The sequence below is a fragment of the Cohnella nanjingensis genome (assembly GCF_014212125.1).
Classification (GTDB): Bacteria; Bacillota; Bacilli; order Paenibacillales; family Paenibacillaceae; genus Cohnella; species Cohnella nanjingensis.
The window spans coordinates 1-57,671 of the sequence record NZ_JACJVP010000014.1; the positions used below are offsets into that span (position 1 = coordinate 1).

The window sequence follows — 57,671 nt, forward strand, 5'->3', positions numbered from 1 at the left end:
ACTCATACGAGCACTCCCTTCATTTCGGTATTTCTGACCTCCTCCGTTATTACTGTTATGGAATGCAGGAAGGCAAAGACTTGACTCGGACAAACGTATATTTTAATAAACTGAGTAATTTATCCAACCGCTAAATGGGGATCGCACATATCGTAACAAATAAATTGGAATTGCAAGGAGGGGAATCATCTGTGTTGCTTTACGGGTTGGAGGAGGACCAATATTATCCATATCTCAAAAGACGGCTTCTAGAAAGATGTACGGGCTTTACGGGTGGACTTGCCATGACGGATGATACGATCATAATCGGACAGAGCCGAATGAGGCATATTCGACGAATCCCTCATTCATTGGGAGGTCGATAGGAATGGCAGTTCAAAGCGCCCATATGAATCAATTCGAGAAAGCCAGAACACTCCATAATAAAGGGGTGGACGGAGACAAAAATGCGGTGATTAAAGCAAACGAGATGCTCTTAAAGCTTCGTGAGGCCGAGCCTGATGATGCGCTAATAGAAGCCTATTACGGCAGTACTCTCGTTCTATTAGGCCGGGATGCCGTTAAAATCCTGGATAGAGCGGATAAGGCGGAAGAGGGATTAGACGTATTGAATCGAGCCGTCTCTTTGGACTCGAACCTAAAAGAAATTCGGTTGTTACGCGGGAACATTTGTCTGAGGCTGCCGGAGTCCTTTTTTCATTCCTCGGAAACGGCGATCGAGGATTTCACCTTCCTGCTTGACCGCTATGAAGAGAATTCCAGCTACCTTACTCAGAAGCAAGTACGCGAAGTCCTGCGAAACCTAAGTGAAGCTTACCAAAATGCAGGAAAACCTGACAAAGCAGTTGCAGCCTTGCAGCGTCTCGATAAATGGGAGCGGAAGAAAAAATCATAAGAATAGGGAGGGAGGAGACCATTGACATTCGATGAGAGACTCGACAAGATTAAATCGCTTTATAAGGAGGGCGCGAAAGGCAATTTAATCGCCGTTCAGGAATCGAATCAGCTGTTAGAACGGCTGCGACTCGATTATCCGGATCACCCTCATGCGGAAGCTTACCATGGCAGCATCTTTCTTTTAATCGCTCGGGATAAAACGAATCCGCTCGAGAGGTTGAAATGGGCGAAAAACGGCTTAAAGCTTCTCGACAAAGCGGTAGCAGCCGCTCCAAACGACAGCAGGGTCCGATATCTTCGCGGCAGGTCCGCATACAGGCTTCCAGAGAAGTATTTCCAACGGACTCGGACGGTAATTGAAGATTATTCCTTCCTGATCGATCAGGAGTTACTTCAAGAGGGCCATCTCGGAGCCATGGGCATCGACTACTCGATACTAAGTTACGAGATCGGCGAGGCGTATCGCAGAATCGGTCGGAACGAGGATGCGGCCAAATGCTGGACAAAGCTGGAGCAGCAAACGCAGGATCCGGAATTCAGGTTGCTTCTCAGGCAAAAGCTGCAATCCTTGGAAGGCAAGCCTGCGACTGAACACATCCAAGCCAACGACAGCCCAAAATCGATCTTGATCGGAAAAGCCGCTCGCGCCACCGGCAATGTACTCCTCAAATGGGCGGAGAAGAAAAAAGAAGCTCTCCGTGAGCATCACAAGATGGAAGAGGAGAAGAAAAAAGAAGCTCGCCGCGAGCATCACAAGATGGAAGAGGAGAGGAAAAGAGAAGCTCGTCGTAGGCCTCACAGGAGAGAAGAGGAGAGGAGAAGAGAAGCTCGTCATAGGCGTCACAGGAGAGAAGAGGAGAGGAAAAGAGGAGCTCGCCGTAGGCGTCACAGGAGGCATGTACGACGCTAGCATAAGACTCAACCCCTTGCCCGAGGAAATCGCAGGATCGGAAAGGAGGTGTGGCACATGTCAGATTTAATGAAAGGGGTCATCAAGGGAGTAAAGAAAGAGATCCAATATTTCGCCGATGTTGCTTTGAAAAGCGGCGCTATCCACGTCGGCAAAGAACTTGCGAATGTGACGCGCGATGTAAATCAACCGTCCGAATTAAATCTAGAAACGATCTCCAATGCCTTGAAGAGCGGTATCATGGCGACTGGACAAGAATTAATGACGACGGGACTGGAGCGCGTGAAGGCAACCTCCCCACAGGATCAGAAAAAATCGAAAGCGTCCAAGAAATCCACGTAGACGCAACATTCTGAGGAAGAGCTAACAAAACAGGAGTTCTATACGGAAAGGCTCTAGCTGTCAATCGGCTGAGGGCCTTTCCCTTGCATCCTCACTCTATTCCCTTCCGTAGAATATATTGATCTTGGATATCGTTCTTTCGCGGTCGGAGATTACGAAACTGGGGGGATCGGTAAATTTGGAAAAAGCGTTCGTTAACGGCATAAACATTTGTTATGAATCGATTGGGGAAGGACTTCCCTTGATCGGCCTCACAGGAAAAGACAGCAATATGGACTGGTGGCATCCGGCGATCAAAGCCGCGTTAAGCGAAAGAAACCGCTTCATCATACTCGATCATCGAGGTACGGGCCGGAGCGACGCTCCGACGGAAGCGTACGGCATCTCGGATATGGCCAAGGATGTCGTCGGGCTGATGGACGCGCTCAATATCAACAAGGCACATATTTTAGGCCAATCCATGGGTGGGATGATTGCACAGGAGCTTGCCATTGAATTCCCCAGCCGCGTGGCGAAATTAACCTTATGCTCCACGACCTGCGGGGTCAAACGGGTGCCGCCTTCTTTTCAGATGATAAGGTGGCTGATGCGGAAAAAAGTTGCTTTTTCCCCGCAGGACACACTAAATATGCTTTACTCCAAAGCCTATATTCAAGAGAATCCGGCCATGATCGCTTCACTCGTGGAACGGATGCAGATCGCGCCTTCGAATCCTAGAAGCATGGAGATTCATCAACACGCCAGCAAGAGTTTCGATTCGTACCATCGGCTCGGGCGAATTTCGGCTCCAACGCTTATTATTCACGGCGAGGAGGATTGGGTCTTCGGTCCGAAACATGCCGAGATTCTGAACCGACGTATTCCGGGCTCCAAGCTGATTCTATTTCCTCATGCGGGACACGGCGTTTTTTCACAGGAGCAGCGCAAGGTGTTGGAGGAAATCCATCGCTTCATCGATTGATTGCATGAACGAAACAAAAAGACGACTCTTATTCATTTAGAATGAGAAGTCGTCTTTTCCACTGGATCTTCCATTGTGATTCAGCCCAGCATTGCGGCTTGTCGTTTGTACTGATCCTCCAAAACGAGACATGCCATGGCCTCTACGACCGGCACGATTCTCGGGCAAATGCACGGATCATGCCGGCCTTCTATTCTAATCTGCTGATCTTCTCCTGTGATGTTGATGGTCTGCTGCGGAATAGAAATGGATGATGTCGGCTTCACCGCAACCCGGAAGATGATTTCCTGCCCTGTGCTTATCCCCCCGATCATCCCTCCCGAATGGTTAGTCAAAAAAACAACGGCGGCGCTCATCTCATCGTTATGCTCGCTGCCTAGCATAGAAGCGGCGGCGAACCCGGAGCCGAATTCGATACCTTTCACCGAGCCGATGGACAGCATGGCCTTAGCCAGCTCCGCGTCCAATTTGTCGAATACCGGCTCCCCAAGACCGGGTATGACACCGCGGATTCGGCATTCAACGATGCCTCCGCAGCTGTCGCCGACCGCTGCCAAATGCTCCACCTTCTTGATCATTTCGGTTGCTGCTGCCGGGTCGCAGGCGCGGACGGCATTTTGTTCGATGGCTTGCTCTTCAAATGACCGGCATGCAATCCCCCCGATTTCTTTCGTATAAGCGAGCACCTGTACTCCTCTTTTCTCCAGCAGCTTGCGCGCCACGGCGCCTCCCGCCACTCTGGCTGCCGTTTCTCTTCCGGATGCCCGCCCGCTTCCCCGATAGTCACGAAACCCGTACTTCTGAAGATAAGTAAAATCCGCATGTCCTGGCCGAAAATAGTGCTGGATCTCATTATAAGCTTCCGGCCTCATGTCATGATTATGCAGGATCACAAAGAGCGGCGTGCCGGTTGTCTTCCCCTCAAATACGCCCGATAAAATACGGACAACGTCATATTCCTTGCGCGGCGAAGTCACCGAGGATTGACCGGGTTTTCTGCGATCCATCTGAATCTGAATATAAGCTTCGTCCATTTCGACTCCGGGTGTCACTCCGTCCACGACGACACCGACAGCAGCTCCATGCGACTCGCCAAATGTAGTGATTTTGAACATTTCGCCGAATGTGTTCCCCGCCATTCTGAAAAGCCTCCTTTACTTTTCCCCCTTGTACAAGCCCAGTACCGCTCAGCTCCTTAGTTTGCAGCTTTTAAAGCGATATCCAGCACTTCCTCGATTGATTGGGCGGAGCGGTTAAGTTTGATCAGTGCCGCACCGATCTCCAGCGCGATCCGCTGTGCCCGTTCCCGGGCAGCCGCATCCGCAATGTGGTCGATGTCCGCGACGTGGATAAACCCATAGACGCGGCACAACATTTTCGCCCCGGCAAAGCCGATTGTGTCCTGTACCAGTCTTGTCACATACAAATCCTGATATCCTCGGGTCTTCGCCATCCGGTCGGCGGCATGCCCGTTCCAAAGCTCGCGGAATTGAAGCTCGAATTGCGTCCATAAGTCGCGCACGGCATCCAGCAGGTAGCGGCGGTATTCGGTGCGCCCCTGTGCATCCGTGCTCCAGCCCTCTTGACCCGAATAGTTCAGCAGCAGATTGGCGATTACCGTCCCGATATCAAAGCCCATCGGACCATAATAAGCAAACTCGGGGTCGATGACCTTCGCCGAATCCAGCTTGATGAAGATATTATCCGTATGCAAATCGCCGTGCAGCAGGGCCTGTGCTTTCGTCAGAAATACCTCCCGCAGCAGCGCGACCTCGAGATGCAGCTCCTTATCCGCCCAAATGCGCTCAACGGCATCGCGGATATGAGGCTCGAAGATATTCATCCGGGACTTCTTATAAGGAGCGTCAAAGATGAGATCCTCGGTAATATTGCAAAGTTCAGGATTGATGAAAGCTTTCACCCGTCGTTTCTTCTCTTGTAGGTCCATGGCCAGGTCCGAGGTGAAGAACAACATCCGCGCCAAGAATGATCCGATATGCCCGGCGAACAACGGATAACGGCCCCGCTCCATCAATCCGCGGCGCAAGATGATGTGATCGCTCAAATCCTCCATGACCATCAACGCCAAATCCGGATCGTACGCGTATACCTTTGGCGTCTGATCAGGACATAGCTCCCCTTGAATGCGCAGAGCTTCGCTTTCAATACGTACTCTATCCAACGTCAAGGGAACCGATTCGCCGACCACCTTGACGTAAGGCAGCGCTTGCTTCAGAATGAGGCCCCGCCCTGATGCCGGGTCCGATATATGAAACACATGGTTAAGATTACCGTCACCGATCTCCCGTGACTTCAACTGCGCGCCAACCGGGAATACTCCCTCGATGCCGCGTGCATACGCGACCGCTTCCGCTTGCGTTAAGGTGTGATAATTTCCCAATTCCGCATCCCTCCGAGTACCTATTCTATCTAGCCTAGTAAATATCGGCGAGCGCGGGCTGGAGCTGTTTCGTGCCGGCAAAGGGCGTATTGACGCACTGCAATGCCGCTGCTTGGCGGCAGCCCGCTAAGAAAACAGTGCAAACTCGTTCGTATATGAATATGCTGAAAATATAGGTATAGTGATTCTTGATTACCTGGACACTGGCGTAAAAAACGATTTCGATGAAGGCTTGTTTAAACATTTCGTCGTTCCACTTCAGCCATGCCGTACTCCCGCATATGCCGGTTTCACAACCAAAGACATGGACAAGCCCGCCTGAGTTGATTTTACTCCACTCAAGCGGGCTTTGATGATGACCCTTAGCTATCAATTGATCCTAACGTTTGCAGTGTCCTGATGAATACGACCGCCGCTTGTGCCCGTGTCGTTTCACCCTTCGGACCGAACGCATTCGAGCCTGTGCCTGTCATGATTTGAAGCTTGACCATCAAGCGAATATCCTCCAGATAGGCCGGGCTCGCGCTTCCGATATCTTTGTAGCCGTCCAAGCTTACAAATTCCTTGGCGACCGGCAGCTTTTGGGCGGCAATCACCGCCGCCAGCATACTCGCCATCTCCTCGCGGGTCAGCGGCTGATCGGGCTTGAAGCTATTCCCTTTTACAAAGCTCAAGAGTCCAAGCTCCTTCGCTTTCACTACCGCGTCGAAGTACCATGCGCCTTGCTTCAAATCGTCATAAGGCGCTGCACCGCTGCCGGAAGATGTGCCTCGTCCGAGCGCTTGAACTAGCATAGAAGTAAATTCCGCTCTCGTTACGGATCTGTCAGGTTCATATAAGCCGCCGCCAACTCCGGAAACAAGCCCTTTCGCCGCGGCAAGCTCGATAAACGGTTTGCCCCAATGCGTTTGCGCATCGGCAAAACTCGCTTCATTTTGCGCCACGACGTATGCGCTGTTGGAATAAGAGCTGATCATCACATACCATGCGCCGTCCATTTGCGCTTTTTTGGCTGGAACAAACTCGAACTTCTTGGCTGATGCGTTATAGCGGAACGCGCCCCATTGCGCCGGCATGCCGGTCATGTTCTTCGGCATCTGAATCGCTCTTGTCAGCGCCTTGCTGAACTTGTCGGCCGTTCCGATGATTTGCCCTGTCCTAGTGTTGATCATATCGATGCGAAAATCTACAATCGCGCCCATCACTTTGCCGTTCGGCAAGCCGTTTGCAAACGCCTCTTGGATATCTTTGTTGCCGGACTTGTCAATTAAGGTCATCTTGAAGCTGATGTCCTCGGTGTTGAGGTTGCTGGCAGCAAGCAAGTCCTTCAGCCCCGGAATGAGCGACGCCAGATTAACCGGCACTTGATAGCTGCCGTAAGGCGCCTTAATTTCAAATAAGAAGGTGGCGTTCTTGCCTTCAAGACTGGTCAAAATACTTGCCGGTATGCTGACGTAGGCTATGCCGTCTTTGTTTGGCGTCACTTCAAGCGTAACGGACGGCTTCGTGGTGTCGAGGTCAGCCGGGTCAATCGGTTCGCCGTTTTTGTCGATGACCGGCCCGATGGCGGCAGTTGCCGAACCGCCTCCATGGTTGGCGGCAGGCGCACCGCTCACTGTAACCGTCGCGGATTTACCCGCAACCTCCACGCCGTTTAGGTAAACCGTCATTGTGTAAGTTTTTATACGAGTACCGGCGTTTGCAGGAATAGCGATGGTTGCTGCCGCGCTTGTGGCACTACTTACAGTGGCTGTGGCGGCTTCTGTACCGTCAAGATATACGTTTACCGTCTGTCCGGTGAGATTTGCGCCTGTTAGAGCAACTGTTGTGCTGCCCCCGGCGCTACTAAAACTTGTTGGATTAGCGGCAATATCGCTTACCACAGGCACAGCTACTGTAAAGCTTGCGCTTGCAGCGTCAAGCGTGTTATTCATTTCGTTTTTAACCACGTTTCCGGCAACATTTACCTTGTAAGTACCATCGCTAAGCATGCCATCAAACGTCAAGCTGTACGTTCGAGAAGTTTCATCGTAACTAGGCGTGTAGGAAGTAAATGCCGCGCCGTCCTTTTCCATGCTGAGGAGCGAAAGCGCATTCGCATTCGAGGAGGATACCAAGGTTCCGTCTGCCACGCTGTACACCGCTTCACTGACTGAGACGGTGACAGAGGCTGGCGGAATCGTGAATATCTGATCGTCTGTGAAGCCGCCGAATAATACCGTAGGCTTGGTGATGTCGTACATGTAACGAACTGTGTTGGACACTGTATTGCCGTTTCCGGCAGCGTCGGTAGCCGCGCCCGCCGCGACATATACCGTTACCTCTTGCCCGCTCGTGTCCGGGGTGATCGTGGCGGTGTAAGTCGGCGCATGGGTAGCGTCAAAGTTTGAAACCTTACCGTTCCCAACCACGATGTCGTCCGCATCAAAGCCGTTTACAGCTTTGCTGAAGATGATGTTAATCTGAAAAGCAGCATTGACCGTACCGCTTGCGCTGCTTGATAGGGCAACGGTAGGCGCAGTGTTATCTATGGCAATATCTAAAGCTGCTGAAATGTTCCCCGTTGCATCTACCGCATACAATTTGTATGCGCCTTCCGCAAGACCGGTTGTCGGAACGGTTACAGAAGTATCCGCTGCAGGAACAGCTGCTTTTTGACCTGAAACTCCAATCGTATTTTCAAAACTAGCAACGCTTTGGACAGTAGCCGCAGGTATAAGGTAAATAAGCCCTGGTTCATTGCTGCTTGCTGAAATACCCGTTGTATTATTCGTTATTGGAGGTGCCGCCGTAACAACGGGAGCGATGTTGTCAGTGCTATCAAGTTTCACCTTGAAATATAACGGCTGCGACGCTTCGTTGGAGTTGGCCGCATGATTCTTTTGCAACCAGACATAGGCGGTCAAGATTTCGTTAGCGGCAAAGCTCGAACCGTCTATTTTCGTGCTTGGAAGGGTGATCGTCAGGTCTCTGCCTGGTACAGAGGCGTCTTGGTTAGCAATGCCGTAGGCTGCAATGTTATGATTTGAATCTACAAGCTTGTAGTTTATCGTGTAGCTGCTATCCAAACTGCCGTTTGCAACAGAACTTATGCCGGACAATACAAACGCACCGCGGGCTTTTGCTGAAATAACCGTGTTATTGGACACGGGATCATGGGTAACATCGTTTTTAAGATTTGTTAATGTATATGGATTCGTGCCGTTTCCATCGTCCCCCAGTACAGTCAACTTGTAATGATTCGACCCTGCCGCGGCGGCTGTATAGTTCGTGTCCTCCGTAACTGTTCCCATGCCGTCGCCAGTATCCGGAACGATTACCGATGCGAAGACGACAGAGGACGGATTTAATTTAAAAGCGGGACGGATTCCAACAGAATTACCATTTCCGCCATCGACGTAGTATGCGTAGGAATGAGTAGTTCCTTCAACGTTTACACCTAACGCTGCATTAGGGTTCCAAGATGGCGAGCGAAGAAAATATGGAATAGGCTCGCCGCCGATTAATGTTCCAATGTTATCGGCGGGTAACACGCCAAGCCATTTTCCGGTTGTGTAATTGGACGACCATGTTACCTTATCTCCACTAAAATCGTCGGTTGTCAATAGATACAAATAATCGTTGGTATATGTCGTATTGTCTAAATTATGGTCTTTCGTCTGTAAATTTAGGGTCCTCGCAATCGCTGATTGTTCGCCGCCTAAAAATGCTCCATTCATAAACGGTCCATTAAGCGAAGGTCCATTTAACCACTTGCGTATATAGGATGTAGCCCATACATTGCTCCACTGGGGATGAGGATCGAAAAAATTGGTGTTTATCACATCATCTGAAAAAAGCACAAGCTGGTCGGGGTTGTCGGCTGCTTCGGCTACACCGGTACTATCGTATTTTGCTTTCTCCTCCCCCATGACACGCCATAAAATCGGTCTATCTTCTGTATCCCTCGTTGGAGTTGTCCTTACGAGAAAGTTGGTATAGCCATAATAAATTCGGCTATTTGGCGCAAGCAGACCTGTTGCCGTAAAATCTACGCCGTCGTTGGCAGCCCCAACGCTGGTGGGATCTATTGCCGCTTGCGCTTTCATAGGCGCAATACCGGGGAATAGCCCCAATAAGAGGATGATAACAAGCTGCATTGCCGTTAGCTTCTTGACAGGTTTTTTGTGTATAAACTGCATCATAAATCCTCCACTTCAGTAGACTTCTCAGTAACGATACAGCATCGCTCTGACAATATTCTGACGAAATAAGAAAGCGGCTTGCGCCGTCTAAATATCGTTGGCGCCGCCGCTGCAAAAACGCTGGTACAATTGAACCGTGGATGCCTTCGGTTCAATGCCCAATTCTTCTTTCAACAAACGCTTAAACCGCTCGTAATGGCGAATCATCAACTGCCTATCGCCCATAAGCGCATACAAGTTCAGGATCGATTCGTTGGCATCGTCATGAAGCGGATTTTTGTTCAGGACACCGAGCAAACAATGGACTGCCGCTTGGTGCTTACCCGCAGAACGATAAAATGCCGCCATTCGCTTCATGATCGCGATATACATGTTTTTGAGCGATTCCCGCTTCTCATAAGCCCAAATATAACCTTCTTCCTCCAAATAGTCTCCCCGATACAATCGAATGACGTTCTCAAATTCTTCGATGTTGCCGGCATGCAGCGTGATGTCGTCACCGGCGATTCGTTCCAACGCATCCGTATCGCACCACAGATCTCGCAGCTCCAGCCGGTAACCGTTGTTCCGGTAAGCTAACAATTCCTTGCAGCCAAGACTGCTCATCTTTTTGCGAATGTTATAGACGCACGTATGCAAAATTACGCTGGCCTGCTCTAAGGGAGTGTCCGGCCACAGGTGTTCTACGATTTGCTCTTTTCGCACAAACCGATTTCGGTTATGCACCAAATACGCCATCAATTCGCGCTCTTTCGATCTTCCCCATTTTACCGTCTCGGCCGTCCGTGAACCTGCATCTGTAACCCAATCGAAGCGACCGAAGCTGTAATAACCCGATTCTATCTCCACTGCCGCTTCGTTCGAGTGCTCCTCTCCCACACTCTCGCCGATACTTCCCGACTTCCGCCTCCGCAGCAATCTCTCTATTGTCTTATTCAACCGATCCGGAGCAGCGGCTTTAACACATAATCCATGGCGCTTACTTCAAAGGCGTCGATGGCATACTCGCTATAGGCGGTCACGAATACGATATCGATTTCGGGAGCCGCCTCCATGAAATACGCAGCCGCTTCAATGCCGTTCATCTCCGGCATCTGAATATCGAGAAAAACGACATCGACAGGCTCCTTTCGAACTTGTTCAATCGCATCTTCCGATCGGATAAACTTTCCGACGACCTCGACATAGCCATTATTGCCGAGCAGCCTTTCCATCAAATCCAGCACCGGCTCTTCATCATCAACCAGTAAAACGCGCAACATGTATGCCTCACCCCTTAGGTATTCGTATTGTCACTTTGGTGCCTCTTCCTTGTTCGCTCTCGAACGCCAGGCCGCTACCGTAAAGGGTGCGCAAACGGCGTTCAATGTTTGCCAGACCAACGCCGCCTGAGCCGCCAAGCCCCTCTTTCAGCGCGGCAATCGTTTCCTTCGATATCCCCGGACCATCATCCGCTACCGTGATCACAACGGCTTCTTCTTCCGTTTTCACAGAAATTTGCACCGTACCTCCGTAAGATTGCGCCATCGCTCCGTGCCTTACCGCATTTTCAACAATCGGTTGAATGATAAGCGGAGGTATTCGGCAACCGATGCTGTTGTCCTCGTCGTAAATGGTTTGCAGCCGCCCGCCAAACCTCGCTTTCTCGATGCTCAGGTAAGACGATACAAGCTCCAGTTCTCTGCGAATCGGGATCAGCTTCTCCCGGTTTTGAAAATCAAAGCTGCCTCGTAAATATTGGCCCAGCTCTGCAAGCAAAGCTTGCGCTTTGCCGATATCCGTATAGCTGACCGACATGATCGTCGTAAGCGCATTGAACAAAAAATGCGGCTTGATCTGTGCTTGCAGGAACGCCATTTCGGCGCTCGCCAGCGCGCTGGCCGACGTTTTCATTTTAAGCAGCGTCCTTACGCGCGCTTTCAATTCGCCCGATTCGACCGGCTTGCCTACAAAATCGTTCACGCCTGCTTCGAACGCGGCATGAATGTCTTCCGGCCGATTTCTCGCCGTCAACAGCAGCACCGGGAACTCGGACAACGAGTATCTGTCGCGGATATTTCGGCACACCTCGTATCCGGACATGCCGGGCATCATCAGATCGAGTACCGCCATATCGATGCTCCGATTGCGTTCGATTTCGCGCATCGCCTCCAAGCCGTTGGAAACGGCGATGACGGAGCAGTTGTCCGCTCCCAAAAGGCTGATTAGCACTTGCCGATTCACCGGGTCATCATCCGCAACGAGGATCGTAAAATCCCCGCCGGGATCGGATGAAGCCGCATCGGGCAAAGGCGTCGCCGCACTTGCGGCAAGCTCGGCCAACCCGCGCGCAAGCTCGGCATCCGCGGTCTGATTCGCCGTGCGGCTAATTACGCCGTTTGCCAGCGGCATCGTGAAAGTAAATACCGAACCTCGACCAACCGCCGACTCCACGCGAATCGTCCCGCCATGAAGTTCGACAAGCCGTTTGGTAATGCTAAGCCCAAGCCCGGTGCCGCCATACGTGATCGCAATCGCTTCATCCGCCTGACCGAACGACTCGAAAATTTGCGCCTGCTTGTCCTGCGGAATGCCGATTCCCGTGTCGTGAACGGCTACTTCCATCCATCCCTTCCTTGCTTGAGCCGTCACGCGAATTTCGCCCCGCTCTGTAAACTTAAGCGCGTTGCCGACCAGATTGTACAAAATTTGCGCCAGCCTGTCTTCGTCGGCATCCACATGGGGCAGATCGTCCGGCAGCCCATCGACAAACGCAACTTGTTTGCCTCCGGCCATATGCCGAAACATCTCATATACGACATTGACGAGCGGTCGCAAGGCAACACTTTTTCGCCGCAACGCAAATTCTCCATTTTTTAACTGAGATAAGTCGAGAATGTCGTTAATCAGATTGGCTAACCTGCGCGCAACGGACACAACCGTCCCCAGATTTTCCTTTTCCTTATCGTTCAATCGGCTGCCCGAACCTTCGAGCACCGACTGCGACAAATTCATGATGCCGTGGATCGGCGTTTTGAGTTCATGAGACGTATTGGCCAGAAATTCGTCTTTCAGCCTGTCCAGGGATAGAAGCTTGTCCGACATCGTTTCAACGGTTCGGAATGCATTCGAGAATCGTCTCGCCAGCTCCGTTGCCTGAATACTAAAGTAGATAAACATGCCGAACGGAAAAATCAATTGATTCATCCAATGATCACTATTGGGGCTGTGCAAGATCAGGATGTCATGAACAGCTGTAAAGCCTATCGCGACTGCTCCGATAATCTGCAGCCATGCGCCGCCCCGTTTTCTCCACACCGCCAGCACAAAGACGTATATATGGTAAGCCATACATAGGAAAGCATACAAATGAAAGAGATCGATCCATCGCGTGTAAGTTTCAGCGGGAAAGACGATAACGGTCAAAATAAATGCGCCGCCGACCCCTGCGATCGGCCAGACCATTTTCTTGGGATACTCATGAGGGTACAGCTCGCGGACAAACAGCGTAATGAGCGTTATTCCTCCGTAATACGTGAGGTATTCAAGTGAAATGAGCAAACGGATATTGGCGTCGGGGAGCAGGCTCATCAGATATACATTTTTGATCGACAACAGCCGTAGGGCGACAAGCAAACAAAAAAGCCCGAAATAGAGCGGAGAGCGATTCGCCGAACGCAGAACAAAAATACCGATATGATAGACGCCAATCATAAGCGCACTGCCTAAAATGATCATATCGCCCGCAAATTCCGCTTTGCTTGCAGCGGTAATCCGCTCCTCGGCTCCGAGTTCCATCGCATACCACATACCGCCGCGAGCGTATATGTAGTTGGATATTTGCACGATCATGTCAAACTCTTTCGCGGCAGGGTGGAACACGACCGTTTGCGGCGCATATTTAGCTTCCGACAATTCCTTGGATTCCGCTACCTTCCCGCTTAGAGCGACTACCTTTCCGTCAATCATCACTTGATTCGCAGTGGTCATAATGGGGATTTTTAACGCTAATAATTCGGGTGCCTCGTCCAACTTCACTTTAAGACGGTAAGTCGCGTACCCGAATCCAGGCAATGGCTTCCCATTCATCCGAAAATGATCCCACGTGTTCGGCAAATCTGCAAATCCGCTCGGTTGCGGGGGACTCGGCTTTGCGAAGTCATCCATCTTCAAAAACCTCTGCCAATAAAATTCCCATTCGCCGACAAGCTTCACCGTGCCGTCTCGCCCAAAATCCCATCCCGCCAAATTTAACTGACCGTGTGCCGCCGTTGGCGGCGAGTGATGCTTTGCAGGCTTAGGTATAATGAAGTACGCTGCTCCCGACAACATGAATATTATGAATGCAAACATGATTATTTTGATGTAGCGGGCTCGAAAATGTTTCATGCAAACCTTCTTTTCAACTGATATGATTTGTCAATAGGATTATATCAAAAAAGCCCATCGCCTATGAAAACTTTGATCGCCCCCCTTGGCTAAATTCCACCAAACAACAAAAGACCACGTCCAATTGGAAGCTTATTCCGATTACTTTGCGGGGACCCCAAGTATTTTGCTTTGCTCCCTGCACGCGGAACGAACCCCATTTAGGGGTTCATCCCCCCCTTGGCCGGTTCCACCAAATAAAAAAAGCAACCTTTATCAGGTTGCGTTGAACGTTATTATTTGGTGGAGCCAGAACGGGGCATAACGATATCTTCATTAAATTTGCTGACGAAGCGAATTCGCCGTAGTAGAGCGCAGCGGTTGATTTCGATGCCGTGCTCGTCCGTTGAAGTTTATTTCAATGAAGTATTGCATCACTCCCTGCGCGCGGAACGAACCCCATTTAGGGGTTCATCACCCCCTTGGCCGGTTCCACCAAATAAAAAACGCAACCTTTATCAGATTGCGTTGAACGTTATTATTTGGTGGAGCCAGAACGGGGCATAACGATATCTTCATTGAACTTGCTGACGAAGCGAATTCGCCGAAGTAGAGCGCAGCGGTAGATATCGATGCCGTGCTCGTCCGTTGAAGTTTGTTTCAATGAAGTATTTCATCACTCCCTGCGCGCGGAACGAACCCCATTTAGGGGTTCATCACCCCCTTGGGCCGGTTCCACCAAACAACAAAAAACCACGTCCAGATGGACGTGGTAGGTGGTTGTTGTTTGGTGGAGCCAAGGGGGATCGAACCCCTGACCTCATCGCTGCCAGCGATGCGCTCTCCCAGCTGAGCTATGGCCCCAAGTGTCACTGGATCGTGACGACAAGAATGAGTGTATCACAGGAAAGAAGGTCATGTCAACGGGAATTTGAAGATATTTATGGAGCGCCGTTGCGGGCTATATGCCATGCTTTGAAATCAGATTATTCAGTTCCTTCAGGAACATATTAATGTCCTTGAACTGGCGGTACACGGAAGCGAAACGGACGTAAGCAACCTCGTCTACCGGGTACAGCTCCTCCATGCAGATCTCTCCGATAACGCGGCTCTCGACCTCGGCTTGGGCCGTGTTGCGAAGCTCCCGCTCGACGTTCGAGACGATGACCTCGAGCTGTCCTACGGACACCGGACGCTTCTCGCAGGCCCTCAGCAGGCCGCGCAGCACCTTGTCGCGGCTGAACTCTTCCCGTCCGCCATCCTTCTTAATGACGATCAACGGGGTCTCTTCGACCATCTCGAACGTGGTGAAGCGCCGACTGCATTGCTCGCATTCCCGGCGGCGACGGATGGACTTGTTCTCGTTCGCTGGCCGCGAATCCAGCACCTTCGTGCCGCCGTAATCACAAAATGGACATTTCACGCCTCTACCGCTCCTTCGCGCTTCGCGAACGCTTTTATTTTGCCAGACCTTCCCTTACATGAACCCCCGTATATCGCACATAATACGATTACCAACCGCAAGGAGGTGAACAACAATGGCAGCAGGAAACCGCAGCAGCAACCAACTGGTCGTCCCTCAAGCGAACGGTGCGCTGGACCAACTGAAGTATGAAGTGGCCCAAGAGCTGGGTATCGCGATCCCTCAGGACGGATACTTTGGCAACATGGTTACCCGTGAGACCGGCTCCATCGGGGGTCAAATCACGAAGCGTCTGGTTCAGATGGCCGAACAGCAACTTGCTGGTAAGTAATAAGCAATAAGCAATTTTCTCCACCTGAAGTATTAATTAACGGAGGCCTTGAAGCCGATACGCTTCAAGGCTTCTTATCCATTTTACCTGATTCGAGCCTGCCATCATACAGTTGCTTGTACTTTTTATGATAAAAGAGCACGCGCTGTACATAATGCCGGGTCTCCCCGTAAGGAATGTCGCGCAGCGTCTCTTCCTTGCCGTCCCAAGTTTTGCGTTCGAGCCACTGCCGGACTTTGCCCGGTCCCGCGTTGTAGGCTGCGAGCGTCTGAACGAGATCTCCTTTGAACTGCCGTTGGAGCTCCCTTACATACCACGTCCCAAGCCGGATGCCGGCATCCGCCCGCTCTCCCGCCTGTTGCACCGTCAACCCGTTGAAGTCGTCTTGCTTCAGGATCCAATCCGCCGTATCCGGCATGATCTGCATGATGCCGATGGCCCCTTTGGGCGAAACCGCTTGCGCCTTGAAATTCGATTCGACCCGGATGATCGCCGCGATCAGCAGCGGATCGACTTGATAGTGATCTGCGCTCCGATGAATCTCTTCCTCGTAGGAGATCGGGTAGATCATCCTGCCGATCCAGTCCGACCGGATGAAGAGAACGGCCAGCACGATGAGCAGCAGCGCCAGGAACCAGCGTTTGCGTCTGGGCCGCCGTTTCATCGGAGCCCCTTTTCCAGGCAGAAACGTTCCACTTGCTTCGCCGTCTCATCGAGTCCCGAACGGTTGTCGATGACGTAGTCGGCGCGCCTTCTTTTCTCTTCGATGTCCATCTGGGCGGAGAGCCGCTTGTCCGCTTCTTCCGCGGTCAGCCCGTCTCTCGCCATTAAACGCTGCAACTGAATATCACGCGGGACATATACGACCATGATCCCTTCATACAGCGCTTCTAGTCCCGATTCGTACAGCAGAGGAATATCCGCGACGACGAGCCGATCCGGTCGTTCGCGCTCCAACGCCTCGACCCGCTCCCGCATCACGGCCCGAATAGCGGGATGCGTGATCGCTTCCAATTCCTTGCGTTTGGCCGCATCCGCGAAGACGATCCGTCCCAGCTTGCGACGATCGAGCGTCCCGTCTTCCAGCAGGACCTCCGGCCCAAAATGAGCCGCGATCTGTGCCAAAGGGGCTTGTCCGGGTTCGACAATTTCCCGGGCAATTCGATCCGCATCTACAAGGGCCGCCCCCCGCTCGACAAGCAAGCGGGCGACGGTGCTCTTGCCGGTGGCGATCCCCCCGGTCAATCCGATGTTCAAAAGGCCACCTCTTCTCTACATCCGCTATAACAATTTGAATATGCCCATGAGGACCAGAATAATACCGGGCAGCACGGTAAGGCGATGGACCCATCGCATGCCCGCAACCAGGAATCCGACCCGCATCCCCGCCCACAGGAACGTCCCGCTGGCGGCAGCGATGAGGATGGCGGTCGGCGCCGGGGGAAATCCCACGAGCGCCGCGCCGATACCGGCCCCGAAGGCGTCCAGCGACAGCGCGAGTCCGAGCAGGAACGCCTCCCCCGCCGTGATGATGCCCGATCGGTCGACGTCGGCGGCGGACGGCGTCCGCAAAATCTGAATAATGATGCCTAGACGGCGAATCTCGAGCGTCAATACGGCTGCCCTGCCGTGCGGGGAGGAAGCGTCTTCCTCTCCTTTGCCGGCCTTACGCTCGGCGCTGTCGGCTTCTCCATGGCGGTTGCGCGCGAACTGGATGAGCGCCCAGATGCCGATGCCGATCAAGATCGCCGCGCCGATCGCCTTGGCGCCTTCAGGCGACATCCACCGCGCAATGAAGACGCCGACCAGCATAGCGACCAGGATGACAATCCCGGAGCAGCTCGCGATGATGGCGGCCGAGACGAGCGGAATCCGGATCTTGCGCAGGCCGTAAGTGATGCCGACGCCGAATCCGTCCAAGCTTACCGCGAACGCGAGGATCAACAATGATGCCAAATGTGCCAGCATTTCCGTTCCCCCTGCACGATGAAACGATGCCGACCGCCCGACTAGGGGATATCGACTCCGTTCATCCTATGCATGGAGAAGGGCGAATGCCCCGGATATCTTCATTCCGCCGACGCGTCGCCGTCGAGACGTCGCTTGACGGCGTTCTTCCCTCGGCCGCCTTGTCCGTACCGCTTCGAAGCCGCCGCGCTGGCCGAACTAGCGGGCTGGCTCGCGCCGCGCGGTGGCTTCTGGCAGCGCAGGCAGGCATGCGTGCCGCGGCCTCCTACGACCGTCTTCACGATCGGCTGTCCGCATTGCTCGCATGGCTCGCCCGTGCGGCCGTAAGCTTTGAGCCGGTGCTGGAACATCCCCATCTCGCCCTGTCCATTGACGTAGGACTTGATGGAGGAGCCTCCGGCATCGACCGCCGAGGCCAGCGTCGCCACGATCGCGGCATGCAGCCGGTCCTTGTCGGCACGCGAGAGCGCGTCGGCCGACCGCTCCGGATGAATGCCTGCCGCATATAACGCCTCGTCCACATATATATTCCCCAAGCCGACGATTATTTCTTGATTCAGGAGCAGCGGCTTGATCTTCGTCGTGCGCTTTCCGAGCGCCTGGCGGAACGCCTCCGGCGTGAACCCTTCACCCAGCGGCTCAAGGCCCAGCTTCTTCAGCGGAGGAGCGGCGAATTCCTCGCCCGGCGCGAACAAGTGCATCGTGCCGAACTGCCGGACGTCCGTATACCGGAGCTCCGTCCCGTCGGTGAAGCGGAAGATGACATGGGTATGTTTGTCCAAAGGCTCTCCTTCGCGATGGAGTCCGTATCTTCCTTCCATGCGCAAGTGCGACACCAGCACGAGCCCGTCCATGACGAGCCGCAAAAACTTGCCTCTCCGCTCTACCGACGTGAACGTCCGGCCTTCCAGCATGGCGGCAAAGGCAGGCGGATCGTCCGGCCGCTGCAATATTCTCGGCAAGCGCACGGTCACTTCGCTGATCGTCTTGCCGACGATCAGCTCCTGAAGCGTTCGCCGAACCGTCTCGACCTCCGGCAATTCCGGCATCGCTGTTCACCTCTTCTCTAGTTGGAAATGCATATCGCAAGGTCCTTGTCGACTGTGCGCGTAAAAGGAGGATACATCGTCTGAACGATTTATCTACCTTGCGTGCGTAAAGGGATGGTGCATCGTCTGAACGATCTATCTGCCTTGCATACGTAAAGGGATGGTGCATCGTCTGATCGATTTATCTGCCTTGCGTGCGTATAGGGATGGTGCATCGTCTGAACGACCCATTCGCCTTCATAGTTGCATGATACGTTCATTCCGCCCTTTACGAAGCTTTTGGACGACCTAGATGAACTTGTGATTGGGCCCGTTCCGAAGCTTTGGGAAGACGATTAGCTGCATTTGTACAACTTATTCTGCCCTAAGTGGGCATTTTGGAAGATTTAGTTGCATTTATACATCTTATTCGGCCGTTTCTCGCGTTTTGGCGGAAATACCGCAAAATAAGATGTACGTTTACAACTAATTGAAGCAAAACGGCCCGGATAGGCGAAATAAGTTGTACTTTTGCAGCATATTGGCATAAATCCGCCCAATCAGGCGAAATAAGTTGTACTTTTGCAGCATATTGGCATAAATCCGCCCAGTCAGGCGAATGAAGCCGTAGCTTTTGCAGCATATTGGCATAGATCCGCCCTGTCAGGCGAATTGAAGCCGTAGCTTTTGCAGCATATTGGCATAAATCCGCCCAGTCAGACGAATGAAGCCGTAACTTTTGCATCATATTGGCATAAATCCATTACCCAGTCAGGCGAATGAAGCCGCACTTTTGCAGCATATTGGCATAAATCCGCCCAGTCAGGCGAATGAAGCCGTAACTTTTGCAGCATATCGGCATAAATCCGCCCAGTCAGGCGCATGAAGCCGTAACTTTTGCAACATATTGGCATAAATCCGCCCAGTCAGACGAATGAAGCCGTATTTTTGCAACGGGTTGGGGTGGACAATCCCCCCCTTACTTCGCCTCGTACCAGTTGACGCCCGCGCTCACTTCGGCGAGCAGCGGCACGTCCAGCTGCAGCGCCTTGGACATCACGTCCGGCACCAGCTCGCGCATCGTGTCGAGCTCCTCCGGCGGCACCTCGAACACGAGCTCATCGTGTACCTGCAGCAGCATGCGGCTCTTCAGCCCGCGCTCGCGGAGCGCCTCGTCCATGCGCACCATCGCGAGCTTGATGACGTCGGCGGCCGTACCCTGGATCGGCGTGTTCATCGCCGTCCGCTCGGCGAACGAGCGCAGGTTGAAGTTCGAGGAGCGAATGTCCGGCAGATAGCGCCGGCGCTCCAGCAGCGTCTTGACGTAGCCGTCCCGCTTCGCCTGGTCCACGATATCGTCCATATAGCGGCGCACGCCCGGGAAGGCGTTGAAGTATTGTTCGATGAACGCGGCGGCTTCCTTCCGCGTGATGTGCAGGTTCTGCGACAGCCCGTAATCGCTGATGCCGTAGACGATGCCGAAGTTGACCGCCTTGGCCTGGCGCCGCATGTTGCCGTCCACCTGGTCGGCGGATACGCCGAACACGTCCATGGCCGTCTTCGTATGGACGTCCATCTCCTGGCGGAACGCTTCCTTCAGCCCTTCGTCGCCCGAGATATGCGCGAGCACGCGCAGCTCGATCTGCGAGTAGTCCGCCGCCAGGATGCGCCAGCCCGGCTCCGAAGGCACGAACGCCTTGCGGATCTGCCGGCCCTCCTCCATCCGGATCGGGATGTTCTGCAGGTTCGGGAACTGGCTGCTCAGCCGCCCCGTCGCCGCGATCGTCTGCCGGTAAAACGTGTGGATCTTGCCGTCCTCGGGACGGATCTCCTTCAGCAGCCCTTCGATATAGGTCGATTGAAGCTTCGTCAATTGGCGATAATGAAGAATGAGCCGCACGATCTCATGGTAGGGCTCGAGCTTCTCGAGCACTTCCGCGTCGGTCGAGTAGCCGGTCTTCGTCTTCTTGACGACGGGCAGGGCGAGCTTCTCGAACAGCACGTCGCCGAGCTGCTTCGTCGAGCCGATATTGAACTCGAAGCCCGCGAGCCGGTAGATCTCCGCGGTCGTCTGCTCGATGCGTCCCTGGAACTCCTTGCCCAGCTCTTCGAGCGCGCTCGCCTCTACGACGATCCCCTGCTTCTCCATGCCGGCCAGGATGACGGCCAGCGGCTGCTCCAGCTCGTAGTAGAGCCGCCGCATTCCCGCGTCTTCCAGCGCCTCCGCGAGCGGACCCGCGAGCCGTCGGACCGCATCCGCCTTGGCCGCCAGATGCGCGGCCAGCGCCTCCTCGTCCGGCACGCGGAACTTCGCGCCCTTGCCGTAGACGGCCTCGTCCGGCTGCACGCCGGACAGTCCGTAACGGGACAGCAGTCCCGTCAGCGACGGATCGGCCTCCGTCGGATCGAGCAGATAGGCGGCCAGCTGCACGCAGAACGTCTGGCCCCGCAGCTCCACGCCGCTGCGCGCGAGCACGAGCTCCGAGCGGTGCAGATCATAGCCGCGCTTCTCGGCGTCCGCGTCCGCCAGCCACGCTCTCAACGGCCCCGCATCCGGCTCGCCAAGCCGCGCGTAAGGCACGACGAATACTTGCTCGCCGCTGACGACCGCCAGTCCGATCCCTTCGGTCTGATGCGGATTGTCTCCGTTCGCCTCGACGAGCAGCGCTTCCGCCGCCGGCAGCGCGTCAGCCAGCGCGGCCCACTCGTCCGCTCCGCGCACGAGTACCGCTTCATAGACAGGCGCGGCGGCGCCGGTCTCCGCGTCGTCTCCGGCGACGCTGCCGGACAGATCCAGCCGTTCGATGAGCGATTTGAACTCCAGCTTCCGCAGCGCGGCGGCCAGCGCGGACGCGTCGTAGCCCCGCCAAGCCAAGTCCGTCCATTGCTGCTCGAGCGGCACTTCACGGAAGATGGTCGCCAGCTCCTTGCTCATCCGCGCGGAGTCCTCATGGCCGCGGACGTTCTCTCCGAGCTTGCCCTTGATCTCGCCGCCGTGCGCCAGCACTTCTTCGACGGTGCCGTATTCGGCCAGTAGCTTCAGCGCGGTTTTCTCTCCCACGCCGGGAATGCCGGGGATATTGTCCGACGAATCGCCCATGAGCCCCTTTAAGTCCACGATCTGGGCAGGCGTCAGCCCGTACTTCTCCGCGATCTCTTCCGGCGCGTAGCGCTCCGTCTCGCTCACGCCCTTGCGGGTTAGCAGCACGGTGACTTGATCCGACGCGAGCTGGAGCATGTCCTTGTCGCCCGAGACGACGACGGCCGTCTGACCTTGCTCCTCCGCCCGCCGCGTCAACGTGCCGATGATATCGTCCGCCTCGTAGCCCGGAAGCTCGAACTGCGGCACCGAGAACGCCCGGAGCAGCTCCTTCAGCAGCGGGAACTGTTCGGACAGCTCCGGCGGCGTCTTCTGGCGTCCGCCCTTGTACTCCGCGTAGCCTTCGTGGCGGAACACCGTCTTGCCCGCGTCGAACGCCACCAGCAGGTGCGACGGCTTCTCCTCTTCCAGTACCTTCAGCAGCATCGTCGTGAAGCCGAACACCGCATTGGTGTGCATGCCGCTGCTGTTCGTCAGCGGCGGCATCGCGTAGAATGCGCGATTAATGATGCTGTTGCCGTCGATGAGCAGCAGCTTGTCCGTTCCGCTCTCGCTTGCGTTCGCAATCGTCTTTTCGTTGGCCATCGTTATCGATCCACCCCATCCGGCAGCTTCTTATAGTTAGAAACATCATAACATATCCCCGCCCGCCGAGGCGACGCCTGCCGGCAACACCCGGTATTTCCCTGGACCGCTTGGGGCGCCTGCGGACGAATCTCGGCGATATTAGGACGACAGAAGCGGAACCTTTGTCCCCTTTTCGCGTTCAAACCTAGAGGATCGTTGGATGGAAAGGAAGATTCGGATGAGAAAAGCGCTTTACGTCTTTATCGGCATCATGATCGGCACCGTCATCAGCTTCGGCATTGGCGCCAGCCGAGGAAAATTCGACAGCTTGATCGGCAAAGGGGTTCAGAGCGAACGGGAGCTGTTGTACGGCGGCGAGACCGTCGGCACCGCGGTCGTCATCGACGGCACGACCTATGCGCCGCTGCGGGCGCTGGGGGAACGCCTCGGGCTGAAGATCGACTTCGGCATTGATCAAGTCGTCATGGATGCGGTGAACCTGACGCTCGAAAGGCCGAAAAGTCTGACGCCGGACAAAGTCGAGGCCAACATCGCCATGCTGTCGCAGCGGCTGAACGAGCTGCTGAGCGAGATGGACGGGGGAACCGTCAGCAAGTCCCAGCAAATGAACCTGGCAAACGTGCGATTGTACCTCGCCATGTACGAGAAGTGGAAGCTGGAGCTTCAGGGCGTGCCGTCCGCCACGGTATCCTCGTCGTAATATTAAGGAGATCTTAAGCCCTTCCGCAAATGGGTTATGCTATATTGGCCTTGACGGCGGAGGCTTCGCACCCGACCGGAGAACTTATGGAACTGTCCCGAATCAGGAGGTACCGATGTCCGCAAGAGAGACGATCCTGCTCGTCGACGACGAGCGAGAAATTGTGAAGCTAATGGAGATCTACTTCAAGAACGAAGGCTATCGGCTCTTGCAAGCCTCCGACGGCCTGGAAGCGTTGGAGCTGCTGCAGGCGAACGAAGTGGACCTCATCATCCTGGACGTCATGATGCCCCGCATGGACGGGATCGAGGCGTGCATGCGCATCCGCGAGGCGCGCGACACCCCGATCATCATGCTGTCGGCGAAGAGCCAGGATATCGACAAGATCGCCGGCCTCAGCATCGGCGCCGACGACTATGTCACCAAGCCGTTCAACCCGCTGGAGCTGATGGCGCGCGTGAAGTCTCAGCTTCGCCGCTACAAGCGGTTCGGCAATCGCCCGATCGAGACCCGCGACGAGATTCAGATCGACGATCTCGTCATTAATTTCGCCACGCATACCGTTACCGTAGACCAGCAGGAAGTAAAGCTCACCCCCCGCGAATTCGCCATCCTGAAGCTCCTGGCCGTCAACCGCGGCATCGTGCTCAGCATGGACAAGATCTATGAAGAGGTGTGGAACGAGCCGTTCATGGAGTCGAAGAATACGGTCATGGTCCATATCCGCAAGATCCGCGAGAAGATCGAACGAGATCCCCAGCATCCGCGCTACATCAAGACGGTATGGGGCATCGGCTACAAGATGGAACCAAACTGAAGGGACGGAGGGCGTCCGCATGCGGCTTAAATGGCTTTACTCCTTACGCACGAAGTTCCTTCTGTACGGCGTGTCCAGCGCGGCCCTGACGGTCGCGCTGCTGCTGATCGGCCGTCAGCTCGCCAACTACCTCATCGGCTATCCGCCCTTCATCCCGCTCCTTCGATGGATTATTAACCATATCGGCTCCGTGCCGGCGATGACGGTGACCGGGCTAGCCGTATTCCTGGCGCTGTTCTTCATGTTCAGCATGAGCACGATCCGCTATCTGGAAGAGATCGACGGCGCGCTCCGGGACATCGGCGAAGGGCGGCTCGACTACGAGATCGCGGTCCGCACTTCCGACGAGCTGGGCCAGATCGCGCGGAGCGTGAACCGGATGACCGGCGAGCTGACCGCCTACCTGGCGAAGATCACGAGCGGTCTCGAGGAGATCGCCGAAGGGCGGTTCGACCGCGCCATCCCCGTCGAGTCCGGCGAGCTCGCGAAGGTCGCCGACAGCATCAACCGGATGGCCGCGCAGCTCGACCGCTCGATTCAGGAGGAGCGCAACGCGGAGAAGTCGAAGAACGACCTGATCACCGGCGTCTCCCACGACCTGCGCACGCCGCTCACCTCCATCCTCGGCTTCCTCGAAGTGATCGAGCAGGACCGCTACCAGGACGAGGTAGAGCTGCGGCACTACGTGAATATCGCCTACGGGAAGGCCATTTCCTTGAAAAAACTGATCGAGGATCTGTTCGAATATACGCGCATCAACAACGGTCAGCCGCTGCGTCTGGCCGAGCTCGATCTCGTCGGCTTCCTCCGGCAGCTCGCGGAGGAATTCGTCCCGAGCCTGGAGCAGGCGGGGATGAGCTGCCGGGTAGCCGCGCCGGACGAACCGGTTCCGATCCTCGCGGACGGCGACCTGCTCGTCCGCAGCTTCGAGAATCTGATCTCCAACGCGATTCAATACGGACGCGAAGGCCGGTACGTGGACGTCGCGATCGGCCGCGAGGAGGATCAGGCGGTCGTCCGCGTCATCAACTACGGCGCGCCGATCCCGCAGCGCGACCTCCCCTTCATCTTCGACCGCTTCTACCGCGTCGAGCGTTCCCGCTCCAAAGAGACCGGCGGCACCGGCCTGGGGCTTGCGATCTCCAAGAGCATCGTCGAGGTGCACGGCGGCCGGATCACGGCCCGGAGCGACCGCGAGCAGACCGCGTTCGAGGCCCGATTCCCGCTTGCGCTGTCTTCATGACCCTATACGCATCGCCAACGTCAACGCTATCGCCTAGCGACTCTCCGATCCGGAGGGTCGTTTTTTTGTCGAAGCGGCAGCGATTGTTGCCCGGGAACCGGGACCGGGTCTGCAAGGATTTGCAGCGCTCTCTTCCTTCCCGCACTCCCTCTCGGATTGATAAGCAATTGATAAGCTTTTGTTAAGAACTGCCCAACGCGGTTGTTAAGTTTTGCCCTCTATAATGCTATCCAATGGGAATCGCGCCCCGGCGCGCGCTCGAACCGCGAAGCGGCCGAGCGGCGCGAAACGCGGACAGCAGGAGAGGAGTTCGACATTGCCATGTTCATCGCTACGTTCAAAGCCGGCGCCGGACGCAGAAGCCGCTGGCACCTGGCGGTTCTGGCCGCCATCATCGTCCTGGCCGCCTATCTGAGATTCGACTTCGTCGCGTCCGTCGCGCACAAAGTGTCGCACGACACGATCAACTACGACATTATGGTTCGCCAGTTGCTCGAGAAAGGCATCTACGCCTACAAAGATACGGAGCCGAACGCCCAGGTCACCCCCGGCTATCCGCTCCTCATGGCCGCGGTCTACGAGGCCGTCGATTACAAGCACCACGATCCCTATCCGGCAATCCGATATCTGCAAGTGCTCATGAGCGTCGCGACGGTCTATCTGATCTATCTGCTCGCCCGCAAGCTCGGCGGACAGGCCGTCGGATGGATCGCCGCCCTCGCGGCCGCCATCTATCCGCCCTTCGTCTGGACGACCGGCGCGATCCTGACGGAGACGATGGCCGCGCTGTTCTTCACCCTCTACGTGTATCTCCAGCTGCTCGTCTTCGAGCGGCGCACCTGGCTGTCCGCGCTGCTCGCCGGGCTCGCGATGGGGGTGACCGTCCTGACGCGCTCCGAGTTCCTCATCCTGATCGGCGCCAGCTACGTCTTCCTGTGGCTGTGGAAACGCGACTTCGTCGGCACGCTGAAACTGCTCGCCTGCACGGTCCTGGGAGCCGCCGTCGTGCTCTCCCCCTGGGTGATCCGCAACGCGGTCACGCTGCACGAGCTGGTCGTCGCCTCCACGCAGGTCAATCCGTTCGCCGCGGGCACCTATCCGAACAAGAACTACGAGGACGGCCTCGTCGACCGGCACGGCAAGACGCAGATGGAAGTCGCGAAGGAGCGGCTGCGCGTGGGCTTCTCGGAGCACACCTGGACGTTCGTCAAATGGTATACGGTCGGCAAGCTCAAATATATCTACGGCGGCATGTTCTTCGGCAGCGGACACAGTCCGATCTATCCGGTCATTCCGATGCGGGGCGCCTACCATCTCGGCATCGTCGGGATGGGCGTCGTGTCGATCCTGGCGCTGGCGCGCAGATGGAGACAGCCGGCCGCGCTGCTGGCGGTCCTGCTCGTCGTCATCTCGGCGACGCGGCTCGCGTTCGTGCCGGAATACCGCTACAACTTCACGGCGATGCCGCTGTTCATCGTGATCGACGTCCTCGTCGGGGCGGCGATCGTGAAGGCGCTGGTTAGCTTGAGGCGGCCGAAGCCGGCCGCCGCATCCGAGACAAGGGGGAATGCGGGATGAGTCGAGAGGTTCTGATCATCGTACCTGCCTACAACGAAGCCGAAGGCATCCGGCGCGTCGTCGCCTGGATCCGGGACGCCGTCCCGTACGCCGACATCCTGGTCGTGAACGACGGCTCCACCGACGAGACGGGCGCCTTGGCGGCGCAAGAAGGCGCGCTGGTGGCGAATTTGAGCAACAACCTGGGTATCGGAGGCGCCGTTCAGACGGGTTACCGGTACGCGGCCGCCAACGGATACAAGTATGCCGCGCAGATGGACGGCGACGGCCAGCACAATCCGGCGGACTTCGCCGCGATGCTGCTCGCCCTGCGGGAGAGCGGGGCCGACATGGTCGTCGGCTCGCGCTTCGTGACGAAGATGGGCTTCCAATCGACGCTCGCGCGGCGTATCGGCATCGAGGTGCTCTCCCGCCTGCTCACCGGACTGCTCCGCCGCAAGGTCACCGACCCGACATCGGGCTACCGGCTCTGCAACGCGCGGGCGATCTCGCTGTTCGCGTGGGATTACCCGACCGACTACCCGGAGGTCGAAGCGCTCGTCCTGCTCGACAACCACGGATTAACGTTCCGGGAAATCCCGGTCGTCATGAACGAACGGCTCGCGGGCACTTCCAGCATCTCCGCGTTCAAGTCCGTTTACTACATGATCAAAGTCATCTTGGCCGTCCTCATCACCAAGACCAAGAAGCGGAAATGGAGAATGGGCTATGAAGCTTGATATCTTCACGATCAGCTTTGTCATCAGCATCGGCTTCACCGCCTCGATCCTGTACCTGATCCGGGCGCGGAAGCTCAAGGAGCAGTACGCCATGCTCTGGCTGCTGTTGGGCCTCGTCATGACGGTGCTCTCGCTCTTCCCTTCCTTGCTGGACAAGGTCGCGTCGGGCATCGGCGTCTCGTATGCGCCTTCGCTGCTCTATCTGTTCGGCCTCGCCGGCGTGCTGTTCATCCTGCTCCATCTGACGATGGCCGTCTCCTCGCTCGCCCAGCGCGTCATCGTCTTGACGCAGACCGTGGCGCTGCAGGAGCAGCGGCTGGCACAGGGCTTCCCCGAAGCGGCTGCCGGTCTAGATCCTGCGGCGGACGCGGCGGAAGGCGGGGATCGCTGATGGTCGTCTCCTACGCGCTGCTGCTGCTCAATATCGGGCTGCTCGTCCTGGGCCAGATCGTCTGGAAGACGGGTCTGGACCGTGCGGGCGGCCTTACGCTTCACAATCTGCTGCCCACGCTGACTTCCCCGCTCATCCTGCTGGGCGTGGCGCTGTACGGCGTCGCGACGGTCGTCTGGCTCGCCGTGCTCTCGCGCTTGCCGCTCAGCACCGCGTACCCGCTGCAGAGTCTCGCTTACGTGCTCGGCATCCTGATCGCCTGGGGCGTATTCCAAGAGACCGTCCCGCTCACGCGCTGGATCGGAGCGGGCATCATCGTCATCGGCGTCGTCGTCGTCGCCTACAAATAACACGGTTCCCTTAGGAGGAAGCATGACCATCCATTGGAAAAAACCGGCGCTTGCCGCCGCGATCGCACTCGCCGCCACCACTTCGACGCTCCCCGCATACGCTGCGCCCGGAGATCCCGCCCTCCCTGTCGTTTCCGCCTCAACCGAAGCACCTCCGGCGTCCGCCCTGCTCGCCGCTTCTTCTGCTGCGCCTACGCCCGCCGATGCCAAGACGCCGGCCGAGCCGGCCGCATCTTCGGATTCCGCCAATTCTCCGGCGTCTAACGATTCGACTCCGTCTGCCGATCCTGCTTCGTCTGCCGGTCCGCCCGCATCGGCGGACCCCGCAGCCGCGGATCCGACAACGCCGGCCGCCCGGCTCCTCCCGCCTGCCCCCGTCGGCGAACTCATCCTTCATCTGAACAGCGCCGCGATGGAGCAAGGCGGCAAATCCTACAAAGCCGCGCGCCCGCTCGTCGTCAAGAAAGGGGTCACCTACGCCGCCCTCCGCGCCCTGAGCGACCGGATCGGCGCTTCGATCCAGAACGACGCCAAGGCGAAGGAGACGATCGTCCGCTTCGGAGCCGCCGAGCTGCGGCTCAAGGCGGGCAGCGCAGTCTATCGCCTGAACGGCGTGCAGGGCAAGCTGGCTGGCGCCGCGTACGACGATCGCGGCGCGCTGATGGTCCCCTTGGTCTCCTTTGCGCAAGCCCTGAAGATTCCGTACACGGTCCTGTCGAAGGAAAAGCAGATCGTGCTGAAGCCCCAACTTAAGCCGACGGCTTCCTTTACGATTCAGAAAGGCGAGATCGTCGCCGGCGAGACGCAGATCGTCTACGAGACGCAGGCGAAATCCCCGAACGGGCTCGCCATCGCGGACGAGCGCTGGGAGGGCCGCCAGGACGTCTTCGCCGAGCCGGGCAGCTACAAGGTCAGCTACAGCGTCCAGGACGCCGCGGGCGTATGGAGCGATCCCTACGCGCTCACGATCCGCGTCGTCGCGCCGAACATCCCGCCCGTGGCCCAGTTCGCGACGGACAAAGATACATACCGCATGGGGGAGCCGATCGCGTTCACGGATACGAGCTCCGATGCGGACGGGCAGATCGTGAGCCGGCAGTGGACAAACAACAGGATGGCTTTCTTCGAACCGGGGGACGTCACGGTGCAGCTCACCGTGACGGACGATCGGGGAGGGGTATCGGAATACTCGAAGACGCTGACGATCACGAACGAGACGCTGTACGCGCGGGACGAGTTCAACAAGCTGTTCACCCCGACCGGCGCGAACTACGCGATCGACGGGTCGGCGGTCCGGAATCTCGAAGCGCTGCCTTATACGTATACCACCGAGCCGACGACGCTCTTCCGCAGCAGCGGACCCGAGTCGGTGACGACGGACGGCATCCTCTATCAGGACACGATCGCGGGCAACACCCGGTTCATGCTCCACCACAAGAACAAGACCGGCCGGGATGCCAAGCTCTACCTGATCGCCAAAAATCCGGGGAGCGCGGAAGCGCATCTGCAGGCGACCGCCGACGGCATGGCGGGCCCGTCTCCGTTCCCCGAAGTGGCGGGCCGGATGTCCGTCGCGCGTTTCTTCGATTCCAAAGCAGCCGGCGGCATGCCGAAGACGCTTGCGCTCGCGCCCGGCGAGAGCAAGCTGATCTATGCCGATCTGAGCGCGAAGCCGATGAAGCAGGACGATATCATCACGTTCCACGGCGAGGTCGAGAGCGATTCGGCGATCCAGTATTCGGCGGTGCTGGTCGAAGCGAGCCGCGATCCGATCGCGGCGCTCGCAAGCTTGCCTCCGCTGGACCCGAACCAGTCGATCGTGCGGGGAACGTTCGCGGACGCGACGCGCGTATTCGATTACGCGGAGGTCGTCGGCGCCCGGCCGGCGAAGCTCTCGCTCACGGACAACGCGGCGGATCCGTTCCAGCAAGGGACGGACGGCATGAAGGGGACGCCGGCCCTGAACTCCGGCAACTATGGGGTGCTGTACAAGGTCGTCCTCCGGCACGTGGCGCCCCGGACGCTCATCTCGTTCAATCCGCGCGGCGGCTTGTTCGCCGGGGCGGCGCTCGTGAACGGCAAGACCGTCAGCTTCGCCCATCTCGGCATGTCCGAAGCGACGAATCAGGCCAGCGTGCTGTACCGCACCGGCGACGCCGAGGAGACCGTCGAGATTCAGATCACGCCGGCCGCGGGCAGCAATCTGCCCTTCTGTCTCTTGTTCACGCCGCTGCCGGCGCTGCGGACTTAACCGCCTGCGCTCGTCCAGCACGCGCATCGCTCGGCAATGGGCCATCCCGCAGGCTTACGCCTCTGCCGCGCTTCGCTCACCCGCTGGCCATGCCGTGCTCCTGCTGCCTGCCGCGCTTCGCTCACCCGCTGGCCATGCCGTGCTCCTGAGGCTTGCCCAGCAGGTAGCCTTGGCCGAAGTCCGTGCCCAGCGACCGGACGAGGCGCAGCTCTTCCGGCCGCTCGATGCCTTCGGCTACCGTCTTGATGTTCATCCGCTTCGCGAAGCGGACGAACGTCCGCAGCATCTGCTTTTTCATCTCGTCCCGGTCGGCATGCTGCACCAGCGACTTGTCGATCTTGATATAATCGGGGCGAAGCTCGACGATCGACTGCAGGGACGAGTATCCCGCTCCCGCGTCGTCGATCGCGATCTCGTATCCTTGGCTGCGATAGTGGCCAAGGATTTTTTTGGCGGCGTCGAAGTCGTCGATGGAACTGCGCTCGGTCAGCTCGAACACGACTTGGCTCGGATGAAGCCCCCGCTGCCGTAGCCACTGCACCGTCTGGCCGGAGACGAACCGCGAGTCGTTCATGATGCCCATCGTCACGTTGATGAAGATCTTCTGCAGCGGATTCAGCTTCGGGCTGCTCCGGATCGCCGTCTCCCGCGCCAGCCGGTCCAGCGCGAAGGCGTACCCCTCGCGCTCCGCGTAGCTGAACAGAGCCAGCGGGCCTTCGAAGCGGCTGCCGGGCGGACAGCGGGTGAGCGCCTCGTAGCCGAATACGCGGCCGTCCCCGAGCCAGGTGATCGGCTGATAGACGCTGTAGATGCGGCCGCCCTGCAGCAGCTCCTCCATCTCCTGCCGCAGCTCGGTCCGCGGCTGCTCCAGCAGCGACTGCCGCAGATGGCCGGCCGCCTGGAACAGCGCCCCGTAGACGACGTCGCGCAGCGGCTGCTCTCCGCCGCCGGACAGCACCGCCACGCCGAACCCCAGGTCGTGCCGCCAGGAGCCTCCCCCGCGCTCAGGATGGACGCCCGGAGCGCCGCGGCGCTCCGTCAGCAGGCTGCGGATGCTGCGGGCAAGCCCTCTCAGATGGTCCTCCGCCGAGACCGCTCCTTCGGCCGGGGTCTCCGCGTAGAGCCAGAGGTGCGGTCCCAGACGGTCCGCGTATTCGATCCGTTCCCCCGGACACGTCCAAGCCAGCCAATCATTCCAATCGGACGACGCGTCGCCCGCGGGACCCGCGGACGCTTCGCGGTCCGTCAAGTCGATGCCGATGAAGCCGGCTCCGTCCTTGCGCGGCGAAGGCCCTCCCGGCGCATCCGCCATCCTCGCGCCGATGCGCGCGATTCCGTCCATGCCATGCCACGCTGCGGTCATCGGGCTCACTCCCCATCTGTCGTTCATCATATTGTCCGCCACCGTTCCGCATCCGTTTTGATGCCCTATGTCTCGATGTATGTACAAGCAGGCTTGCGCATCCGTTAACGCAGCGTCAGATCGCCCTGCCCGGCCGCCGCGCGTCTCTCCGACTCGACCGTCTCCCACGCGAGGGAGTGGCCTTTCTGCCGCTTGGCCTCCTTCTTCAGCAGCGCCGCCCGCTCCGACAGCTTCTCCGGCGTCCAACCCTCGGTCCGCTCGCAGACGAGCAGCGCCAGCGACAAAGAGATGCCGTCGCTGTCGACCGCGCGTCCCTCCCGGTCCAAGACGGGTCCGGCATCCGGGTCCGAGTAGGCGCCGACGCCGCTCTCGAAGCGCTCCAGCACCCCGCGCGACAAGCCGACCGGATCGGCCGTCGTCAGCACGGCGATGAAGTCGTCCCCGCCGATATGACCGACGAAGCTCTCTTCCGGTACGACCGTCCGGATATAGGAAGCGATCGCTTCCCCGGTGTAGCGGATGACGTCGTCGCCCCGGTGGAACCCGAAGCGGTCGTTGAACCATTTGAAGTGGTCCAGATCCGCGTACAAGACGGCGAACGGCCGCCCCTCCGCGACCCGGCGCATCAGCTCTCGCCGGATCGGCTCGTTGCCGGGCAGGCCGGTGAGCGGGTTCGCCCATTGGGCGTCCGTCATCCGCGCGTGGGTGACCCATTCGAGCAGCGCCCGGATCGAAGCGATCCCCGCGACCTTGCCTTCCCGGGTGACGATGACCGCGTCGTACAGCTTGTCCGGCTCCCGGGACATCGACATCTGCGACACCTGGTCGATCGGCATGGATTCGTCGACGATCATCGGCTGCGTGTCCATGATCTTGCCGACGGGCCGGTTCCAGTAGAGCGGCAGGCCGAACTGCCCGGACAGCAGCTGATGAAGCTTGTCCTTCATCAAGAGGCCGATCGGCCTCCCTTCCTCCGCGATGATGAAGCCGTGCGCTTCGCGCTGCCATTCGAAGTGGCGGGCAATCTCGGATACCGGCGTATCGTAGCGGAAGGTCGCGACGGACAGCGTCAGATCCGACAGCGTGCCCGCGGCGCCCCGGTAGCGGCGGCTCACCTCTTGACGGATCTGCTCCGCGGCGGACGCCCGGATTACGCCGGGCTCCGCGCTCTCCGCGCCGATCCAATCGCCCTGGCCGTAGCCGACGCCGGCCGCGACGAGCGGCGCGATCTGAGCCTCGCCCGCGATCCCGTTCACGATGAGGACGATCTGCTCCTTGCGCGCGAGCGTCGTGATCGCGCCCAGCAGGCTCTCGTCGACCGCCCGGCTCGCCAAGGCGGCGGCAGCCGTGCCGCGTTCCGGCGCCGACGGGGACTCTGCGGCGTCCGCGGCGATCCACCCGCCCTCGACCTGGGCGTAATCCGGCTGCAAGAGCGACATCCGCCGCAGCGATTCCCGCTCCGGTACGATGCCGGACAGCGCGATGCGGAAGCCCTGGAGCCGGTAGTGCCGCAGCGCGGCCTGGAGCGTCTGCCATTCCTCGGAGGAGCGGCAGAGGAATTGCAGCACGACATGCTCGGGCCGCAGGCCGGCCGCTTCGATCCGCCGCAGCGTCGTCCCCGGATAGATCCGGGCGTCGTTCACGATGCAGGCCGGGACCGGGAGGAACAGCTTCGCGCCTCCGCGCCGGACCGGCAGCCCGCGTATCGCCGCCTCGCGGAACCGGCGATCGCACGCATAGAGCGTCCCTTCCGCCTCGGCCGCCGCGAAGAACGCCTCCGCCGTCCATCTCCGGCCCGTATCCTTGCGGAAGGGCACGGCTTCATACCCATAAGCCGATCCGTCGAGCAGCGAGACGATCGGGGCGTACCGCACTTCTATATTCGTCCACAGCAGATCCGGCGAGGCCTCCGCATCCGCTGCCGCTTCCTTCATCCGGGGGAGCTGCCGCCCGCGTTTGTCGTTCTCCATCGTCCCGCCTCCGATCGACGCTTGCGATCCTACGAAGGTATTGGCCCTAACGACCTAGTGAACTTAACGTAGCATGCGCGTGTGTCGACAAGTTTTCCGGCATGTTAACGCCATGTAAAAAACCGGCGTCTACGGCAAAGAGGCTCCCCGGGGAGCCTCGGCCGCTGGCGTATCCTTTATTGATTGAGGTCAGGCCTTTTGCCGATTACGAGGTAGACGACGTTCTCCCCGATATTCGTCGCATGATCGGCGATCCGTTCGATGTAGCGGCCGACGAAGCACAGGTACATCGCTTGTCCGACCGTCTTCGGATTTTCCGCCATCAGGGAGAACAGCTCGCGCAAAATCTGCGAGTACAAGGCGTCGACCTGATCGTCGTCCTTCGCCATCTTGTAGGCCAGATCGACGTTCTCCTCGATATACGATTGGATCGACTCCTGGATCATGACGCGCACCATATCCGACATGCGCGGCAGGTCGAGCAGCGGCTTGATCAGCGTCTGGCCTTCGAGGCGCAGCACCACCTTGGCGATATCGACCGACAGGTCGCCCATCCGCTCCAGATCCGACGAGATCTTGAAGGCGATGAGGATCCGCCGCAGATCCTTGGCGACCGGCTGCTGCGTCGCGATCAGCTTGGCGCCGAGATCCGCGATCTTCTCCTCGATCAGATTCAGCTTCGGATCGTCCTTCACGATCTCGCGGGCCCGATCCGCATCGATCGCGGCCAGCGCGGCCATCGAATCGGCGAGCGCGCGCTCCACGTGATTCCCCATCTCCACCAGCATTTGCTGCAGTTGCTCCAAGCCTACGTCGAACTCCTTGCGAACGACCATATCGCTTCATCCCCCTTGTCCTCTTCCTCATGTCGGCCCTTCATTCGGCCGTCCTGCTCCCGATCCAACGCCGGATCGCACGGCGATCGTACTCGCTATCGTACTTTCAATCGCATTCCCGATCGTCCTGTGCCACTCGGCCAGACTTACCGTCCCCCGATGCCGTACTCAGCCGAACCGGCCCGAGATGTAATCCTCCGTCCGCTGGTCGACCGGCGCCCGGAACAGCGTTTCGGTCTCGGACGCTTCCACCACTTCCCCGTTCAGGAAGAACACCGTCCGGTCCGAGATGCGGGCCGCCTGGTGCATGTTGTGCGTCACCATGACGATCGTGTACTTCTGCCGCAGCTCGCGGGTCAGTTCCTCGATCTTCGTCGTCGAGATCGGGTCGAGCGCGGAGGTCGATTCGTCCATAAGCAGAATCTCCGGCTCGACCGCGAGCGCCCGCGCGATGCACAGACGCTGCTGCTGGCCGCCCGACAGGCTCCAGGCCGACTTCTTCAGCACGTCCTTGACCTCATGCCAGAGCGATGCCGACCGCAGGCTCTGTTCCACGAGCGCATCGAGATCCGCCTTCTTGGTCACGCCATGGAGGCGCGGCCCGTAGGCTACGTTGTCGTAGATCGACTTGGGGAACGGATTCGGCTGCTGGAACACCATGCCGACCCGCTTGCGCAGAAACTCGACTTCGGTATCCGAGGCGTAGATGTTCCGGCCTTGAATCGTCACGTCCCCTTCGATCCTGACGCCCTGGATCGTATCGTTCATCCGGTTCAGCGTTCGCAGCAGCGTCGACTTCCCGCAGCCGGACGGACCGATGAACGCCGTGATGTTGTTCTCCGGGATCGATAAGTTCACGTTCTTCAGCGCGTGGAACGCGCCGTAATACAGCTGAAGCCGTTCAATCTCGATGATCACTGCGATTCCTCCTCGCGCGCGGGCCTCAACCGAACCGGCCGGAGATGTAGTCGTCCGTCGACTTGCGGGACGGGTTCGTGAAGATGGTGCGCGTATCGTCGTATTCGACCAGGTCGCCCAAGAAGAAGAACGCCGTCCGATCGGACACGCGCGCGGCCTGATGCATGTTGTGGGTCACGATCACGATGCTGTATTCCTTCTTCAGCTCCGCGATCAGCTCTTCGATCTTCGCCGTGGACACCGGGTCGAGCGCCGACGCCGGTTCGTCCATCAGCAGGATGCTCGGACGGACCGCGACCGAACGGGCGATGCACAGCCGCTGCTGCTGCCCGCCGGACAGCGCCAGCGCCGATTGGTTCAGCCGGTCCTTGACTTCGTCCCACAGCGCCGTCTTCCGCAGCGCTTCTTCAACGATCCCGTCCAGCGCCTTCCGGTCCTTGATGCCGTGGTAGCGGGCGCCGAAAGCGATGTTCTCGTAGATGGACTTATGGAATGGGTTCGGGCGCTGCCAGACCATGCCGATCTTCTGCCGCAGCCGGACGACGTCCGTGCGCGGGTCGCAGATGTTCTGATCGTTGATCCACACTTCGCCTTCGATCCGGGCGCCCGGGATAAGGTCGTTCATCCGGTTGAGCGAACGGAGGAACGTCGACTTCCCGCAGCCGGACGGCCCGATCAGCGCGACGACTTGGCGGTCGGGGAAGTCCATGCTGATCTTCTTCACCGCCTGCTTGTCGCCGTAGTAGACCGACAGGTCCTTCGAATAAAAAGCATGCTGAGTCGCAACTGTGCTCATGCTTTGGTCCCCCTTACTTGCTAGCCGTTAATTTGCGGTACAGGACGCGGCCGAGCCAGCGGGCGCCCAGGTTGAAGAGCAGCACGGTGATGACGAGGACGGCGGATGCCCCCGCCGCGATCTGCGCGGCGTCGGGCGCGAGGCCCTCGCTGTTGATCTTCCAGATATGAACCGCGAGCGTCTCCGCCGGCCGGAACGGATTGAGCGGCGACGTATGATGCAGCGGGTTCCAGTCGGAGAAGTTCAGCCGCGGCGAGCTCATGCCCGCGGTGAAGAGCAGCGCGGCCGCTTCGCCGAAGACGCGGCCCGCGGCGAGGATCGTCCCCGTCACGATGGACGGGATCGCCACCGGCATTAGCACCGAGGTGATCGTCCGCCAGCGGGAGAGGCCGAGGGCCAGGCCCGCTTCCTTCTGCTCCCGCGGAACGCCTCGCAGCGATTGCTCGGTGATGCGCACCATCAGCGGCAGATTGAACACCGTGAGCGCCATCGCGCCGGAGAACAGCGAGAAGCCGAGACCGAACTTGTTGACGATGACGAGCAGTCCGAACAGACCCACGACGATGGACGGGAACGAGGACAGCACCTCGACGATGAGCCGGATGAAGGCGGTCAGCCGGTTGGGCTTCGCGTACTCGCTCATGTAGATGCCGGCGCCGAGCCCGAGCGGAATCGTGATGATCATCGTGAGCACGAGCAGGAAGAGCGAGTTGAAGAGCTGCGGGCCGATGCCGCCGCCCGCCCTGATCGTCTGAGGCGGAGAGAACAGGAAGTCGAAGCTGATGTGCCGCAAGCCGCGGACCAGCAGGTACCCGATCAATCCGGCGAGAACCGCGATGATAAGGATCGTGACGCCGACGATGACGCCGGTCATGATACGGTCGATGGTCTTGGCCTTCATGAACGCTTCACTCTCCTCTCCAGCAGACGAACGATGAATACGAACAGGAATGTCATGATGAGCAGGATCAGCGCGAGGCTCCAGAGCGCGTTATTGTGCAGGGAGCCGGTCGTCGTATTGCCCATCGACAGGGTGATGATGCTCGTGAGCGTCGTGGCCGATTCGAACAGCGAATGCGGGATATGCGGCGCGTTGCCGATGACCATCTGCACGGCGAGCGCTTCGCCGAACGCCCGGGCGATGCCCAGCACGACGCCCGTCAGGAGCGCGGGCATCGTCGTCGGCAGAATGATGCGCGCGATCGTCTGCCAGCGGGTCGCGCCCAGCGCGTACGAGCCTTCTTTGAGTCCGGCCGGCAAGCTGCGGAGCGCGTCCGTCGCGATCGAGGTGATCGTCGGCAGGATCATGACGGACAGCACGATCGCGCCCGCCATGATGCCGACCCCTTGTCCCGGGAATGTATGCCGCAAAAAGGGAACGATAACGGAAAGGCCGACGAATCCGTAGACGACGGAAGGAATGCCCGCCAGAAGTTCGATTGCCGGCTGCAGCACCGATTTGCCCGTCTTGGGCATGATCTCGGTCATGAAGATCGAGGCGCAGATGCCGAGCGGCGCGGCGATGAGCGCGGCGATCAGCGACGTCGAGAACGAGCCGACCAGGAACGGCAGCGCGCCGAATACCGGCGTATCGTCCTCAGGCGCCCACTTCAAGCCGAACAGCATCTCTTTGATACTGACGCCTTGGGAGATGAATGGCGTCAGCCCCCGGGATGCGATGAAAACAACGATCGAGAAGATGATGACGACGAGGAGCAGCACGCAGAGATAAACGTACGCTTTGCCGCGCCATTCCTCGAGATGATGCTTGGCGATTTTGCCGGTTTGCGGCGGAGCCGGATCGGCCGTGGACCGGGACTCTGGTAGATTCATGCAAGCCTCTCCTTTAAACGGCAAGGAAGAGGCGCTACTTGCATTCGCCTCTCGCCGCTGATCATGAGATCCGATATAGGATGATGTGTGATGATGCGTCTTGCGATGCCGTTCTAGACGAGCATGGCTTAGACTTGGGCTTACTTGTTCGAGACGTTGCCGTCTACGTCGCGCTTCACTTGCATCTTGTTGATCGCGATATAGCCCAGCTCCGTGACGTCGCCATTTTGCACTTCGTCGCTCAGCATGTAGTCGAGGAACGCCTTGACCGCGCCTTCCGGCTCGCCCTTCGTATACATGTGCTCGTATGCCCATACCGGATATTTGCCGGAAGCGACGTTGTCGGCACTGGCTTCTACGCCTTCGTATTGCACCGCTTTAATGGAGTCGTCCAGGTAAGACAGAGCCAGGTAGCCGATCGCGCCGGGCGTCTCGGAGACGAGCTTGCGAACCGTACCGGATGCATCTTCTTGGATGGAGCCGGCCAAGTCTTGCGACTTCGTGCCAAGTGCATACTTCTCGAACGTAGCGCGGGTGCCGGAGCTAGCCGGGCGGTTCACCAGCACGATTTTCTCGTCCTTGCCGCCTACGTCTTTCCAGTTCGTCACCTTGCCGGTGAAGATGCTCACCAGTTGATCTTTGGTCAGGTTATCTACGCCTACATCCTTGTTCGTTACCGCAGCCATGGCTACGACAGCCACTTGATGATCGACGAGCGATTTCGCTTTTTCGGCGTCCGCGTCCTTCAGCTTCTCTTCGGCGAACACGTCGGAGTTGCCGATTTGGACCGTGCCTTCCGCGACTTGGGAGAGGCCTGCGCCGCTGCCGCCGGGTTGGACTTGGATCGATACTTTATCGTTCTTTGCCATATACTTTTCGGATACCTGTTGGACGAGCGGCTGCAGAGCCGTAGAACCGCTGGCGATGAACGATCCGCTTACGTCGCCGCCGGCATTGTCCGCGCTTTGGGAAGCCGATTCGCTCGGGCTCGCGCTGCCGCCGTTATTGGCGTTCTTGCTTCCGCAAGCCGCGAGGGTCAAAGCCAGCACGAACGTAATCAACAGTAGGACCGATTTTTTCATTTTCTTATTTTCCCCTTCCATTTCGTGCAAATTGGATTTTTGTAATTCTCGGAACTGTGACTTTAGCGACATGTCCCTTGCACATCTACGATTCTAACTGGTGATCGTAAAAGTCATGTTTTCGTTTTGTTAACGGAATGTAAAATATGCGGTTCGTTAACAATAATCTGCGAGACGTCTTGTCCATTTCACATTCCGTTCATCTGCGCCGCCAATTTTGTCATTTGCTGCCGGATCTGTCCGGACGTCGCTTCGGCCTCGCGAGACGCGACGGACAACCGCTCCGTCGCTTGAACGTTGTCCGTGGAACGCTGCCAGAGCCGGGCGAACGTCTCTTCGGCTTGCTCGACCTGGCGGACGCCTTGATCCGCGCCTTGCTTGCCTTCCTTCACGTGCTTCGCCGCCTCGACCGCGGCTTCCGACATGCCGCGCAGCTGCCGGTTGATCTGCTCGGCCTGCCGCTTCGTCTGATCGGCGAGCGCCCGTACCTCCTGCGCCACGACGGCGAACCCGCGTCCGTGCGCGCCCGCTCGGGCGGCTTCGATCTGCGCGTTCATCGCGAGCAGATTGCACTGATCCGCCAAATCCGAGATGATGCGGGTGATGCCGAGCGTATCGGAGGCGCGGCTTAACAATTCGTTCACGGCGCGCTCCTGACGGTCGGCCGTCGACGTCCAGAGGCGGAACTGCCCGAGCATCCCCGACAGATCCTCCCTCCCGCGCTCCGTCATCTCGGAGATCTGGAGACTGCTCTCGCGCGAATCGGCGGCGGTGTCCGCCAGCCGCTTCACGGCTTCGTCGATCCGTTGGAGCATGCGCTCGGTTCCCCGCACGGTCGCGATCTGCCGTTCGGCCAGCTCGCGCTGCAGCATGCGGGAGATATTCAGCAGGTCGCTGATCGCCAGCATCCCCGCAAACTTGCCGTTCCGGGTCATCAGGACCGAATCGTACAGGGCTTCGTCATCTCGCGCCATCGCGCGGTCGATCAGCGCTTGGGGCGAGAGATCCGTCTCCGCCGTCAGCGCCCCGCGGTCCATGAGTTTGCTGATCGGCTTGTCCGCGTACAGCGACATGCCGTAGCTCGTCCCGAGAAAACGGAAAAAGCGATGCTTCATAATCAATCCGAGCGGCTGTCCCGCTTCGTCGCAGACGGCGACGCAAGCCAAGTCCAGCCGACGGCGGAACAGGCTGACCAGATCGCCGCACGTCTGCGACGGCGGCAAGACCGGGCAATCGCGCAGCCATTCCGAGAGCGCTACCGCATGGAAGGGCTGAGCCCATACCGCCTCTGCCGAGAATGGACTCGGCTCTCTCCGATCGGGGGCTGCGCGTTCGCCGCTAGAGCTGCCGGGATTGCTGAGATTGCCTGGATCGCCTGGACGCGACGCCGCGCTGTCTGCCGTTGATACGGGGCTATTCGCGGGATGGACTTTGCGCGAATCTTTCCGAACCGTTGTCCGTTCCATGAGCGATGTATTCATTGAAGTAGCCTCCTCAATAGTCATAACGGCCTAAATTGGCTCTATTTTATCAACCGCTTGTCATGGAAACATGCGGCGAGCGTTGTCGGATTGTTAACTTTGAACGCGAAGTGCGGCGAAGGTCCTGCCCGATTCGTTTCTCGCCTTTCATGCCATCCCTCGCCTTGCGCAAAAAACGCTCATGACCTTTCCCGGTCACAGGCTATTATGAAAAATGCGACAGGCTAAAAGGATCGCATAGCGGCGAATCCGGCCTTTACGAGCTGCAACGATAAAATCTACATGGCCTGTCTGATTCTTATTTGGTGGTAAGCGGACATTCTGACATTCTAAGCACCTATTGTTCCGTCATCATAGATTTGTCGGACCGCCAGACCTCCAGACCTCCAGACCTCCAGTCCTCCAGTCCTCCGGACCCCCAGACCTTCGAATCCCCAGACCTCCGGACCCCCAACGCCGACCGAACAGTTGTAAATGTACAACTTTTTCTGCAGTATGACCTTCATATCGNNTTGAATATTTTTCGATTTTCTACTGAATAAGTTGTACGATTGCATGTAAATGCCTCTTCTCCGCCGAAGGGAGCCAAATAAGTTGTATGAATACAATTTATTGGGGAGCATGCATCACGAGAAAGCACCAACATCAAGCACCACCAGCGAGCACCACTGACAAGCACCACCATCAAGCACCACCATCGAGCACCACCAGCGAGCACCACCAACAAGCACCATAGCGAGCACCACCGGCAAGCACCCCCAGTAAGCACCACCGGACAGGTCCCAGCCCATGAAGTCCGGGCGATCTTTGCCCAACCGAAGACGAATATTCCGTACGATTATTAGGCGTGTACGCCCTAAAAGTGATAATGGCCAAAACCCATTTCCATAAAAAAAAGACTGTCCCTAGGTCAGTTTAGACCTTCTGAGACAGCCCCTTCAGGCTTTTCGACGGGCTTAGGCGCCCTTGGAGACGGATTCGATATTTTTCGGGTCGTTCGCTCCCGGCTGTACGAAGCTGGATGGCAGCGTATCGCCCCAGGCGAGCTCATCATCCTGATCGACGAACTTCGTCATCTTCGTCTCGAAGAAGCTCGGATGCTGGTCCCACGCCGCCTTCGGCACGGTCAGCACGAAGTGGCCTTCCTTGTCCGGGATCGTAACGGTGTACTTCACGTCTTCCGGTACGTTGAGCCCGGCGAGCACGCCGGTATACATCGCGCCTTTCGACGTTTTGCTGACCAGGGTCGGCGGTTTGTCGTCGATGACGGTCCCTTCCTTCGGCAGCGTAATATTGATCTCTACGCTCGTATCTTCCGGAATGATGTACACTTTGTTCTCGGGCAGCGTGTAACGCTTGGTCCCGATCGTCACGGTCAGGTTGGTCTCTTCATCCTCCGGCAGATAGAAGAGCTGATAGTTGCCGTTCTCATCGGTCGGCGTGGACTTGGCGAAGCCTTCGCCCTCGTCGCGGTCGATCCATACGACGGCGTCCTTCACCGGATTTCCGTCCGCATCGATCACCTTGCCGCCGATCCGGTATTTGTCGATTTGGAAGAAGGAGACGAGGTCGTCCTTGCCGCTCTTAATCTGACCGTGCACTTCGACTTGATTCGCATCCGATGCGGAAGCCTTGACTTCGCTCACCTCGATCGGATAGTACACGCTAATATAGGTTGAAGTATCTTTTACCTGATTAGCCGCATCCGCGTTGAGGGGCTGGCCGCCGACCTTCGCCTCGTCCAGCGAGACGACGCGAACCGGCGTATCGGAGAGCAGGCTTTGATCGACCAGCAGCTCGAACGAGCCGTCATCTCCGGTGACGATGTTTTTCTTGCTGGTTCCCGCATGCAGGACCGCATTCGCGACAGGTTGATCGCCGATCATGAATTTGCCTTTTACGGATGTATTATGCGAACCGTCCACCTTCCACTGCTTCAGCGAGAAAGTCGTCTGCTCGATATCGAGACGGGCCTCCTGGCCTTGCATCTGGGAAGCGGTTGCGGTTGCGGACGCGGAAGGGGAAGCGCTCGGGCTCGCTTGATTGTTGCTCTGACCCGTGCAGCCGGCCAAACCGGCAGCCAACAAGGCGAGAACCGCCGTTTTGGAGATGGATCTCATAGGCTTAACTCCTTTACTTTAGACAATCAGGGCAAGACTCCTGGAAGTCTGCCCTGATTGCGGTTATTCATGCGATTCGGATGAACGATCGCTTATTTCTTTTCGCTGTGCGCGCTGCCCGTATCGGCTGCGCCTTCCTTGCCTTGCGTCTTGTCGCCGCCGAGCGCGAACACGTATACCTTAGGCTTCGTGCCGCCGGAGGTGAAGGTGATATATTGCTTGCCGTCCACGGTGAATACGGCAGGAGCGGCTTGAATGTTGTCGCCGGCCGTTTGGAACGACCAGATCACTTTGCCGCCCTTGATGTCGAGCGCGTTGATCTTGCCGTCCAGTTCGCCGAAGAAGGCGATGCCCGCATCCGTGCTGGTCAAGCCGCCGCGCTGCGGATCCTTGGTCTTGATTTGGTAGGCTTGCTTGCCGGTGTTGACGTCCATCGCGGTGATCGTGCCGAACGTCTCGACGTCGGCCGGCAGTTCGCCCATCGTCGTGCCGAAGGCCATGGCGCCCGGCATGTCCGGGGTAGCGGCTTCGTCTTGGTTTTTCGCCGATTTGATCAGAGCCGGTTGTTCGACGCCCGGAATCAGCACGTAGTTCGTTGCCGGATCATACGTTTCCGGAGCGTAGTTCTCGCCGCCGAGCACGCCCGGGTAGACGAGTACGCCTTCCGGCGTCGGGTTCGGATGGGAGATCTTCGCGAACGGAATGCCATCCCATACGACGTCGCCCGTCTTCGCGTCCCATGCGAACCATTGGCCCGATTTGCCGCCTTCGACGACGATCTTCTGCTGCTTGCCTTTGACCGTTGCGTTCAGGATCATCGGGGAAGCGGCAGCGTCATAGTCCCAGAGGTCATGGCTGATCTCTTGTTTGGCCCAGATCAGCTTGCCCGTCGCCGCTTCGACCGCAACGACCGAGTCGGTGTACGGGTTCGCGCCCGGACGGTCTTCGCCGTAGAAGTCGGGAGCCGGGTTGCCGACTGCAAAGTACATGATGCCGGTCTCTTCGTCGATCGCCGGCGGATTCCATACGGCGCCGCCGCCTTGGAACTTGCTGTTCGCGAGCCAGTCTTGGCCTTTCGGAGGTACGGTCCAGAACGGAGCGTCCCAAGCCGGGGACAGGTCGCTTGCTTTGTAAGCATTCACGAAGCCGCGAACGCCGTTGTCGCCGCCGCTGCTGCCGATATAGATGTTTCCTTTATAGTACACGGGAGCCGTCGTCTCATAATAGCCGTTCTCCAGCGTGACGCCTTCGATCGAATCGGCGATCTTGACCATCTTCACGAGCTCGCCCGTCTTTTGGTCCAGCGATACGATTTGATTGTCGATCGTGAGCATGAAGACTTTGCCTTCGCCGACCGCTACGCCGCGGTTGGCGATAATGCCGGATTTGCTGAAGGTTGCGGCTTGTTCCGGAGACGGTTTCCAGTGCCAGATCTGATTGCCGGTCACGGCATCGAACGCGAACACTTGGTTGCCCGAAGTCGTGATGTAGATGACGCCGTCGATGACGACGGGATAAGCTTGGTTGCCGTTCTTGACGTCTTTGTCGAGCGTTTTGAGGTCTGCGGACCAGACGATGCCCAGATCGTTGACATTATCGGCCGTGATCTCTTTGTAAGGCGCATGACGGGTATTCTTGAGATCGAATCCGTACGTCCCCCAATTCTCGAACGAAGTACCCGTTACGCTGCCGGCGGATGCGGAAGCCGAAGCGGTCGGGGACGCGCTTGCGCTGCCGGAAGCGGACGGCGAAGGGCTAGCGGTGTTATTGTTGTCTTTGCCGCTGCATGCGCTCAGCGCTAAGCTGGCGGCGAGTACGGCGCCTACGGCCGCATAAGATTTTTTCACTGGTGTTACCCCCTTGTTGAATGACGAGCGTGACAGACATCAATCGCGTCCAGGCGCGACAAAAACACCGCTAGTTTGTTATAACCACCAGCGGTCTTACCGATCCAATCCGTTCCTTGCTGACCATCGGCGACAGGATTAAGCTTGTTTTAACCTCTTACTAATAAGGCTTTTATCAAGATGTATATTACTCCTGTTCATTTTAGGAGTCAATAACTTTGTCGATATTTTGTCAAGATTCATATCTCCCTAATGAAGGTATAAATTATCGACATCATCCGACGGATTAAAGAGTCGCCTTCAAGGGTATGTTAAGGTTGACTAACTAGTGGGATTAGGCGTATACTCATTCGTTGACAGGAATCTTACTAGTAAGGCACCACCGTAATCGAATTTTCTACACAGAATCAGGAGGTCTACAGACAATGAGCAAGAAATCGTATCTCTTCATGGCACTGGTTGCCCTGGCAGCCGTACTGGCGCTGAGCGCATGCGGCAGCAAGACCAACAACAACGCATCGAGCCCTTCCGCTTCCGCACCGTCCGGATCGGCCAGCGCGCCTGCCGCAGGCGGCGAAACCAAAGAAATCACGCTTGGCGCGAAGAACTTCGAGTTCGACCAACCCGATATCAAGGTCAAAGTCGGCGATACCGTCAAAATCACGCTGAAAAACGAAAGCGGCAACCACGGTCTGGCCATTCCCGACTTCAACGTCAACATCAAGAACGGCGAAACGGCTACGTTCACGGCCGACAAAGCCGGCACTTACGATTTCAACTGCTCGATCCAATGCGGTTCGGGCCACGACAATATGACCGGCACCATCACGGTAGAGTAATCGATCGAGATCCGCTCGGGATCTAGATAGGCCAAAGGACCGCCCCTCGGGGCGGTCCTTTTTTCGATGCAAACGGCTTGTTTCCTCCTACCGTCCCCAGTCGCTTTCTCTCTCCTGCAGACATTGCGCCGCTTGCTCGACAATGGTCAAATCTCTGGCCAGCATAAACCGGGTGGAATAATCCTCGCTTCTTCGCTGCAACTCTCGCAATCGGAGCAGCGCCTCTTCGATCGTCATCCATCGCAACCGCATGCCGAGCAGAATCTCCTTGTCGGTCAAAGCCGGGGCTTCGGCGCTGTCGGAAGCCTTCGCGATGAAGCAGTGAGAGCGCTGCATATATCGATTTCTCGCTTTATGCTCCTCGATATACCCCAGTTCAAGCACAATCTCGGCATCGAACCCCGTCTCCTCCTTGATCTCGCGGAGAAAGGCCGTCTCCTCGTCCTCCCCCGCCTCCACGCCGCCGCCCGGCAATTTATAGAGCGGGGGATGGGACCATTGCATCATGGCGATCTGAGACGATTCGCGCGTCAGAACGCCCCTGGAGGCTTGCCGGGAAACGAAGTTCAAATAGGTGGGAACCCCGCCGTAAAAATCGCTGTCCGTGATTCTCCTGATCAGTCGCAAAGCTTCATCCACCGTCCTCAGGTCATCTAGCCGCCTAGCCGCTTGTTTTACGACAATTCGACACGGGCTCGCCTTCCACCTTCTCCGAAGGAGAAGAAGTTGCGCAACCGCCTTGCGGGACGGACCGCTTCGCAACAAAAAACCGCCGGCGGGATTGCCGCCGGCGGTTGCTGTCGATGTGCGATTAGACTTCTTCTACGCTCACCCAAGTGCCGCGCTCGATGGACAGGTCCACCGCTTCGAGCACCTCTTGGCAGCGGACGCCGTCGAGGAACGTCGGCGCGAACGGGCTGCCCGTGGACATGTGCTGCAGGAACTCGTACACGATGTGCACGAAGCCGTGCTCGTAGCCGATGATATGTCCCGCCGGCCACCAGTTGGCGGCGTACTTGTGCACCGACTCGGTCGCGAGGATCTTGCGGAAGCCCGCAAGCTCCGGCTCGTCTTCGCGGAAGTACACTTCGAGCTCGTTCAGGCGTTCCAGGTCCCAACGGATGGTCCCCTTGCTGCCGTGAATCTCGAACGTGTTGCCGTTCTTGCGGCCGCTCGCGAAGCGCGAAGCGATGAAGACGCCCATCGCGCCGTTCTTGAAGTCCGCCAGGAAACCGGTGGCGTCGTCGACGGTGACTTCGCCCTTCTCGGACGAGCCCGTGCCGGACAGGCCGGACGTGGACACCGGCAGAGGACGTTCCTTGACGAACGTGCGGCTGTGTCCGACGACGCGGTCGAACTCGCCGATGAGGAAGCGCGCGAGGTCGATGCTGTGCGCGTTCAAGTCGCCGTGCGTGCCGGAGCCGGCCACTTCTTTCTTCAGACGCCAGGCGAGCGGCGCTTCCGGATCGACCAGCCAATCCTGCAGGTACGTCGCGCGATAATGATGAATCTCGCCCAGCTTGCCGCTGTCAATGATCTTCTTCGCCAGCTGAACGGCCGGCAGGAACCGGTAGTTGAAGCAGATCGCGTGCTTCACGCCGGCTGCTTCGGCCGCCGCGAGCATCTCGCGGGCGTCCTGCAGGTTCAGCGCGAGCGGCTTCTCGCAGAAGACGTGCTTGCCGTTCGCGATCGCGGCGAGCGCGATCTCCTTGTGCGCGTCGCTAGGCGCGTTGATATCGATGAAGTCGATGTCCTCGCGCGCGACCAGCTTGCGCCAGTCGGTCTCGTAGCTCTCCCAGCCGAACTTCTCGGCCGCTTCCTGCACGCCTTGCTCGTCGCGTCCGCAGATCGCCTTCATGGCGACGCCCGCTTCGAGGTCGAAGAACATGCCAACGTCTTTGTATGCATGGCTATGGGCCTTGCCCATGAACTTGTAGCCCACCATGCCGACGTTTAACGTTTTGTTTACGCCCACCACATTTCACCCGCCTTTTCGCCGAGGATGAGGCCGTTCAGGAAGTTCGCCGCTTTGCGGAAGCCTTCGCCGACCGACATCAGGCTGTCTTCGTGCTCGATGCTGATCGCGCCGTCGTAGCCGACGAGGCGCAGCGTGCTGACGAAGTGCTTCCAGAAATCGTCGTCATGGCCGTAGCCGACCGTGCGGAAGATCCAGGAGCGATTGATCTCGTCACTGTACGGCTTCACGTCGAGAACGCCGTTCAGCGCGGTGTTGCGCGCGTCGATCTTCGTATCCTTCGCGTGGACGTGGAAGATGGAGTCGCCGAGCGCCTTGACGCACTCGATCGGGTCCATGCCCTGCCAGAACAGGTGGGAAGGGTCGAAGTTGACGCCGATGTTGTCGCCGGCTTCGCGGCGCAGACGCAGCGCTGTCTCCGTGTTGTACACGAGGAAGCCCGGGTGGGATTCGATCGCGACGCGCACGCCGTGCTTGCGGCAGAAGGCGGATTGTTCCTTCCAGTATGGAATGGCGACTTCGTTCCACTGCCATTCGAGCACCGTCAGGAAGTCCGGCGGCCATGGGCAAGTGACCCAGGACGGGTATTTCGAGTTCGGGGATTCGCCCGGGCAGCCGGAGAACGTGATGACCGTATCGACGCCAAGCTTCTCCGCCAGCTGCACGGTCGCGACGAAGTCGTCGTGATGCGATTTGGCGACGCTTTCATCCGGGTGCAACGGGTTGCCGTGGCAGCTGAGCGCGCTGATCGTCAAGCCGCGGGATTCGACCGCTTGCTTGATCTTCGCGATCGCCGCTTCGTCGTTCAAGATGGCGGCTGCGTTGATGTGGGACGTGCCGGGAAATGCGCCCGTGCCGAGTTCAACCGCTTGCAGTCCCGCCGATTTGGCGGTATCGAGCGCTTCTTCGAACGATTGCTGGCCAAACAGAACTAGAAATACGCCTAATTTCACGAAATTCACCTAACCTTTCAAATAAATGAAGGAACTTGCCTTTGTTTATCCATCAAACATAGTTTACTAGAAGCGCCGCGAGAAGTCATCCGCTGATTTTGCCGAATTTGAATCGGAATTTGTCGAATGACGCCCGCGGAAGCTTCTAGTATCCGTAAGGCAAGCGCAAAAGGAAAGACACGCGCTGTATTATTGGAAGGAAATCGGTTGTCCCTTGGCGGCCGATTCGTAGATCGCTTCGAGGATCTGCTGAACGACGTAGCCTTGCTTCGCGGTGACGACCGGCGCTTGATCGTTCAGGATCGCGTCGATCCAGGCGCGCGCTTCCCGCTCCGCCGAATCGTTCGGCATCGTCGGATCGAACTGGTTGCCGAAGTTGATCTCCTTCGTGTAGAGGTTGCCGTGCTCTTCGCCGTTCACGCGCAGGCCGTTCTTCATATCCGCGCCCGCTTTGGAACCGCACAGCGTCACCTTCGCCTCGTCGACGTCGAGCGTGTTCAGCGCCCAGCTCGACTCGAGCCAGACGGTCGCGCCGTTCTTCATCGTGATCATCGCGAATGCCGAATCCTCGACCGTGAACTTGGACGGCTCCCAGTTGCCCCAGGCGTTCGCGGGGCTGCCTTGCTCGGCCAGCTTGCGGTACGTGGTGCCGAGGACGTTCTTCGGCTCGTAGTTGTCCATCATCCAGAGCGCCAGATCGAGCGCGTGCGTGCCGATATCGATCAGCGGACCTCCGCCTTGCTTGTCCAGGTCGAGGAAGACGCCCCAGGTCGGCACGGCGCGGCGGCGAATGGCATGCGCTTTCGCCAGATAGACTTCGCCCAGCTCGCCGTTGCGGCATGCCGTGTGCAGCCAGCGGCTGTCGGCGCGGAAGCGGTTCTGGTACGCGATGCTCAGCTTGCGTCCCGTCCGCTCGGCCGTCTCCAGCATCCGCTGGGCGTCCGTCGAAGTTTTCGCCATCGGCTTCTCGCACAGGACGTGCTTGCCGGCTTCCAGCGCGGCGATCGAGATCTCCGCATGCGTATCGTTCGGGGTGCAGACGTGCACGACGTGCACGTTCGGATCGTTCAGCAGTTCCTGTACGTTGCCGTAAACGCGGGCGTCCGGGGTGCCGTATTTGGCCTTCGCTTCTTGCGCGCGCTCCTCCGAGACATCGAAGAATGCGGTGATCTTCACTTCCGGGATTTTGGCGAGCGACGGCAGGTGCTTGCCGTTCGCGATACCGCCGCAGCCGATCATACCAACGTGAACATGACTCAAGTGGGTGTCCTCCTTGCGTGATCGCTAGATTCCATCTACAATTCAAGTATACCATTTGTCATTCGAAATCCCATGTGCGATGATGGGCGGTCATTATGCGATTTTGGCAATAGGGAGGGTCGCGCGGCATGCAGGCCTATCAGGAGAAAATCGAATACGAGAACCCCCTGCTCTCCATCAAGGTTTGGCAGGCGAAGCGTAACGTGGAAGGCACCTTCAACTGGCATCACCACCCGGAATGCGAACTGCTGCTCATCCAGAAGGGCTTGCTCGACGTGGACGTCGCGGGCGAGACGCACCGGATGGAAGAGGGAGACGTCGTCGTGCTGGGCAGCTCGCAGCTTCATCGCGACCGCAGTTACGGCGGTCCGCTCGAGTACCTCGTGCTGCAGCTCGATCTGCAGACTTTTTTCGATCAGAGCACGATTCCCTATCTGCAGTATTTTAACGAGACCAAAGTGCCGCTCAGCGCGATGAACTATATTTTCAGGGAAAACGCGGAAGCCCGCCGCCAGGTGGCCGAGTGCATTCGCGAGATCTACGAAGAAGCGCACCGCAAAGAAAGCGGATATGAGCTGGCCGTGAACCTGCTGATCAAGAAGATCTTGCTCCTGCTGATCCGCAACGACACGATGGGCTATCTCGCCAATCAGGACCGCGTCGAGCGCATCCGCCTGAAGCCGGTGCTCGACTACGTCGAGGAGGGCATCACGGGCCGCGTGACCGTCGAGGACGCCTGCCGCCTCGCCAACATGAGCTATTACTACTTCGTGAAGTTCTTCAAAAAGTCGATGGGGCTGTCCTTCACCGAATACGTCAACTTCCGCAAGATCAAGCGCGCCGAGCAGCTGCTCCTCACCCGCGATCTCAGCGTCAGCGAGGTCGGCGACCAGATCGGGATGCCGAACATGGCGCATTTCTACAAGATGTTCAAGCGCTTCAACCAATGCTCGCCCAAGGATTTTCAGCGCAAGATGCTGGCCTGGGGACGCAAGTGATATGCGAATGATGGGGCTCGACGGCGTATGCCGCGGGTCCTTTTTTTGGGCCTGGCGGGGGCCTTGGGCAATGCTGCGGGGGGGAGGCTCTGTATTCGCGATGGATACCGAAAGCCGTTGAGGGGGTTGGGATTCCTATGATTCGCGATGGGAACCGGAAGCGATTGCTGCAGCTAGGATTCCAATGATTTGCGATGGATACAGGAAGCCGTTGTTACGGCCGAGATTTCTGTATCGGCGAAGGAATCGGCAGTCGTCACTGCGGCTAGAAATCCTATGATTCAAGACGGATATCGAAGCCATTGCTGTGGTTAGGTGTCTTTTTCTCGCGGTTTCCGGTCATTCTCCCCCATTTTTTGTGCACCTCCCCTCTCCTCGCCCACATCAGGGAACTTTTCTACATTGAGGCATTGTTTTCTTTTGGGTATAGTAACATAGGTGCTTTTCGAGCATGCCGGTATCGGCCATCCGTCCGAAGCGTCGATCCGGCAGCAGCATCGGCATTCCATCATCCAGATTGCGAGAGAGGGCATTATGAACAACAAATTCGTTAGACGCATAATCGTCTCGCTCGTCTGCGCGATCCTGATCGCGGGCTGCTGGCTTGCGATCGCCGGACAGCCGGCATCGGCCGCCGGTCAAGGCGGAGGGAAGACGATCGTCATGGGGACCTCCCCGGACTATCCGCCTTACGAGAACGTCGATGCGGCCGGCGGCGGCGAGATCGTCGGGCTCGACATCGACATCGCGAAGCACATCGCGGACAAGCTCGGCTACAAGCTTCAGATCGCGGGCTCGGACTTCGACGGCCTCATCGCGGCGCTCCAATCGCGCCGCGTCGACTTCGTCATGTCGGCCATGTCCGCCACGGAAGAACGCAAGAAAAGCGTCGATTTCTCGGATACGTACTACAACGCGAGGAATACGATCGTCTCTCTGAAAAAGCATAGCTACGCAACGCTCGACGACTTGAAGGACAAGCGGATCGGCGTCCAGCTGGGATCGACCCAAGAATCCGTCGTGGCGGGCATGAAGGGCGCGCAGATCACGAAGCTGAGCAAGATTCCGGATCTGATGCAATCGCTGAAGGCGGACCGGATCGACGCCGCGATCGTCGAAGACGCCGTGGCTGCAGACTATGCCGGAACGAACGCCGACCTCCACTTCGAGATGATCCCGGCCGAAGATAGCGGCGAAGGCTACGCGATCGCATTTCCGAAGGGCTCGCCCTATACGGCCGAATTCAACGGCGTCCTCCAGGAGATGAAGGCGGACGGCGCGCTCCAGGCGATCATCGACAATTGGTTCGGCACCGAGAAGGAAGCGGAGCCGGCGGTCAAAAATCGCGGCCTCGACTTCAAGCGGCTCGAGCCTTACGTCGGCTACCTGGTGCGCGGCACATACGTGACGCTGCTGTTCACGTTGGTCTCTGCGCTGTTCGGTTTCATCTGGGGCGGCATCCTGTCGCTGTTCAAGATCTCGAACGTCGCGCCGCTGCGCTGGTTCTCGACGGTATACACTTCGATCTTCCGGGGAACGCCGCTGCTGCTCCAACTGCTGATCATCTATTACGCGGTCCCGCAGCTGTTCGGCTACACCATCCCGGCGCTGCTCGCGGCGGGTCTCGCCTTTGGCCTCAACTCGGCGGCCTATCTGTCCGAGACGATCCGCGGCGGCATTCTGGCCGTCGACAAGGGGCAGCGGGAAGCCGCGCTCTCGCTGGGCATCCCGTACCGCACGATGATGGTCAGCATCATCTTCCCGCAGGCGGTCAAGAATATCCTGCCCGCGCTCGTGAACGAATGCGTCGCGTTGCTGAAGGAATCATCGCTCGTCTCGGTCATCGCCGTCGCCGACCTGCTGTTCCGGGCTTCGGTCATCCGGTCGACTACGTTCCTCGCCTTCGAGCCGCTCCTGGCGGCCGGCGCGATCTATTACGTGCTCGTGCTGATCCTGACGTCGCTAGCGAGACTGCTCGAGAGGAGGATGCGCCGCAGTGATTAACGTCGAAGATTTAACGAAAACATACGGCAAGCTCGAGGTGCTCAAAGGCATCTCGACGACGGTGGAACAAGGAGAAGTGGTGGCGATCATCGGACCTTCGGGCTCCGGCAAGTCCACCTTCCTCCGCTGCCTGAATCTGCTCGAAATGCCTACCGGAGGACGCATCGCGATCGACGGCGTCGAGCTGACCGATCCGAAGACCGACATCACCCGCATTCGGCAGAACATCGGGATGGTGTTCCAGCACTTTCACCTCTTCCCGCACATGACGGTCATGGACAACCTCACGTTTGCGCCGATGCGCGTCAAGGGGCTGTCCAAGGAGGAGGCGCGCGCCAAAGGCTACATGCTGCTCGAGCGCGTAGGCTTGAAGGACAAGGCGGACGTCTTCCCGTCCAAGCTGTCCGGCGGTCAGAAGCAGCGCGTCGCGATCGCCCGCAGCCTCGCGATGGATCCGGAGATCATGCTGTTCGACGAGCCGACCTCCGCGCTCGACCCCGAGATGGTCAAGGAGGTGCTCGCGGTCATCCGCGACCTCGCCTCTACGGGCATGACGATGCTGATCGTCACCCACGAGATGAAGTTCGCCCGCGAGGCGGCGGACACGATCTACTTCCTCGACGGCGGCCGGCTGATCGAGAAGGCCGAGCCGGAGCGCTTCTTCTCGAAGCCGCAGTCCGAGCGCGCGGCGCGGTTCCTGGAGCAAGTGCTGTAGGGGACTTATTTACTGAAGAAACAGGAAGCAGAGCGAACGACCCGGTGCTTGGATGGCGCCGGGTCGTTTGTTGTTTATGGCCGGTTAAGGGGCAAGAAATAAGCCGTGCTTTGCGGCTTATTCGGCGCGCAAGGCGTTCTTTTCGAAAAATAAGCCGCGTTTTGCGGTTTATGAAAAACGTCATGTTTGTTTTTTCGGGGCTGCGCTCCCCCTTTCAGCATCCAGCCGCCACGTCGCCGCTACGTCGCCGCCTCAATCCCGCGTTACTCCTCGTCGTATGCCGCGATGAAGTCGCGCTTGTTCATCGGCGTCTTCTTCCCTGCGCCCCGGCCGCCGCGGGATGCGGCTTGCTTCAGCTGCCGCTTGCTCGCAGATTGCTCTTTGCGCGCGAGACGCGCAAGCTCACGCTCCGTCTTCCGGTAGTTCACGTACCGGGACGCGTCCAGCGTACCGTCGTTCAGAGCCGCGCGCACGGCGCAGCCATGCTCCGACTCGTGCCGGCAATCCGCGAAGCGGCACGACGCCGCGAGCGTCTCGATGTCCGCGAACGTCTCCTGCCAGCCGCCCTGCGAATCCCACAGCTGCAGCTCCCGCATCCCTGGCGTATCCAGCCAGATCGCGCCGCCCGGCAGCACGAACAGCTCGCGGTGCGTCGTCGTATGGCGGCCCCTGGCATCGTCTTCGCGGATCCCCTGCACTTCCTGCAGGTCATCGCCCGCCAGCCAGTTCAGCAGCGTCGACTTGCCCACCCCGGACGAACCCGTCGCCGCGACCGTCATACCCGTCTGCAGGTAGGGGGCCAGCGCATCCTTGCCTTGATCCGTCACCGCGCTAACCGCGATGACAGGCACGCCTGGCGCGGCTTGCTCCGCCTCGGCTACGTAGGCTTCCGGGTCCGCGCACAGATCGGCCTTCGTCAGCAGGACGACCGGGCGAATGCCTGCTTCCCGCGCGATGATGAGGTACCTTTCCAGACGCCGCACGTTCCAGTCCTCATTGAGCGAATTCACGATGAACACCGTGTCCAAGTTCGCCCCGATGATCTGTTCGTCGATCGTGTTGCCCGCCACCTTGCGACTCATCGCCGACATCCTCGGCAGCACCGCGTGAATCACCGCTCTCGGCTCCCCGTCCAGCAGCTCGGCCGCCACCCAGTCTCCGACAGCCGGGAAGGCGCCGCGCGATTCCGCTTCGAATTCGAACTTGCCCGTCACCTCGGCATAGCGTTCGCCGGTCTCCGCTACGATCTGATACAAATGGGAGAACTGCGCCGTTACCCGCGCCGGTACGAGCTTCCGGGCGCCCGGCTTCACGCTCGCGTCGAAACGCCCTTCCCAGGCTTCATTCCAGCCCCATGCCGTCAATCGTTCGTTCATTTCCTTTGGATTCATCCGATAACCCCTTGTGTTTATGATTTGGATACAACATTTGGAGACAACAAAAAAACCGCAGGTTACCCCGCGGCATAGGCACAAAAAAACCGCGGGTAACCGTAACGGTCTCCCACGGCGCGCAAGCCCGACCCCTTATCCGGAATCGTCTGCTATTAGCTGTCCGTCGAGACCGATGCATAAGCGACTGCCGTCCGAGTAGCGATCGTCGTGATGTTGCTCATATTACATCAGCCTCCTTGTCGATAGTGTGTTCATTATAGTCCCTCGTCCCTCGGCTGTCAACTTCTGGCTGCCGCTCTGGCTGCCTTTATAGGCGGCCGCCCTTCTTCCCTTTCATCCTCCTGAGCGAAAGAAGGAATTCTACGCTCCCTCTTTGACGCCCAACACGCGAAATAAGCGAAAGAGGGAGTGCTACGCTCCCTCTTTCGCTTTCTCTTACTCGCTAATCCGGCTCTGACTCCCGCCTCGTACCCTATATACCATGCGCGCCCCAACGGTTCAAGCATCCGCATCGTTGCCCCCGCCGCTCGAATAAAAAAGCCTAACCGGATCACCTGCCGGTCAGGCCCGCCTTGCGGCTGATCATGAGCTTGTAGCCGACGCCGCGGATCGATTCGATCTGCACCGTCTGCTGATTCAGCTCGAGCTTCTTGCGCAGCGAGCTGACGTGGACGTCCACCGTCCGCTGGCCGCCGATGTAGTCGAAGCCCCAGACGACGTTCATCAGGTCGTCCCGGGTGATGACGATGCCGGGACGCTCCGCCAAGTACAGCAGCACCTCGAATTCCTTCGGACGCAGCGTGATCCACTGGCCGTTCAGGAGCACTTCGTATTTGTCCGGGAAGATCTGCAGATCCCCGAGGGTGATGATCTTCTCGCTGCCGGATACCGCCGCTTCCTTCGTCTCCTCGTTGCGGGACCTGCGGAGGACGGCCGACGTGCGCGCGAGCAGCTCGGCGACGCCGAACGGTTTGGTAATGTAATCGTCCGCCCCGAGCTTCAGCCCTTGGACGACCTCTTCTTCGGCATTGCGCGCCGTCAGGATGATGACGGGCGTCTTGACCCCGTTCTGCCGCAGCTTCTGCAGCACCTCGAAGCCGTTCATGCCCGGCAGCATCAGATCCAGGAAAATAATGGCGTAATCTTCGTGAATCGCGTTATGCAGCCCTTCCGCGCCGTTGCCGACCACTTCCGTCTCGTAGCCCTCTTGCGAAAGATTGTACGTCACGAGTCGCGCGATCGTTGGTTCGTCTTCGATAATCAGCACCTTGTCCGACATGTGCTCCTCCAGTCCGGCAGGAAGTCCCGCCAGTATCGGGCTCTCCTGCCAATTTATCATGCCACTGTAAAACGCACGTCATCCGTATGTTAGCGCTGCGTTAAATGAACCCGGTCTTGATCAAGGCTGCAACAACGGCAGTTCAAGAATGAACCGCGTCCCCACGCCTACCGTGCTCTCTACCCGGATCGAGCCGTGATGCAGCTCGACGAGGTGCTTGACGATCGACAGCCCGAGTCCGGTGCCGCCCGAGCTGCGGGAACGCGCCTTGTCGACGCGGTAGAACCGCTCGAAGATCCGGGGGATGTCCTTCTTCGGAATGCCGATGCCGGTGTCCGACACCGAGATTCGCACCCGGTCTTCGCCGGCGTCCGAGTCGGCTCCGTCCACGTACTCCGCGACGATCTTCACCCGTCCGCCGTCCGGCGTGTAATTGATGCCGTTCTGGAGCAGGTTGAGCAGGATCTGGCCCAGGCGGTCCTCGTCGGCTTCGAGGAACAGCTCCTCCTCCACCTGAAGCTCCATCGCGATGTTCTTCCTGGCGGCTTCCGCCCGCATGAACTCCACCTGACGTTCCAGGAAGATCTTCAGATCGACCGGGGAAAACTGAAGCGGAGACCGCCTAGATTCGATCTTCGACAGCTCCAGGATATCCCCGATCAGCCGGTTGAGCCGCTCGCTCTCGTCGTGAATGATCGTCAGGAACGAATGCGCCGTCTCCGGATCGTTCACCGCCCCGGCGAGCAGCGTCTCCGCGAAGCCCTTGACGGCGGCGACCGGCGTCTTCAGCTCGTGCGAGACGTTGGCGACGAATTCGCTGCGCATTCGCTCGAGACGGCGGATAGCCGTAACGTCCTGCATGACGAGCAGGAGGCCCGGTTCCGGGTCTTCGCCCATCCGCATCGGCACCAGGTTCAGCTCCAAGAGCCGCTCTTCGGGGTAGTACACCGTCAGCTCCTCATGGAGCGGCTCATGATTGTCCAGCCCTTCGCGGATGATCTGCAGCAGCTCGTACTGCTGCTTGGCCTCCGTATAGCTGCGTCCGACGCGCTCCTTCGCCGTGCTGCCGAGGAGCAGCTCGGCGCTGCGGTTGTACAGCTGAATCTTGCCGTCCGGGCCGATCATGACGACCCCGCTGATCATGTTGTCGAGCACGGACTGCAGCTGCGATTCGTTCTGCCGGATCTCGTCCATGTGACCCTGCAGGCTGCCCGCCATCGCGTTCAGCGCGCGGGCCAGCTCGCTCACCTCGTCCCGTCCGGCGTCCGGGATACGGATCGCATAGTCCATGTCCGCCATTCGCTTCGCGGCGGCCGTCATCCGCTCGAGCGGACGCGTCACGCTCAGCGCCACGCGATAGCTGACCAGCGCGGCCAGGGCGAAGACCAGCGCGAGCCCGAAGACCAGCGCGATCCACATGTTGCCCAGGCTGCGTTCCACGTCCTTCAGACTCATCGCCAAGCGGATGATGCCGACCGG

49 protein-coding genes and 1 tRNA gene (1 of these 50 running past the window's edge) are annotated in these 57,671 nt (G+C 58.4%); 17 read left to right on the top strand and 33 right to left on the bottom strand.

What is annotated here, in order from left to right:
- Positions 1 to 367 precede the first annotated feature (367 nt).
- From H7C19_RS09800 to H7C19_RS09815, 4 genes are all read left to right on the top strand, one after another.
- On the top strand, positions 368 to 895 hold the full coding sequence (locus H7C19_RS09800) for a tetratricopeptide repeat protein (protein ID WP_185142473.1): 528 nt from the start codon (positions 368 to 370) through the stop codon (positions 893 to 895).
- Between the two features lie 21 nt (positions 896 to 916).
- Entirely contained in the window at positions 917 to 1,807 is an 891-nt protein-coding gene (locus H7C19_RS09805) for a hypothetical protein (protein WP_246469421.1), read from the top strand.
- 57 nt (positions 1,808 to 1,864) lie between these two features.
- Positions 1,865 to 2,149: a hypothetical protein gene (locus H7C19_RS09810; protein WP_185142474.1), complete on the top strand. Its 285-nt coding sequence runs from the start codon at positions 1,865 to 1,867 to the stop codon at positions 2,147 to 2,149.
- 178 nt (positions 2,150 to 2,327) lie between these two features.
- On the top strand, positions 2,328 to 3,110 hold the full coding sequence (locus tag H7C19_RS09815) for an alpha/beta fold hydrolase (protein ID WP_185142475.1): 783 nt from the start codon (positions 2,328 to 2,330) through the stop codon (positions 3,108 to 3,110).
- Between the two features lie 80 nt (positions 3,111 to 3,190).
- Here the strand turns inward: H7C19_RS09815 and aroC are convergent, their stop codons facing one another.
- The 9 genes from aroC to nrdR all read right to left on the bottom strand — a co-directional run bounded on the left by aroC (position 3,191) and on the right by nrdR (position 15,465).
- Positions 3,191 to 4,249, bottom strand: coding sequence for a chorismate synthase (gene aroC, locus H7C19_RS09820; protein ID WP_185142476.1), 1,059 nt, complete (start codon positions 4,247 to 4,249; stop codon positions 3,191 to 3,193).
- A gap of 56 nt (positions 4,250 to 4,305) precedes the next feature.
- Positions 4,306 to 5,511: an S-methyl-5-thioribose kinase gene (gene mtnK / locus H7C19_RS09825; protein ID WP_185142477.1), complete on the bottom strand. Its 1,206-nt coding sequence runs from the start codon at positions 5,509 to 5,511 to the stop codon at positions 4,306 to 4,308.
- 34 nt (positions 5,512 to 5,545) lie between these two features.
- Complete coding sequence (locus H7C19_RS34240) at positions 5,546 to 5,755, bottom strand: hypothetical protein (protein WP_221469152.1); 210 nt, start codon at positions 5,753 to 5,755, stop codon at positions 5,546 to 5,548.
- A gap of 118 nt (positions 5,756 to 5,873) precedes the next feature.
- The gene (locus H7C19_RS09830; RefSeq protein WP_185142478.1) at positions 5,874 to 9,692 is read right to left on the bottom strand and encodes an S-layer homology domain-containing protein; all 3,819 of its coding nucleotides are present in this window, start codon (positions 9,690 to 9,692) and stop codon (positions 5,874 to 5,876) included.
- Positions 9,693 to 9,782: 90 nt separating this feature from the next.
- Entirely contained in the window at positions 9,783 to 10,544 is a 762-nt protein-coding gene (locus H7C19_RS09835) for an AfsR/SARP family transcriptional regulator (protein WP_221469153.1), read from the bottom strand.
- An 86-nt stretch (positions 10,545 to 10,630) separates the two neighbouring features.
- Entirely contained in the window at positions 10,631 to 10,957 is a 327-nt protein-coding gene (locus H7C19_RS09840; protein WP_185142480.1) for a LytR/AlgR family response regulator transcription factor, read from the bottom strand.
- A gap of 7 nt (positions 10,958 to 10,964) precedes the next feature.
- Entirely contained in the window at positions 10,965 to 14,063 is a 3,099-nt protein-coding gene (locus H7C19_RS09845) for an ATP-binding protein (RefSeq protein WP_185142481.1), read from the bottom strand.
- Between the two features lie 767 nt (positions 14,064 to 14,830).
- Positions 14,831 to 14,906: transfer RNA gene (locus tag H7C19_RS09850), tRNA-Ala, on the bottom strand.
- Positions 14,907 to 15,003: 97 nt separating this feature from the next.
- Positions 15,004 to 15,465 (bottom strand): transcriptional regulator NrdR, encoded by a 462-nt coding sequence (nrdR, locus tag H7C19_RS09855; RefSeq protein ID WP_185142482.1) that lies wholly within the window; start codon positions 15,463 to 15,465, stop codon positions 15,004 to 15,006.
- A 115-nt stretch (positions 15,466 to 15,580) separates the two neighbouring features.
- On the opposite strand from nrdR, the gene H7C19_RS09860 reads away from it, so the two are divergent.
- Positions 15,581 to 15,796, top strand: a complete 216-nt coding sequence (locus tag H7C19_RS09860; RefSeq protein WP_185142483.1) for an alpha/beta-type small acid-soluble spore protein — start codon at positions 15,581 to 15,583, stop codon at positions 15,794 to 15,796.
- A 64-nt stretch (positions 15,797 to 15,860) separates the two neighbouring features.
- Here the strand turns inward: H7C19_RS09860 and H7C19_RS09865 are convergent, their stop codons facing one another.
- The 5 genes from H7C19_RS09865 to polA form a co-directional block, all read right to left on the bottom strand.
- Complete coding sequence (locus H7C19_RS09865) at positions 15,861 to 16,460, bottom strand: lytic transglycosylase domain-containing protein (protein ID WP_185142484.1); 600 nt, start codon at positions 16,458 to 16,460, stop codon at positions 15,861 to 15,863.
- The gene (coaE, locus tag H7C19_RS09870; protein ID WP_185142485.1) at positions 16,457 to 17,053 is read right to left on the bottom strand and encodes a dephospho-CoA kinase; all 597 of its coding nucleotides are present in this window, start codon (positions 17,051 to 17,053) and stop codon (positions 16,457 to 16,459) included. Before coaE ends, H7C19_RS09865 begins: the two co-directional genes overlap by 4 nt.
- 24 nt (positions 17,054 to 17,077) lie before the next feature.
- A complete protein-coding gene (gene ytaF / locus H7C19_RS09875; RefSeq protein ID WP_185142486.1) occupies positions 17,078 to 17,764 on the bottom strand; it encodes a sporulation membrane protein YtaF in 687 nt (228 codons plus the stop codon).
- Positions 17,765 to 17,865: 101 nt separating this feature from the next.
- Positions 17,866 to 18,813, bottom strand: a complete 948-nt coding sequence (mutM, locus tag H7C19_RS09880; protein ID WP_185142487.1) for a DNA-formamidopyrimidine glycosylase — start codon at positions 18,811 to 18,813, stop codon at positions 17,866 to 17,868.
- Positions 18,814 to 19,771: 958 nt separating this feature from the next.
- The gene (gene polA, locus H7C19_RS09885; protein WP_185142488.1) at positions 19,772 to 22,477 is read right to left on the bottom strand and encodes a DNA polymerase I; all 2,706 of its coding nucleotides are present in this window, start codon (positions 22,475 to 22,477) and stop codon (positions 19,772 to 19,774) included.
- Between the two features lie 220 nt (positions 22,478 to 22,697).
- On the opposite strand from polA, the gene H7C19_RS09890 reads away from it, so the two are divergent.
- From H7C19_RS09890 to H7C19_RS09925, 8 genes are all read left to right on the top strand, one after another.
- The gene (locus tag H7C19_RS09890; RefSeq protein WP_185142489.1) at positions 22,698 to 23,180 is read left to right on the top strand and encodes a hypothetical protein; all 483 of its coding nucleotides are present in this window, start codon (positions 22,698 to 22,700) and stop codon (positions 23,178 to 23,180) included.
- Between the two features lie 115 nt (positions 23,181 to 23,295).
- A complete protein-coding gene (locus H7C19_RS09895; RefSeq protein ID WP_185142490.1) occupies positions 23,296 to 23,997 on the top strand; it encodes a response regulator transcription factor in 702 nt (233 codons plus the stop codon).
- Between the two features lie 19 nt (positions 23,998 to 24,016).
- The gene (locus tag H7C19_RS09900) at positions 24,017 to 25,240 is read left to right on the top strand and encodes a sensor histidine kinase (protein ID WP_185142491.1); all 1,224 of its coding nucleotides are present in this window, start codon (positions 24,017 to 24,019) and stop codon (positions 25,238 to 25,240) included.
- Positions 25,241 to 25,561: 321 nt separating this feature from the next.
- Complete coding sequence (locus H7C19_RS09905; protein ID WP_185142492.1) at positions 25,562 to 26,818, top strand: ArnT family glycosyltransferase; 1,257 nt, start codon at positions 25,562 to 25,564, stop codon at positions 26,816 to 26,818.
- On the top strand, positions 26,815 to 27,537 hold the full coding sequence (locus tag H7C19_RS09910; protein WP_185142493.1) for a glycosyltransferase family 2 protein: 723 nt from the start codon (positions 26,815 to 26,817) through the stop codon (positions 27,535 to 27,537). Before H7C19_RS09905 ends, H7C19_RS09910 begins: the two co-directional genes overlap by 4 nt.
- Entirely contained in the window at positions 27,527 to 27,928 is a 402-nt protein-coding gene (locus H7C19_RS09915; RefSeq protein WP_185142494.1) for a DUF2304 domain-containing protein, read from the top strand. The genes H7C19_RS09910 and H7C19_RS09915 overlap by 11 nt, the downstream gene beginning before the upstream one ends.
- On the top strand, positions 27,928 to 28,278 hold the full coding sequence (locus tag H7C19_RS09920) for an EamA family transporter (protein ID WP_185142495.1): 351 nt from the start codon (positions 27,928 to 27,930) through the stop codon (positions 28,276 to 28,278). The genes H7C19_RS09915 and H7C19_RS09920 overlap by 1 nt, the downstream gene beginning before the upstream one ends.
- 22 nt (positions 28,279 to 28,300) lie before the next feature.
- A complete protein-coding gene (locus H7C19_RS09925) occupies positions 28,301 to 30,529 on the top strand; it encodes a stalk domain-containing protein (protein ID WP_185142496.1) in 2,229 nt (742 codons plus the stop codon).
- Between the two features lie 121 nt (positions 30,530 to 30,650).
- Here the strand turns inward: H7C19_RS09925 and H7C19_RS09930 are convergent, their stop codons facing one another.
- The 12 genes from H7C19_RS09930 to H7C19_RS09985 form a co-directional block, all read right to left on the bottom strand.
- Positions 30,651 to 31,919, bottom strand: coding sequence for an EAL domain-containing protein (locus tag H7C19_RS09930; RefSeq protein ID WP_221469154.1), 1,269 nt, complete (start codon positions 31,917 to 31,919; stop codon positions 30,651 to 30,653).
- Between the two features lie 77 nt (positions 31,920 to 31,996).
- Positions 31,997 to 33,862, bottom strand: a complete 1,866-nt coding sequence (locus tag H7C19_RS09935; RefSeq protein WP_185142498.1) for a GGDEF domain-containing protein — start codon at positions 33,860 to 33,862, stop codon at positions 31,997 to 31,999.
- A 176-nt stretch (positions 33,863 to 34,038) separates the two neighbouring features.
- Complete coding sequence (gene phoU, locus H7C19_RS09940; protein WP_185142499.1) at positions 34,039 to 34,698, bottom strand: phosphate signaling complex protein PhoU; 660 nt, start codon at positions 34,696 to 34,698, stop codon at positions 34,039 to 34,041.
- Between the two features lie 168 nt (positions 34,699 to 34,866).
- Positions 34,867 to 35,622 carry a phosphate ABC transporter ATP-binding protein PstB gene (gene pstB, locus H7C19_RS09945; protein WP_185142533.1) on the bottom strand — a complete coding sequence of 252 codons (756 nt, stop codon included), beginning with the start codon at positions 35,620 to 35,622 and terminating at the stop codon, positions 34,867 to 34,869.
- Between the two features lie 19 nt (positions 35,623 to 35,641).
- The gene (gene pstB / locus H7C19_RS09950; protein ID WP_185142500.1) at positions 35,642 to 36,412 is read right to left on the bottom strand and encodes a phosphate ABC transporter ATP-binding protein PstB; all 771 of its coding nucleotides are present in this window, start codon (positions 36,410 to 36,412) and stop codon (positions 35,642 to 35,644) included.
- A gap of 13 nt (positions 36,413 to 36,425) precedes the next feature.
- A complete protein-coding gene (gene pstA, locus H7C19_RS09955) occupies positions 36,426 to 37,313 on the bottom strand; it encodes a phosphate ABC transporter permease PstA (RefSeq protein WP_185142501.1) in 888 nt (295 codons plus the stop codon).
- Positions 37,310 to 38,245, bottom strand: a complete 936-nt coding sequence (gene pstC / locus H7C19_RS09960) for a phosphate ABC transporter permease subunit PstC (RefSeq protein ID WP_185142502.1) — start codon at positions 38,243 to 38,245, stop codon at positions 37,310 to 37,312. Before pstC ends, pstA begins: the two co-directional genes overlap by 4 nt.
- A 140-nt stretch (positions 38,246 to 38,385) precedes the next feature.
- On the bottom strand, positions 38,386 to 39,327 hold the full coding sequence (locus tag H7C19_RS09965) for a phosphate ABC transporter substrate-binding protein (protein WP_185142503.1): 942 nt from the start codon (positions 39,325 to 39,327) through the stop codon (positions 38,386 to 38,388).
- A 188-nt stretch (positions 39,328 to 39,515) separates the two neighbouring features.
- Positions 39,516 to 40,808: a methyl-accepting chemotaxis protein gene (locus H7C19_RS09970; protein ID WP_185142504.1), complete on the bottom strand. Its 1,293-nt coding sequence runs from the start codon at positions 40,806 to 40,808 to the stop codon at positions 39,516 to 39,518.
- A gap of 626 nt (positions 40,809 to 41,434) precedes the next feature.
- The gene (locus tag H7C19_RS09975) at positions 41,435 to 41,623 is read right to left on the bottom strand and encodes a hypothetical protein (RefSeq protein WP_185142505.1); all 189 of its coding nucleotides are present in this window, start codon (positions 41,621 to 41,623) and stop codon (positions 41,435 to 41,437) included.
- Positions 41,624 to 41,764: 141 nt separating this feature from the next.
- On the bottom strand, positions 41,765 to 42,928 hold the full coding sequence (locus H7C19_RS09980) for a carboxypeptidase-like regulatory domain-containing protein (protein ID WP_185142506.1): 1,164 nt from the start codon (positions 42,926 to 42,928) through the stop codon (positions 41,765 to 41,767).
- Positions 42,929 to 43,020: 92 nt separating this feature from the next.
- Positions 43,021 to 44,775, bottom strand: a complete 1,755-nt coding sequence (locus H7C19_RS09985) for a pyrroloquinoline quinone-dependent dehydrogenase (protein ID WP_185142507.1) — start codon at positions 44,773 to 44,775, stop codon at positions 43,021 to 43,023.
- Between the two features lie 425 nt (positions 44,776 to 45,200).
- On the opposite strand from H7C19_RS09985, the gene H7C19_RS09990 reads away from it, so the two are divergent.
- A complete protein-coding gene (locus tag H7C19_RS09990) occupies positions 45,201 to 45,614 on the top strand; it encodes a cupredoxin domain-containing protein (protein ID WP_185142508.1) in 414 nt (137 codons plus the stop codon).
- Between the two features lie 87 nt (positions 45,615 to 45,701).
- Here the strand turns inward: H7C19_RS09990 and H7C19_RS09995 are convergent, their stop codons facing one another.
- From H7C19_RS09995 to H7C19_RS10010, 4 genes are all read right to left on the bottom strand, one after another.
- Positions 45,702 to 46,253 (bottom strand): NUDIX hydrolase, encoded by a 552-nt coding sequence (locus H7C19_RS09995; RefSeq protein WP_313731534.1) that lies wholly within the window; start codon positions 46,251 to 46,253, stop codon positions 45,702 to 45,704.
- A gap of 172 nt (positions 46,254 to 46,425) precedes the next feature.
- Complete coding sequence (locus tag H7C19_RS10000; RefSeq protein WP_185142534.1) at positions 46,426 to 47,559, bottom strand: Gfo/Idh/MocA family protein; 1,134 nt, start codon at positions 47,557 to 47,559, stop codon at positions 46,426 to 46,428.
- A gap of 20 nt (positions 47,560 to 47,579) precedes the next feature.
- Complete coding sequence (locus H7C19_RS10005) at positions 47,580 to 48,542, bottom strand: sugar phosphate isomerase/epimerase family protein (protein ID WP_185142510.1); 963 nt, start codon at positions 48,540 to 48,542, stop codon at positions 47,580 to 47,582.
- A 189-nt stretch (positions 48,543 to 48,731) separates the two neighbouring features.
- Positions 48,732 to 49,802 (bottom strand): Gfo/Idh/MocA family protein, encoded by a 1,071-nt coding sequence (locus H7C19_RS10010; RefSeq protein WP_221469155.1) that lies wholly within the window; start codon positions 49,800 to 49,802, stop codon positions 48,732 to 48,734.
- 128 nt (positions 49,803 to 49,930) lie between these two features.
- Here H7C19_RS10010 and H7C19_RS10015 point away from each other — a divergent pair, with 128 nt between their 5' ends.
- From H7C19_RS10015 to H7C19_RS10025, 3 genes are all read left to right on the top strand, one after another.
- The gene (locus tag H7C19_RS10015; protein WP_185142511.1) at positions 49,931 to 50,800 is read left to right on the top strand and encodes an AraC family transcriptional regulator; all 870 of its coding nucleotides are present in this window, start codon (positions 49,931 to 49,933) and stop codon (positions 50,798 to 50,800) included.
- A gap of 534 nt (positions 50,801 to 51,334) precedes the next feature.
- Positions 51,335 to 52,804 (top strand): ABC transporter substrate-binding protein/permease, encoded by a 1,470-nt coding sequence (locus H7C19_RS10020; protein WP_185142536.1) that lies wholly within the window; start codon positions 51,335 to 51,337, stop codon positions 52,802 to 52,804.
- Positions 52,797 to 53,519, top strand: a complete 723-nt coding sequence (locus H7C19_RS10025; protein WP_185142512.1) for an amino acid ABC transporter ATP-binding protein — start codon at positions 52,797 to 52,799, stop codon at positions 53,517 to 53,519. The genes H7C19_RS10020 and H7C19_RS10025 overlap by 8 nt, the downstream gene beginning before the upstream one ends.
- Positions 53,520 to 53,782: 263 nt before the next feature.
- Here H7C19_RS10025 and rsgA read toward each other — a convergent pair whose 3' ends face one another.
- From rsgA to pnpS, 3 genes are all read right to left on the bottom strand, one after another.
- Positions 53,783 to 54,910 carry a ribosome small subunit-dependent GTPase A gene (rsgA, locus tag H7C19_RS10030; protein WP_185142513.1) on the bottom strand — a complete coding sequence of 376 codons (1,128 nt, stop codon included), beginning with the start codon at positions 54,908 to 54,910 and terminating at the stop codon, positions 53,783 to 53,785.
- Positions 54,911 to 55,463: 553 nt separating this feature from the next.
- Complete coding sequence (locus H7C19_RS10035; RefSeq protein WP_185142514.1) at positions 55,464 to 56,192, bottom strand: response regulator transcription factor; 729 nt, start codon at positions 56,190 to 56,192, stop codon at positions 55,464 to 55,466.
- A 120-nt stretch (positions 56,193 to 56,312) separates the two neighbouring features.
- Positions 56,313 to 57,671, bottom strand: the 3' portion of a protein-coding gene (gene pnpS / locus H7C19_RS10040; RefSeq protein WP_185142515.1) for a two-component system histidine kinase PnpS. The gene runs 444 nt beyond the window's last position; only the last 1,359 of its 1,803 coding nucleotides appear in the window; the start codon falls outside the window, past its right edge; the stop codon is at positions 56,313 to 56,315.

Coding starts and splice junctions, on each gene's coding strand:
- H7C19_RS09800 (WP_185142473.1), top strand. CDS start 368: ATGGCAGTTCAAAGCGCCCATATGAATCAATTCGAGAAAGCCAGAACA.
- H7C19_RS09925 (WP_185142496.1), top strand. CDS start 28,301: ATGACCATCCATTGGAAAAAACCGGCGCTTGCCGCCGCGATCGCACTC.
- H7C19_RS09930 (WP_221469154.1), bottom strand. CDS start 31,919: ATGAACGACAGATGGGGAGTGAGCCCGATGACCGCAGCGTGGCATGGC.
- polA (WP_185142488.1), bottom strand. CDS start 22,477: ATGGCCAACGAAAAGACGATTGCGAACGCAAGCGAGAGCGGAACGGAC.
- H7C19_RS10015 (WP_185142511.1), top strand. CDS start 49,931: ATGCAGGCCTATCAGGAGAAAATCGAATACGAGAACCCCCTGCTCTCC.
- mutM (WP_185142487.1), bottom strand. CDS start 18,813: ATGCCGGAATTGCCGGAGGTCGAGACGGTTCGGCGAACGCTTCAGGAG.
- H7C19_RS10020 (WP_185142536.1), top strand. CDS start 51,335: ATGAACAACAAATTCGTTAGACGCATAATCGTCTCGCTCGTCTGCGCG.
- H7C19_RS09865 (WP_185142484.1), bottom strand. CDS start 16,460: ATGAAACGGCGGCCCAGACGCAAACGCTGGTTCCTGGCGCTGCTGCTC.
- H7C19_RS09965 (WP_185142503.1), bottom strand. CDS start 39,327: ATGAAAAAATCGGTCCTACTGTTGATTACGTTCGTGCTGGCTTTGACC.
- H7C19_RS10000 (WP_185142534.1), bottom strand. CDS start 47,559: ATGGTGGGCTACAAGTTCATGGGCAAGGCCCATAGCCATGCATACAAA.
- H7C19_RS34240 (WP_221469152.1), bottom strand. CDS start 5,755: ATGTTTAAACAAGCCTTCATCGAAATCGTTTTTTACGCCAGTGTCCAG.
- pstA (WP_185142501.1), bottom strand. CDS start 37,313: ATGAAGGCCAAGACCATCGACCGTATCATGACCGGCGTCATCGTCGGC.
- H7C19_RS09935 (WP_185142498.1), bottom strand. CDS start 33,862: ATGGAGAACGACAAACGCGGGCGGCAGCTCCCCCGGATGAAGGAAGCG.
- pstB (WP_185142500.1), bottom strand. CDS start 36,412: ATGAGCACAGTTGCGACTCAGCATGCTTTTTATTCGAAGGACCTGTCG.
- H7C19_RS09840 (WP_185142480.1), bottom strand. CDS start 10,957: ATGTTGCGCGTTTTACTGGTTGATGATGAAGAGCCGGTGCTGGATTTG.
- H7C19_RS09830 (WP_185142478.1), bottom strand. CDS start 9,692: ATGCAGTTTATACACAAAAAACCTGTCAAGAAGCTAACGGCAATGCAG.
- H7C19_RS09980 (WP_185142506.1), bottom strand. CDS start 42,928: ATGAGATCCATCTCCAAAACGGCGGTTCTCGCCTTGTTGGCTGCCGGT.
- H7C19_RS09900 (WP_185142491.1), top strand. CDS start 24,017: ATGCGGCTTAAATGGCTTTACTCCTTACGCACGAAGTTCCTTCTGTAC.
- rsgA (WP_185142513.1), bottom strand. CDS start 54,910: ATGAATCCAAAGGAAATGAACGAACGATTGACGGCATGGGGCTGGAAT.
- H7C19_RS09915 (WP_185142494.1), top strand. CDS start 27,527: ATGAAGCTTGATATCTTCACGATCAGCTTTGTCATCAGCATCGGCTTC.
- H7C19_RS09910 (WP_185142493.1), top strand. CDS start 26,815: ATGAGTCGAGAGGTTCTGATCATCGTACCTGCCTACAACGAAGCCGAA.
- H7C19_RS09920 (WP_185142495.1), top strand. CDS start 27,928: ATGGTCGTCTCCTACGCGCTGCTGCTGCTCAATATCGGGCTGCTCGTC.
- H7C19_RS09860 (WP_185142483.1), top strand. CDS start 15,581: ATGGCAGCAGGAAACCGCAGCAGCAACCAACTGGTCGTCCCTCAAGCG.
- ytaF (WP_185142486.1), bottom strand. CDS start 17,764: ATGCTGGCACATTTGGCATCATTGTTGATCCTCGCGTTCGCGGTAAGC.
- H7C19_RS09845 (WP_185142481.1), bottom strand. CDS start 14,063: ATGAAACATTTTCGAGCCCGCTACATCAAAATAATCATGTTTGCATTC.
- H7C19_RS09895 (WP_185142490.1), top strand. CDS start 23,296: ATGTCCGCAAGAGAGACGATCCTGCTCGTCGACGACGAGCGAGAAATT.
- phoU (WP_185142499.1), bottom strand. CDS start 34,698: ATGGTCGTTCGCAAGGAGTTCGACGTAGGCTTGGAGCAACTGCAGCAA.
- H7C19_RS09810 (WP_185142474.1), top strand. CDS start 1,865: ATGTCAGATTTAATGAAAGGGGTCATCAAGGGAGTAAAGAAAGAGATC.
- H7C19_RS09970 (WP_185142504.1), bottom strand. CDS start 40,808: ATGAATACATCGCTCATGGAACGGACAACGGTTCGGAAAGATTCGCGC.
- aroC (WP_185142476.1), bottom strand. CDS start 4,249: ATGGCGGGGAACACATTCGGCGAAATGTTCAAAATCACTACATTTGGC.
- H7C19_RS10035 (WP_185142514.1), bottom strand. CDS start 56,192: ATGTCGGACAAGGTGCTGATTATCGAAGACGAACCAACGATCGCGCGA.
- H7C19_RS09990 (WP_185142508.1), top strand. CDS start 45,201: ATGAGCAAGAAATCGTATCTCTTCATGGCACTGGTTGCCCTGGCAGCC.
- H7C19_RS09905 (WP_185142492.1), top strand. CDS start 25,562: ATGTTCATCGCTACGTTCAAAGCCGGCGCCGGACGCAGAAGCCGCTGG.
- pstC (WP_185142502.1), bottom strand. CDS start 38,245: ATGAATCTACCAGAGTCCCGGTCCACGGCCGATCCGGCTCCGCCGCAA.
- H7C19_RS09890 (WP_185142489.1), top strand. CDS start 22,698: ATGAGAAAAGCGCTTTACGTCTTTATCGGCATCATGATCGGCACCGTC.